This is a genomic window from Candidatus Pelagibacter sp. HIMB1611, from assembly GCF_052047715.1.
In the GTDB taxonomy this organism is placed as follows: Bacteria; Pseudomonadota; Alphaproteobacteria; order Pelagibacterales; family Pelagibacteraceae; genus Pelagibacter.
In genome coordinates this window covers 1,322,397-1,380,067 of record NZ_JBNAJM010000001.1, presented here as the reverse complement: position 1 = coordinate 1,380,067, position 57,671 = coordinate 1,322,397, and the positions used below count along the sequence as shown (strand labels likewise).

Here is a 57,671-nt window from a genome sequence, read left to right as displayed (position 1 = left end):
TTTTATCTTCCGCGTCATGACCATCGGTAATTGCTTTAAATTTCTCCACTGGAAAATGACTATCAACTGGAACTAAAACATCACCTTGAAGCTTGATTGCAAATTCTACATTCTCACTTGTATTTTCTTTCATTTTCACATTTGTCATGAATTGAGAAGCTGGTAGTAAATCTTTAATCAGTGCATCCAAACTAAACTCTGCAAGAGTCCCATATTTTTTAACTCCAGCCAAAATTTTTGTTATTCCTTCTTGGCTTTGGTTTAATAGTTGAACTTGTTGATTAAAATTTCCAACTTTTTCATCTACTTTAGTTAAAGCTTCTGTCATATCTTTTGTTACTCCAGTTGACAGATTATTAAATGAAGTAGACATTGCTCCAAGTGAGCTATTGATTGTTGTATTTAAGGTATCCTTTAAACTTGAAATTTCAGATTTTAAGTTAGCTATTTCTTCAGCTTCTTTAATTTCTTTTTGATCTCCAGGCTTAGATCTTAAATTTAAGTAAAGAATAGCCGAAACTACTCCAAGCAGCAGAATTAAAATAATTAAAAATATAGCTTCCATGAATCACTTTATATCATATATAAAATATGTAATGGAATTATTATTAATATTGAAAATTATTATTGGTTTAGGAATACTAGTTGGTATTTATGCAATCCTTCGAAACCTAGATATTATTAAAATTATTCTTATTTATTGGAAAGATTTAATTCTTAGAAAGTAATCTAGCTAAACTTTGAAGAGATTTATTTTTAGACGATGATTTAGATATCATCATACAAGCCTCTGATTTTAAAATCTCCCCATCTTTTAAAATTCTTAGATTATTAGCTTTTAAAGTTTCTCCTGTTGAAGTGATGTCAGTAATTATTTCTGATGAACCAGTAAAAGGATATGCCTCGGTAGCACCTAAACTATCTACTAATTTAAATTGAGTAACCCCTTTAGAAAATAAAAATTCTCTTGTTAAATTTGGATATTTGGTTGCAACTCTTAATCTTTTCTTTTTCTTGTCTCTAAACTCAAATGCTATTTCTTCTAAATCAGCAATAGTTTGGACATCAATCCAAGGATCTGGAATTGCAACTACCAATGTAGCTTTCCCAAAGTCATATTTTTTAATTACATTAATTTTCTTTTGAATATTTATTTCACTCTCTTTCAACAAATCAAAACCAGAAAATCCTAGATCCAATGAACCATCTCCGAGTCTTTCTATAATTTCTCTTGCATGAAGGTACAATATTTTAACATTTTTCTTTTGTTTAATTGAACCTAATAAATCTCTTTCTCCTCTTTCTGAAATTAGATTTAATTTATTTTTTTTAAAAATGTTTAAGACATCCTTTCTGAGTCTGCCTTTGCTAGGAATTCCAATATTTAAAATATTTTTCTTCATTAATAATTTAAATTTAATGCAGCCCCAACTGCTGCTATTTGTTTTTTTGACCCAAGATCAGAAATTAATCGATCATAACGACCACCATTAATAATATTTTTTAATTTATTTTTTGATTTAATATCAATTTTAAAAACCATTCCTGTGTAATATTCCAATTGTCTTCCAAAAGAAGTTGAAAATACTACATTAAGTTTTGAAACTTTTTTGTTAGAGACAGGAAAATATCTTTGATCAACTACTAAATTAATTCTATTTTTCTTAAAAAATTTATTTAACTCAGATGCAGCCTCATTGATTGGGCATTTGATTTTTAAAAAATCTTTAATAATTTTTGAAACGCCTTTACCTTTACTAGCTCTTCTTGGATCTTTAATTTTATTATCGAACCTATTTAATATCTCATTAATAGTTCTTCCTGCTATTGCATTTGATAAATCTTCTTTTAGCATTTTTAAATAACGCTTTTTGTCTATTTCAACAATAGTTGGATCTACATCAGAATTTGTCTCTAATCTTTTTAAAAGATCATTAAAGTAATCTTCTCTCCAAAAATGTCTTGATAATCTTAACTTCCATCTTTTTGGAATATCTAGTTTTGAAATTAACAAATTAAATATCTCAACATTTCCTATTGTTAATTTACCTGAAGAATATTTAATATTTTGAAGAGATTTTAGTGAGGTATTGATAATTTCTTTATCATCATTTTTTTCGTCTTTAGAACCTAAAATTTCAAATCCAATTTGATCTCGAACAATAGAATCACTTTTATTTTCAGATTTTCTATAAGCTTGACCACTATAGAAAATTTTTTCTTTTCCTTTTAGATTGTTCTCTAAATATCTTAAGCAGGATGCAATTGTTAAATCCGGTCTAAGACATAACTCGCTTCCATTTTGATCCGTAAATGAAAAAATAAATTTTCTAAAGTTTTCACCTGATCTTTGAACAATGTGATTAGCCTCAATAACTGAGGGTAAATCTATATATTTGTAACCCTTAGATTTTACTGATCTAAGAATTTTTTCAGATAAGTTTTTTGATTTCATCTACTAAATTTGATTTTGGAAATGTTTTGTTATTTTCACCTTTAACACCTTTAAGATTTTTTATCGTTACTGTTCCTTCATTAAATTCATTATCACCACATATAACTGCTACATTTAATTCACGCTTATTTGCTAAGGTTAATTGCTTACCTAAATTTTTCTTTGTATCTAAAAAAATTTCTGCATTAATGTTATTTTCTCTTAATTGATCTACAATTTCGTAATAATTTTTTAGATATTTTTCATCCATCACACAGACTAAAACAGGCTTTTGATCATCCACCTTAATCTGATCCAATTGTAAAAGTGCAAATAGCAATCTATCCACACCAAAGCTAATCCCTGTACCTGGAATATCCACCCCTTTAAATCTCGAGATAAGTTTAGCATAAGAACCTCCCGAACAAATGCTACCAATATCAACTTCTTTTCCTTTATTATTTGTAACTTTAAAATTTAAGTTAGTTTCAACAATAAAATCAGAATAATAAGCTAAACCTCTAACAATAGTAAAATTGGTTTGTACTTGTTCTAAATTAGAACCAAATCCTAAAATTTCAAAAACTTCCTCAAGCTCTTTAATTCCTTCTTGAGACAATGGATTTTTTAAATTTTCTTTTAATTGTTTTAAATCTTTTATTTTTAAAAAATTTAATATTTGTGATGCTTGTTCATCTGTTAAATCAGCACCTTTTGTAACTGCGCCGCTTGCATCTTTTCTCTCTTTTTTAAGAAGATCTTCAACACCTTTTAAACCAAATCCAGGTTTATCTAATTTATCAACAGCTCTAATTACTTTTAATTGCTTATCTTCAGATATTTTTAAATCATCAATTAAACCTTGTACAATTTTTCTATTACTAATATTGATTGTAAATTGATCTTTATTCAAACCACAATCTAAGAGTGTACTCGAGATTAAATTGCAAAGTTCCGCATTAGCTTGCGCTGAATTAACATTTCCAACAATATCAAAATCAGCTTGCATGAACTCTCTGTATCTTCCATTTCCTGCTTTTTCATTTCTAAAAACATTTTGAATTGCATATCTTTTGTAAATTGATGGAAGCTCTTGGTTGTTTTGAGCAACAAATCTAGCTAAAGGACTAGATAGATCGTATCGAAGAGTAATATTTTTATCGCCATCTTTAAATGAGAACACATCAGACATAGGGTTATCCTCGTCCTCTGCTAAAAACGAACCAATATTTTCGCTGATCTCAAAAGAAGGTGTCTCTAATGGTTCAGCTCCAAATTTTAAAAAATTTTTTTCAATCACTTTTAAAAGTTGTTTTTTTAAAACTAACTTTTTATTCCAACGATCTTCAAATCCAGATGGTAAGGAAGGATTGAGTTTTTTATCTTTTTCCATTTTAGTGGTACTTTGGGTAGGTTACGCTCCTACGACTTCGGATCCACAAACCGACGTGATACTATTTCACCACCAAAGCTTATCCTTTAGTTATTATCTTATTTTATGTGGAATGAAAATTATAATATAAATAAATAGCCTAATGGCTATGGAAACAGTTTCTGTGAGTACTTCTATAAGTAATTCTGTATGTAATATTTATATTCATGAGCAGCCTTTTAGACAAAAATTATTAATATTCAAGGCTTAAATAAAAAAAGGACGTTAATCTACTAAATGTAGAAATAACGTCCTTTAGAAATTTTACGAAAATTAGTCTATTTTTTTTAAATTTACTGCAGAAGGACCTTTAGGACCGTCTTCTAATGTGAATTCAAGTTTATCACCTTCATTAAGAAATCTCATTCCAGCAGCTTTTACAGCTGAAGCATGTACAAAGGCATCTTTCTCTTTGTCGTCTCTCTCTATAAAGCCATATCCCTTTTTACCATTATACCATTTTATTTTACCTTGTAGTGTACTCATCTTATTTCTTCGTCCTTTTGTTATTTATTATATTAATTAAGTTAATTTCTTTTACAGGTATTTCAAGATCAAACTTTGTGGTGGTGGCTGAGGAAGGATTCGCACCTCCGACACAAGCCTTTTCAGGGCTCTGCTCTACTCCTGAGCTACTCAGCCTTATTTATCCTCTAAAGATAATTCTTCCTTTAGTAAGATCGTAAGGTGTCATCTCCACAGTTACATTGTCACCTTGAAGAACTCTAATTCTGTTTTTTCTTAACTTACCTGCTGTATGAGCTGTAACCGTATGACCGTTTTCTAGCTTAACTCTAAACATTGCATTCGGAAGTAGGTCTATCACAGTCCCCCTGAATTCAAGTAAGTCTTGTTTTGACAAATTTATTTTCTCCTTATTCTTTTTAATACTGATTGAGCATGCCCAACCAGGCCTTCATAATTTGCAAGTGTTATAACTGATGGTCCAAGACTTTCAATACCCTTTTTTGATAAGTTTATGTATGAAATTCTTTTGTAGAATTCGTTTACACTTATACCACTTGAATATTTTGCTGATCCGTTAGTTGGTAAAACATGGTTTGAACCTACATTATAATCTGTCATAGCCATAACCGCATATTTTCCTAAACAAATTGATCCTGAATTTTTTATTTTTGAAACAATAGATTTATAATTTTTAACATTTAACTCTAAATGCTCTGGAGCTATTTTGTTAACAATATCGATAATTTTTTTATCTGAATTTACATGCATTAAAATTCCATTATTTTGCAAACTTCTCTTTGCAATAGATTCTCTTGGAATTTCTTTTAATTGTTTAATTATTTCAGTTTTAACTTTATTTAATAAGTTTTTATCTTTTGAAATTAATATACACTGTGCAAGATCATCATGTTCTGCTTGTCCTATTAAATCACTTGCAACCCATTCTGGATTAGAATGCTTGTCACAAACTATTGTAACTTCAGAAGGACCAGCAGTCATGCCCTCAATTCCAACATCTCCAAAAACTTCTTTTTTTGCAGCTGCAACGTAAGCATTTCCAGGCCCTACAATTTTATTAACCTTTTTAATTTTTTTTGTTCCATAAGAAACTGCAGCAATGGCAGATGGTCCACCAATTGAATAAATTTCATTAATTTTACATTTTTTGGCAGCATATAATACTGCAGGATTTTGTTTTCCTTTATAGCCTGGGTTGATCATAACTATTCTTTTTACACCAGCAACAATAGCTGGAATTGCATTCATCAATACACTAGATGGATAGGATGCAGTTGAACCAGGTACATAAATTGCAACCGACTCTAAAGGTAAATATTTATACTCAAGTTTATTTTTAAATTTATCAGTGTAAGAAATATTTTTAAACTTTTGTAATGAATGAAATTTATAAATCCTGTTGTAAGCAGTATCGATAGATTGTTTTACAATAGAATTTAATGATTGAATTGATTTTTGAATTTGATTTGAGCTAGGCTTGATTACTGAATTTTTATTAAATTTTTTCTCATATTTTAATAAAGCTTTATCACCATTTTTTTTAACATCTTTAATAATGTTAGTGACTGAAACAGAGCTTGATTGAACTTTTCTCTTTCTTTGCAATAATAAATTATCTAATAATTTACCAAAATTTTTCTTACTACTATCTAAAACCTTCATCTCTAATTTATTTCGCTTTGATCCTCTAATATTGCTTCAATCGTTTCAGCGGTCAAAGCGATATGAGCATTATTACTAAAGAAGAGATTTATTTCATAAACATCGTTATTTTTCAAATAATCTATTCCTACTAATTCTAAAACCAATTCTTGATTTGATTGATCAATATTTTTTGACTTTACCTTATCAACAAAATCAAATCTGCAGATACTATTGACTTTTTTGTCCTCATTTTCATTTTCTACTTTAATACGCTCAATTGATAATAAAAATACTTTATTAGATTCTAGATACTTAATATCTGAAACTTTTACTTTGGCTCCTGAACTACAAGCTGAAATCATCTGTAATCCCTCTTTATCTGTAGCAATAATTTTAGCTAAATATTTGTTCATCTTTTTAATCTTTTTATTTTAACACCAATATTTTTTAATTTATTTTCAATTTTTTCATAACCACGATCTAAATGATAAATCCTATTAATTACAGATTTCCCTTGTGCAACTGAAGCTGCTAAGACAAGTGCCACTGATGCTCTTAAATCACTAGACATTACTTCTGCACCAATAAATTTCGTATTACCCTCAATATAAGCTTTATTATTTTTGGTCGTAATATTCGCACCTAATCTCTGTAATTCAGCAACATGCATAAATCTATTTTCAAAAATATTCTCTGTAATTGAACTTTTTCCTTTAGCTTTACACATTAAGACCATTAATTGCGCCTGTAGATCTGTTGGAATTCCAGGAAACTCTTTTGTTTTAATATTTTTAATAGATTTAATTTTTTCTGGTCCATTAATATGAATTTTATTCTTGCTTACTTTTATTTTGGCTCCTGTTTTTTTTAATAAATTAAGTTCTGTATTTATTATTTTTGGGTCTAAATTATTTATTTCTAAATTCCCTTTAGCTAAAGTTGCAGCTACACAAAAAGTACCAGCTTCAATTCTATCAGCCATCACTGAATAATTTGTTGAATTTAAAGAACTTACTCCGTTAATAGTGCATGTTCTTCCTTTCCAACTTATTTTTGCACCCGCTGAATTAAGAAAGTTAGTAAGGTCTTTTATTTCTGGCTCGACAGCACAATTTCTTAATACTGTTTTTCCTTTTGCCAAGCATGCAGCAATTATAGAATTTTCAGTTGCGCCAACAGTAATTTTTGGAAATCTAATTAACCCTCCTTTAAGTTTGCCAAAAGATTTTGCTAATATGTAACCATCCTTAATTTCATAATTCATCCCAAGTTTTTCTAAAGCTGACAAATGATAATTAACTGGTCTCGCACCAATTAAGCAACCACCTGGTAATGATATTTTTGACTTATGATATTTTGCAATTAATGGTCCTAATACTAAAATTGAACCTCTCATTGTTTTAACTAATGAATAACTAGCAAAAGTTTTCATATTTTTATTGTTTGAAATTTTTGCAGTTTTTTTATCTTTAGAAAGTTCGATTTTTGATCCAAGAGACTTAAGTAAATTTAGCATAGTGCTAATATCTTTTACTCTTGGAAGGTTATGAATAGTTACAGGTAAATCAAAAAGTAGTGTAGCTGCTAATATTGGTAATGATGCATTTTTAGAACCTGATATTGAAACTTTGCCCTTTATTTTGCTAGGACCATCAATCAGAAATTTGTCCATAACTTACTTTTTAATTTTAGCAACCTGAATAGTAGTTTGTCCCTGATATTTACCGTTCTTAGATTTATAAGTTGTCTCTGGTTGAGTTTCTGATTTAAAAAATAAAAATTGAGCTATACCTTCATTAGAATAAATTTTTGCTGGATTAGGTGTAGTGTTGCTTAACTCTATAACTATATTTCCCTCAAATTCGTTTTCAATAGGAGTTACGTTACAAATTATACCTGTTCTTGCATAAGTACTTTTACCAACACATATACAAAGTACATCTTTTGGAATTCTGAAATATTCTACTGTTTTAGCTAAAACAAATGAGTTTGGAGGAATAATGCAATGTGGTCCCTTTTTCTCAATAAAATTATCATCAGAAAAATTTTTTGGATCGACTAAGGAATTATTTACATTAGTAAATATTCTATATTCATCAGAGATTCTAACATCATAACCCATGCTACTTAATCCATATGAAATTTTCCCCTCCGCAACTTGATGATCTAAAAATGGTTCAATCATGTTGTGCTCTTTGCACATCTTCTTAATCCACGAGTCAGGCTGAATAGACATTACTTAGATTTTTTTTTATTTTTTTTTTGAAATAGTTTTCTTTTTTTTAAGTTTTTTCTTAAAGCTAAGCTCAAACGCTCATTTTTGTCTTTAGAACTCATTCTTTATTGGGGTTAGTCAAAAAATCTAAAGATATTGGTTTGTTAGGATCTAAGGGTTTTGATGTGGGCTCTTCTTTTTTTGGGCCTTCTTTAGCTAAACGTTTAGCTTTTTTTTCAGCAAGCTTTCTTTCTCTTTTAGCTTGTTTCTCCATAAGCTTGTTGCCTTTTGTAGATTTATAATCGTAGTGAATTCCCATAACATTTTTTTTAGTAGATATAGATCATTATGGTCAAAAAATTAAGGCAATAATTTGAAAAAAATGCTTTATTATCAATAAATTACTAAATGTATTTTAGCTCCTGTAGTTAAATGGCATAACAAGTCATTGGTAATGACTAGTTCCCTGGTCAGTACAGGGTGGGAGCACCATTAATTTCTGTAAAATTTTTTTCTAAAAATAATTGAAATCACAATTAATATAAAAAACGCTAAAAGAGGAACATAGATATCTGGAGAAAAGATAATATCCATTATTCCAGGAACTTCTGAATTTTTATCGATTACTTTTTCAATCCCACTTCCAATTGAAACTGCCAAAAAAATCTGAGGTATTATTCCTAAAAAAGTTGCAAATAGAAAATTTTTTACTCTTACATTAAATAATGTTGGCAATAGACAACTTATTTGCCAAGGAACTCCTCCAATAAATCTGTAAACGAGTAAATAAAAAAATTCAGATTTTTTAAATTTAATTTCAAGATTTTGAAATTTATTAAGAAATTTTTCTCTAATTAAATCTCTTAAAAAATAATTTCCAAATATATATAAAAAAGTTGCACCTACACTTAAACCAGTCACCACAACTAGTGTTCCAATCCATTTGCCAAAGATAAAGCCGCCCATTAAAGCTACAGGAGATCCAAAGCCTAGAAAAGGAAATACCCAAAGCACTGTTAGAAACAAGAAAGAAATTGAAACTAAAAATAAATTAGAATTTTTCAACTCAATTAAATAAGATCTGTTATTTCTCAAAAAATCATAAGATGTAATCTCCTGAAGACTGAATTTTGAAAAGAAAAAATATAAAAATAAACTAACAATTAATAAGTAAGATAAACCTATAAATAGTTTAATTTTTTTTGTTTTTTCCATGAATATTGTTATTTTATTCCTAAATCTTCTATTTGCTATTTTTATTATTGCTAATATAAAGGGGCAAAATTTATAAAATTTAATCAATTTATTTATGAAAAGAACATACCAACCTTCAAATAAAAAAAGAGCACGAAAACACGGCTTTAGATCAAAAATGAAGACTAAAGGTGGAAAGAAACTTTTAGCTAGAAGAAGAGCCAGAGGAAGAAAATCTTTAACTGTATCAGTGTAAATTAATGAAAAGCAAAATTGTTGCTCTTTCAAAAAACGAAGAATTTAAAAATTTACTTAAACAAAAAAAGTTCTCGAATAAGTATGTAACTATTTTCTTTGGTAAATTAATGAATAAAAATAATAATAAACTCAATATTAGTTTTGTAACAAAAAAGAAATTAGGGAATGCAGTTAAGAGAAATAAGATTAAAAGAAGATTAAGGAATATTTTAAACGAGGCAGTTAAAAAAATATCAATAAATTTTAACTATTCATTCCTTGTTATCGCTAAGTCATCTATGCTAAATAATGAATACAAATTAATAAAAGAAACTCTATTTCAGGATTTTGAAAAAATAAAATAATGAATATTTTTACAAATATATTAATTAAAATTATCAAAGGTTATAAATATTTGATTAGTCCTTTATTTGGACATTCTTGCAGATATTTACCTACTTGCTCAGAATACAGTATTGATGCACTTAAAGAATTTGGTCTGTTAAAAGGATCATTTTTAAGTATTAAAAGAATCTTATCTTGTCACCCAATCAAATTTTTAGGTGGTGGTGAAGGTTTTGATCCTGTTAAAAAAAACACAAAATTAAAATAATATGGATACTAAAAATATAGTAGCAGCAATTTCATTATCAGCAGCAGTTATAGTTTTGTATTCACTATTTTTTGCTCCTCCACCAATTACTAAAGAAAATATGGCTGAAGGAAATAAAGTTGAACAAAACACTGATACACCTTCACTAGATCAAAAAGAAAATGTTGCTGAAATTTCTAGAGAAGAAGCTTTAAATCAAAGTGAAAGAATTAATTTTGAGAATGAGAGTATTGTCGGTTCTATTTCACTTAAAGGTGGTGTTATTGATGATCTAACTTTTAAGCAATATAATGTCAGTCTAGACTCTCAAGAAAAAGTTACACTTCTTTCACCAAGAAATTCAAAAGATGGTTATTTAATTGAAAGTGGTTTTATTACATCTGATAAAAATGTTGAAATTCCAAATTCAAATTCTATTTGGAAAGTTTCAGGAAATAACAAGTTAACAGATCAATCGCCTATAAAAATATCTTGGACAAATGATCAAGGTATAACATTTGAGAAAGAGATCGCCTTGGATGACAAATATTTATTTTCAATTAAACAAAGTGTAATCAATCCTACAGATAAAAAATATGATTTTTATACTTATGGTCAAATCATTAGAAATGAAATGCCTGATATATCTAACTTCTATATCCTTCATGAAGGATTGGTGGCAACACTTGATGATGAACTTATTGAAGAAGACTACGATGACATACAAGAGAAGAAATTTTCAAGAACAGCTCAAAAAGGATGGCTAGGTATTGGAGATAAATATTGGGTAACTTCGCTAATTCCACCTAGAGAAAAAGAATTTAAAACAACATTTGATTATAAAGATAAGTTCAGAGCAAATTTTGTATCAACAGAACCATTGGAACTTAATGAAAATTCATTAATTGAAGAAACCTTACAAATCATTGTTGCTGCAAAAAGAGTTGATGTAATTGATGGATATGCTGAATCTTTAAACATTGATAAATTTGACTTAACAATTGATTGGGGATTTTTATACTTTATTACCAAGCCATTATTTTTTGGAATAGATTATTTCTTTAAATTACTTGGGAATTACGGCTTAGCTATCATAGCAATTACGATTTGTATAAGATTAGCATTTTTCCCGCTTGCAAACTTTTCGTTTAGAAGTATGGCAAAAATGAAAGCCTTACAGCCTGAAATGGCAAGACTGAAAGAGCTACACAAGGACGATAAAATGAAATTGCAACAAGCGATGATGGCTCTATATAAAAAAGAAAAAGTAAACCCAATGTCTGGTTGTTTGCCAATACTTGTGCAAATTCCAGTTTTCTTTGCTTTATATAAAGTTTTATTTGTAACAATTGAAATGAGACAAATGCCTTTTTATGGCTGGATACAAGATTTATCTGAGAGAGACCCTACCTCTTTGTTTAATCTATTTGGATTATTTCCTTATGATGTGCCATCATTTTTAGTCATTGGAGCATGGCCTGTTGCAATGGGTGTTTCTATGTGGGTTCAACAAAAATTAAATCCCGCACCAACAGATCCAATGCAAGCAAAAATATTTATGTTCTTTCCATTATTCCTAACAATAATCTTAGCACCTTTCCCAGCAGGATTGGTAATATATTGGACAGTAAATAATATTTTAACTATGGCGCAACAAGTTTTCATAATGAAAAGAACCACTGTTAAAACAACAACTTAATGTTGGATATTAAAGAAGAAGAATTAAAAACAATTCTACCACTAGATGGTCCATCAACTGAAGAAGTTAAAAAATACTTAGAAAAATATAACGATGAATATATTGTTATTAAATGTGGTGGTAGTGTTTTAATTGATCAAAATCTTTTTGATATTTTTATTCAGGATATTTCAACTCTAAATAAACTAGGTTTTACTCCTATTATTGTTCATGGAGGCGGGAAAAGAATAAGTAATAAACTTAATGAGATAGGTTTAGAAAGTAAATTTATAAAAGGATTGAGGGTAACTGATAAAGAAACTATTAAAGTTGTAGAAAAAGTATTAATTGATTTTAATAAAGAAATTATCAATGCTCTAGATAAACAAAATTGCGAAAGTCAGAGTATTAATTCCAAAGAAAATAATATTTTAACAGTTATCCAAGAAAATGAAGAGCTTGGTTTCGTGGGCTCTCCTACAAATGTAGATCAATCAATAATAGATAAAATTATAGCAGATAAAAAAGTGCCTATTATTGCACCCTTAGGTTTAGATAAAAATGATCAAACTTATAACGTCAATGCAGATACTGCAGCTGGCTATATTGCTAAAATAATTAATGCCAGAAGGTTGATTATATTAAGTGACGTAGAAGGGGTTTTGGATAAAAATAAAAATCTAATTCCAGAAATTAATTCAGAATCTATAAAAGACTTAATAGATAATGAAACAATTACGGGTGGCATGATCCCAAAAATAAATAATTGCTTAGATGTTGCGAGTAACGGAGTAAAAGGAGTTGTTATAATAGATGGGAGAAAAAATCATTCTGTTCTATTTGAACTTTTATCAGATGGGGGATCTGGAACTTTAATTAGACAATGAAAAATTTAAGCAATATTAAAAATATTTTATTTGATTGTGATGGTGTACTTTATAGTGACCTAGAGGCAGTATTTGGCCAAGTAAGTCGAAAAATGACTGAATATATCTCAAGTAAACTTAATGTAGATTTAAAAAAAGCCAAAGAACTTCAGACAAATTACTTTCACAAATATAACACAAGTTTAAATGGTCTAATGATACATCATGAAATTGATCCTAAAGAATTTTTAGATTTTGTTCATGATATTGATTTATCTTTTTTAGAAAAAGATACGGCATTAAGATATGAGTTAGAGAATATAAATTTAAGAAAATTTGTCTTCACTAATGGTAGTTACAACCATGTAAAGCACATCACTACAACCCTAGGAATTGACGACCAATTTGAAGGAATATTTGATATCGTAGATGCAGAATATCACCCAAAACCAGAAGCTAAAGCTTTCGATTTAATGGTAGAAAAATTCAAAATTGATCCAAAAGAAACTTTGTACATTGAAGACATAGCAAAAAACTTATCGATAGGTAAAGAGCGAGGAACAATTACTGCTTGGTTAATTAATGATGAGGAATGGGGCAAAAAAGAATCTAATAAAGAATATATTGATTATAAAATTGAAAATCTTACTTTATTTTTAAAAGAAATAAGGTTATTAAAAAACCAATAAAACTATGAGTATAGAAAACATTATAAATGAAGCTTGGGAAAACAAAGATCAAGTTAATCAAAATTCAGATCAAAAATTAAAAGATACTATTAATCAAGTAATAGAAGATCTAGATAGTGGTAAATCTAGAGTTGCTGAAAAAATTGATGGTGAATGGGTAACTCATCAACACCTAAAAAAAGCAATTATGCTAAGTTTTAGAATTCATGGAATGGAAACTTTAGATGGTCCCTACTCAGCTTGGAGAGATAAAGCTCATTTGTTAAAAGGAAAAACAGCCGGATGGTCAAACGCTGATTTTGAAAAAGCAGGTTTTAGAATGGTACCAAATACTGCAATGAGAAAAGGATCATATGTTGCTAAAAATGTTGTTCTAATGCCAAGTTATGTAAATATTGGTGCTTACATAGATGAAGGAACAATGATGGATACATTTAGTCGTGCAGGTAGTTGCTGTCAGATTGGAAAAAATTGTCATATTTCAGCAGGAACTGGTATTGGTGGAGTTTTAGAACCAGCACAAGCGCTTCCGACTATTATTGAAGATAATGTTTTTGTAGGTGCTATGTCAGAAGTTGTGGAAGGGGTAATAGTTGGTGAAGGTTCAGTTCTAAGTATGGGTATGTATATTGGCCAATCAACTAAAATCGTTAATAGAAAAACTGGTGAAGTAACTCACGGTAAAATACCTCCTTACTCAGTCGTCGTTCCTGGATCATTACCAGACAAAAATAATCCTACTGCACCCTCGTTATATTGTGCAGTAATCATCAAACAAGTAGATGAAAAGACAAGATCTAAAACATCAGTAAACGATCTTTTAAGAGATTAAAATGCAAACCATTAATGAATTACAATTAGCCAAAGAGCTAATTCGTTACCCATCTATAACACCAATAGATGCTGGGGTAATGAAATTCTTAGAAAAACAATTAAGAAAAATTGGATTCAAAACTAAAATATTAGAGTTTAAAGAAAAAAACACTAAACCAGTAAAAAATCTTTATGCAAGACTTGGATCTAAAGGTCCAAATTTTTGCTACGCTGGTCACTTAGATGTTGTGCCTGCTGGAAACTTAAAAGATTGGACAGTAAATCCTTTTAGACCCTCAATTAAAAAAGGACATTTAATTGGAAGAGGAGCAAATGACATGAAAAGCTCTATTGCAGCTTTTGTTTCTGCCGTCAGTATTTTTGTTAAAAATAATAAAAAATTTGATGGATCTATAAGCTTAATAATTACAGGTGATGAAGAAGGAATTGCTATTAACGGAACAAAAAAAGTTGTCGAATACTTAAAAAAAAGAAAAGAGAAAATTAATTTTTGTTTAGTTGGAGAACCAACTAATCCAAATAAATTGGGAGAAATGATTAAAATTGGTCGAAGGGGAAGTATGACTGGCAGACTTTCAATTATAGGTATTCAGGGTCATGTTGCTTATCCTCATAGAGCTAACAATCCATCAACTACTCTTGTTCAAATATTGAAAGAATTGAAGGAAATTAAATTTGATAAAGGAACAAAAGATTTTCAGCCAACGAACCTAGAAGTTACAAAAATAAATATTGATAATACTGCTGATAACGTAATTCCAGGTTTAGCTAATGCAACTTTTAACATTAGGTTTAATAACAAACATTCATCGAATTCAATTAAAACAAAAATAAATAAAATATTGAAGAAAATTTGTAATAAAAATAAGTCAAATTACAAAATTGAATATAGTGTATCTGGTGAAGCTTTTTTAACTAAACCAAATCAAACTACATATATGATACAAGATATAATTAAAAAGATTACAAAAATTAAACCTGAACTCTCAACAACAGGAGGCACATCTGATGCAAGATTTATTAGAAAAATTGCTCCCTGTTTAGAATTTGGTTTGGTCGGAAAAACAATGCATAAAGTAGATGAGGCAGTTTCTTTAGGTGATTTAAAAAAATTAACTTTAATTTATTCAAATATTTTAAAGAATTATTTTAAGTGAAAACAGCTTTAATTACTTCTGATACATATAAAAATCACAATACAGGAGATGGACATCCTGAAAAAATAGACAGGGTTACAGCTGTTATTGATAACTTTAAAAGATTAGATAACAAAAATTTAATTTGGAAAAAGCCTTCAAAATTTGAAAAATCAATATTAATAAAAACTCACTCTTCTAAGTATATTGATCATGTCGATCAATCTTACCCTCAAAATGGATTTAATTTTTTAGATGGAGATACAGTTGTCTCCCCTGGTAGCAAAGAAGCAACAATGGACGCTGTTGGATCAATTATTGCAGCGATTGATGGTGTGGAGGAAAAAGAATTTAAAAATGCTTTTTGTGCAGTAAGACCTCCAGGTCATCACGCAGAAAAAGAGAAGGCCATGGGCTTTTGTATTTACAACAATGTTGCAGTTGGAGCTAATTATTTAATTGAAAAATATGGTTATAAAAAAATTGCTATAATTGATTTTGACGTCCATCATGGAAATGGAACGCAAGATATTTTTTTCAATAATGAAAAAGTTTTATATATTTCCACTCATCAATTTCCATATTACCCAGGCTCAGGTTCGGAAAAAGAGATTGGAAAATTTAATAATATTTTAAATATTCCACTTGAAGCTGGAACGAGTGCTAGAGAATATTTAAATGCATATGAACTAGTATTAAAAAAACTAAGAGAATTTAAACCAGAATTTCTATTGTTTTCTGCAGGTTTTGATGCTCATATTAATGATCCTTTGGCACAATTAAAACTTAATGCTGAAGATTATTATACAATTACAAAAAGAACTTTAGAAATTTCAAAATCATTTTGTAAAGGTAATGTAGTTTCTATACTAGAAGGTGGATATGACTTAAAAGCACTACAAGATAGTACAGAAAGACATGTTGATGCTTTAATAGAATTTAATTGATAATTCCCAATAAAAAACTAAATAAAACTCAATGAAATTATATAAAATTAAAAAATCTGATATCGATAAAAAAGGTAGAGGACTTTATGCTACTAAAGATATCAAAGAAGGTACAAAGATAATTGATTACGTTGGCAAATTAATTACAAAAAAACAAACTGAAGAATCTGATAAATATGACAATAGTAAACCAATCTATTTATTTACTATCAATAAAAGATATGACCTTGATGGAGATTTTCCATGGAATACTGCAGGATTAATTAATCATTCTTGTGACAATAATTGTGATTATGATGGTAAAGGTCTAAAAATTTGGGTTAAAGCAATTAAAGATATCAAAAAAGGTGAAGAATTTACCTGTGATTATGGTTTTGGTTATGATGAAAATTACAAACAATTTCCCTGTAAGTGTAAGTCAAAAAATTGTTGTGGATATATTGTAAGAGCAGAATCTAGATGGCGAATAAATAAAAAATTTGCCATGAGTAATAAAAAAAATCTAATAAAAAACTCTAGATAAAAATAATCCTGTAGGTGGTGCTGGTGGAGCGCACAGTGACCTTTTTTTAGACTTTAAAGCTTTGTCAAATTTTTTTAAATCCCACTTCTTTTCACCTAGATATTTTAAACATCCAACCATAGATCTCACTTGTTGTTGAAGAAAAGATTGAGATTTAAACTGAATTTCTATTTTATCATTTAAAGATTTTAATTTTACAAAATCCATCGTTCTAATTGGACTCTTAGCATTGCAACTTGAAGCCCTAAATGTTGAGAAATCTTTAGTACCAACTAATTTTTTTGCCCCTAATTTCATCAAATCTAAATCTAATTTTTTTCTTACATGCCAAACTTGATTTTTTTCAATCACAGGTGAACTTGTTCTATTTAAAATGAAATATTTATAAACTCTCTTTTTTGCAGAAAATCTTGAATGAAAGTTACTAGTTCTTTTTCTTATTTTAAGAATTGTAATATTTTCATTTTTTAAAAAGTGATTAATTGAGTTAATAAATTTATCCAAGTTCAGTAATTTATTTTTTAAATCAAAATGTGCTGACTGCTCGATAGCATGAACACCAGCATCTGTCCTACCCGATCCGACTATATTAATATTTTCTTTTAATAACTTTCTAATTTTATCTTGAAGTATTCCTTGAATGGTTTTATTTTTTTTTTGAATTTGCCAACCTTTGTAATTTGTGCCTAAATATTCTATCAAAAGCTGATATCTAAACATTTATATATTTGAACCTTTTTTTATCTGTGAACCTTGAATAAATTCACCAATATTTTGAGGTCTTTTCCCTTGCCTCTGAATTTCCTTAATAATTATCGATTGATTATTACCACAAGCAATTTCAAGATTATCACTCAATACTAACCCTGGATTTCCTTGAGCTCTTCCAATTTGAGCTTTTAAGATTTTATATCTTTCTCCATTAAACATAAAAAATGCTCCTGGTGATGGATATAAACCGTTTATCTTACAAATAATTTTTTCAGCATTTTCATCCCAATTAATTTGACCTTCGGTTTTTTGAATTTTAGATGCATAGGTTGCATTCGAATGATCTTGTTCAATAAAATTTGCTTTACCATCTAAAATATCATCTACGTTATCTAAAATTTTTTCTGCTGCTAAGTTAGAAAGCTTTTCGCTAATTTCTAACGCATTCAAATTTTCATTAAGTTGAATTTTATAATTATTACAAACTGGTCCTGTATCTAATTTTTCAGCAATCCTCATTATACTTATTCCAGTTTCTTGATCTAAATTCATAATTGATCTTTGAATTGGTGCGGCACCTCTCCATTTAGGCAGTAATGATGCATGTATATTTATAAAACCTATTTTAGTTAAACTTAGAAATTTTTTAGGAATAATTTGTCCATAAGCAACAACTATTGCTAAGTCAGCATCTAAAGAGTTTAAAAAATTATACTCCTCTTCATTATTTAAAACTGGTGGCGTTCTATATTCTAAATTTAAAGTTTCAGAAATACCTTGTATTGGAGACTTATTAATTTTTTGTCCTCTTTTTGATTTTTGAGGTGGCTGTGTATACACACAAGAAATATTATATCCATTTTGATATAGAGATTTTAAAATTGGTACAGCGAACATGGGCGTACCCATAAAAACTAACTTTTTTGACATTTTTAAACTTCAGCGGTATTTGATTTTAATTTTGAAAGTTTCTTTATGATCATTGATTTTTTTAGTTTTGAAAGATAGTCGATAAACAATATACCTTCCAAGTGATCCATTTCATGCTGTATGCATGTTGCAAGCAATCCATCTGCCTTTAGTAGTTGTTTCTTCCCATTGTAATCCAAATATTCTACCTCGCATTTACTTGGTCGATCTATTTCAGCAAATTGATTTGGTACAGATAAACATCCTTCCTCATAAGTTGCCTTAAGAGGATCTTTATTTTTTATTACAGGATTTACAAAGTATCTGGGCTCTTTTTTGTTTTCATCCTTGCTTATATCCATCACTATAATTCTTTTTGGTATACCAATCTGAATTGCTGCAAGACCAATACCATTAGCATCATACATTGTATCGAGCATATCATTCATTAATTTTTGCTCTTCGCTTCCAACGGCTTCTACAGGTTTTGATACTTGTCGAAGTAATTTGTTTGGTTCTGTAATAATCGTTCTTATCGCCATAAAATTTGTATGTTATTATAATTTTTATACTTTTAAAGGAAGAACTTTTAGCAACAGCTTATTTCTTATTAAATCAGCATTTATTTGATTTAGTGTATTCGAAATAAAATAAAGTCTTTTTTCATCAATATTTTCTATTTTTTCATTACCTATAATCTCAATTAAAGATAATAAAACTGTTCCAACTTCATTTGCTTCTATCAACTCCACTAGATTTTCATCTAGTTCAAAAGGTTTTTGTGAATACAAACTGTCATACTCGCTTGGTATTTCTACTCCGTCTGATTTCAGACTTTCTATAAAAATTATATCTTTAGTGGACAAAGTTTCATTACTAAAAATTATTCTATCTAGAAATTTTTTTAAATCTTCTTGTATTTCAGATTTTGAATAATCTCCTCTAAAATAATTTACCCACTTAGATTGATGTAAAATATTATTATTGTATTGAATTTTTTTGAACTCTGAATTTTGATTTTTTGAATAGTTATTGTAAAAACTTAAATAATCTGAAGGAACATTATCTACTTCAATTTCGTTCAAAAATTTATTGAGCTCTATATCAAAAGCTAAACCGATTTTGTTGTCCTCAAATAGTTGCTTCAATAACTGTAAAAATTTCAATTTCAACTCTGGTTCACTCGTTAAAAGTGCTCTTTGATAAATTAATGCTCTTGCTTCTAACGGAGACAGCAACTTGTAAGCATCAGTTGCACTTAATAATTGATCAATATTAAATTGAAATTTTTTATAATAATCAAATAAGTCTTTTTCTGAGAAAATTTTATAATTTGCAGCTTTCTCAATAATTAAGATTTTATCTTGATCATTTATGTCAACATTACTTAGATCTGGTAGTAAATTTGAATTTGATAGATATTTCCAAATTAATTTAGGCGTATTTTCATTGGGTTCATAAGAAAAATCTGGATTTGTCCTATGAGCTAAATGAAACTCAAATACTGAACTTTCAGAAACTTCTTTGGGTGCTTCTTCAATATAACCAAACAGGTAATTCATTTTATTTTCAAAATATTCATCTTGAAAACCTAACTCTTTTTTAAGATCTAGAATTAATTGGGCTTCTTCATTTTTTCCATAATTAACTAAACAATATAAATTTAATTTAGATAAATATTCATCTTCAACTGGTTCTTTAATTTTTGTAAAAAATTCACAGGTCTTCTTTATATCTTTGTCTGATAAATAGTTATCTAATAAATGTCTGGTTAGTTTGGGATGAGAATTTACAATTTGATTATTAACCAAAAATTCTTCAATCAGTTCTAAATTAGAATTTTTAATTAACCAGTCAGATTTAAATTTTAAAAATTCATTTTCAGTAATATTTTGATTAGGATAATGAGCGTTAGTTAATAATGAGACTTCCATAATTTCTAATGCATCATTAGAAAGATTAATTTTCTCTAAACTGTTAAATAAATTTTTTAGCTTTTGACCATCAGAATTTGTCCACATATCAATAGTCAAACCATGTTCTTCAGGATCGTATAATCCTACTATTTTGACTTCTTTTGATATTAAATTTTCATCCAATTCTATCGAGCCAGTATTTTTATCTGACTGCATATCAAAAACACTTATTTGATCATTATTATTTTCACCTTCAGTAATAACTGCTTCCTCAACAGTTTCATTTTCTTTTTTTTCAAGATTCCATATATCAATTGGATTATCTTCTGCGTGAATAGGATTTAAAATAATTAGATAGCTTAAAAAAACAAAAAAGAATTTTTTACTTAACAATTTTAAAATTTTCATTTGGAATAATTTTTTCAATTTCCTTTTTAGGAGCAGGAAAATCAATTGAATTGAGAATTAAAACAACGCCAAGAGCAATTACTAGTCCAAAAATAGATTTAACAACTAGTCCGATTATACTTTTTTTACCTGAACTTGTATTTTTGTTGAATTGCATATAACTTTAGTTAATTTCAAATTAAGACATATTTGTGTTTTTTCAATATTTAAACTTATGAAATCAAAAAAAAATCTGGTTTTTCTAGGTATGATGGGATCTGGTAAGAGTTCTATTGGCTCTTTAGTAGCAAAAAAATTTAAATTAAATTTTGTAGATGTAGATAAAGAAATAGAGAAAAATTTAAATACGACAATTCGAAAAATATTCGAAACAAAAGGAGAAGAATATTTTAGAAAAATTGAGGAAAAAACTACACTTAAAAAATTAAAACTTAGTTCTACAGTTGTCTCTCTTGGAGGAGGTGCTTTTGCAAATAAAAATATTAGAAATGAAGTTTTAAAAAATCATTATTCATTTTGGTTAAATTGGAATGAAAAAATTTTAGTTGAAAGAATTAAAAATAGCAAAAAAAGACCTCTAACAATTAATGCTACAGATAATGATTTAATTGATTTAATTAAAAAACGAACTAACATTTATTCTAAAGCCTTATATGAAATCAAATGTGATAATCTTACAAAAAATGAAATAGTAACCAAAATTAAAGAAATTTATGAAACCAATTAAATTAAAAATTGAAACAAAAACACAAAAATATCCAATAATAATTGGATCAAATTTAATTACTAACCTATCAAAAATAATTAAGAATAATTCCTTAACATTCAATCAATGTCTTCTTGTAGTTGATAAAAATGTACCAAAAAAATTTATCACTAAAATAAAAAATTCATTCAATAAAAAGAAAATACATATATGTTTTTTTATTGCCAGCGAGGCCAATAAAAACTTTAATATTATTAATAAGATCCTAGAAATTTTATTAAATAAAAACTTTTCTAGAGATGACTGTTTAATATCAATAGGTGGGGGTATTACAGGTGATGTAAGTGGTTTTGCATCTAGTATCTTTAAAAGAGGTATGAAATTTATAAATATACCAACAACACTTTTATCCCAAGTCGACTCTTCGATTGGTGGCAAAACTGGCATAAATTCACATTATGGAAAAAACCTAATTGGTAGTTTTTATCAACCAAACTTAGTTATATCAGATGTTGATTTTCTTAAATCGCTGCCAAAAAGAGAGATTGTTTGTGGATATGGTGAAATTTTAAAACATTCTCTGATAAGAGATAAAAATTTCTTTAAATTTTTAAATAAGAATGTGAATAAAATTACTAAACTGAGTTCTCCATTTATTGAAAAAGCAATTTATGAAAGCTGTAAAATTAAAAAAAATGTGGTTGAAAAAGACGAGAAAGAAAAAAATTTAAGAAAAGTTTTAAATTTTGGACATACATTTGGCCATGCTTATGAAGCAAGCTTAAATTACAATAAGAAATTAAATCACGGTGAAGCAGTAATCCTAGGTATAAAGACAGCATTAAGTTTTAGTTTAAATTTAAAAATACTTAAAAAAAGTGATTACAACTTAATATTAAATCATATCAATAATTTAAATCTACCAATATCTGTTAATAAATTTTTTACAAAAAAAGATATAAATAAAATATTATTTTTCATGACAAAGGATAAAAAAAATAAATCCCAAAAGATTAATTTAGTGCTTTTAAAAAAAATTGGGTCTCCGCAAATTAATTTTGAATATCCAAAAGAAAAATTGAAAAAATTTTTTAATGATTACTTAAGATAATTGAATTTGAATTGAGTGAATAGTTTCTTTCAATTCTTTATCTAATACTTTATAAATTTTTTTATTACTTTCAATTCTGTTCATATTTTTTAACTCATCAGAAACTATATTTAACTTTAAATGATATTTGCCTTCTTGATTGCCTTTATGATTTTTATGAAGAAAAGATTTATCTTCTATGTCTATACTTTGAATATTTATTTGATCTGATAATTTTTTTTTTATAATTGCAATTAATTCATTTATATCCATATAGTAATTATTATATCATGAAAAATATTTGTGACTGGAATAATTGTAATGAAATTGGTGAATACAGAGCACCAATTGAGAAGGATAATAGCAGGAAATATAGAATGCTTTGTCTAGAACATGTTAAAGAATTTAACAAAAACTGGAATTATTTTTCTGGGATGAGTGATAACCAAGTAATCAATTTTTTAAAGTCAGATATGACTTGGCACAAACCTACTCAAAATTTTAGTTCTTCAGATAATTTTTTTAAAGTCCTATGGAACACAACATTAAAAGATGAATTTGATAAAGATAAATTCAATGGAGACTATAATCATATGCGTCAATTTAAATTCGATCATAAAGATATTAAAGCATTTGGAATATTGGGAATATCTGTGGGTTTAAAATGGCAAAAAATACAAGAAAAATTCAAAGTGCTTGTTAAAAAATTTCACCCTGATATGAATGCCGGAAATAAAAAATACGAGGAAAAATTAAAACTGATAACTTTAGCTTACACGCAGCTAAAAAACACTTATAGGGAAAAAATTGACTCCAAATCTTAACATTCAACCTGACATAAAAGTTTCTTTAAAACAATCTTTTGGAATAGATTCTGAAATGGAAGTAGATGCATTTTCAAAAAAAAGTGAATATGTGCCTGAAATAGATAAAAACTATAAATTTGATAGAGATACTACACTTGCAATCATTTCAGGATTTGCGTTCAATAAAAGAGTATTAGTACAAGGATATCATGGTACTGGAAAATCAACACACATAGAGCAAATAGCTGCAAGACTAAACTGGCCGTGTATTCGAGTAAATTTAGACAGTCATGTTAGTCGAATAGATTTAATAGGTAAGGATGCAATTGTCCTAAAAGATGGAAAACAAGTCACACAGTTTAATGAGGGTATTCTACCATGGTCAATTCAAAATCCAGTTGCTTTAGTATTTGATGAGTATGACGCTGGAAGACCTGATGTTATGTTCGTTATTCAAAGAGTGTTGGAGGCTGAAGGAAATTTCACGCTACTAGATAAAAACAAAGTAATTAGTCAAAATAAGTATTTCAGGTTATTTGCTACATCTAACACTGTTGGGCTTGGTGATACTACTGGACTTTATCATGGTACACAGCAGATTAACCAAGGTCAAATGGATAGATGGAATATTGTAACAACATTAAACTATCTAAGCCTAGATAGAGAAATGGATATAGTTTTATCAAAGAATAAAAATTTAAATAACGCTAAGGGAAAAGAAAAAGTTGCTAATATGATTAAGGTAGCATCCTTAACTAGAAAAGGTTTTATTGCTGGAGATATATCTACTGTAATGAGTCCAAGAACAGTTCTTCATTGGGCTGAAAATTCTGAAATTTTTAAGGATACCGGATATGCATTTAGAGTAACCTTTTTGAATAAGTGCGATGATATTGAGAAAAATACAATCGCGGAATATTATCAAAGATGTTTTGGTGAAGAATTGCCTGAGTCTTTGATCAATATTCAAATTTAAATGAGCAATAAAGAAACAAATTTAAAAGAAAAATTTAGAATTGCTTTATCTTCAACAGCAAAAGTTATTGCAGACGATATTGATATAAACAATAAATCTTCTGAAGATAAAAAAACGAAAGATATTTCGTCTTTTGAAATAAATGATCTAACTAGTCCAAGTGATTTTATAAAATTAAGGGCTGAAACAGACTCTACAGCACTTAAAAAAAGGTTTTCTAATGAAAAAATTTACAAAAAAAATTTACCTTCAAACACTTCCTCTAGATCTTTGTATAATATAGCTGAAAAGATTAGATATGAAACCCTAGGAGGCAAAATGTTGAAAGGAATTCAAAAAAATTTTTCTGAAAACTATTCTCAAATAATTAATCGTAAAAGAAAAGATCAGCTTAAAACGAAAGAAGACGTTCCTGTTGCTGAAGCATTTGAGCTATATATGCTTAAAAATTTTCATAATATAGACCTAAATCCTTTAACATCTAGAATGCTTAATTTCTGGGAAAAAGATTTTGAGCAATCAATTAAGAAACATAAAGAGTTTTTATTAAATAATTTAGAAAATCAAAATACTTACAGTTCTAAATTTTCCCAAATACTAGAAGAAATGGATATTTTTCAAAGCGATGAAGAAGACCAAGAAGAGGAAGAAAATCAAGATCAAGGTCAAGACAATCCCTCAAATGATGACCAAAATAAAGATAATGAAGATAGCAAAGATGAAAATGATGAACAGCAAACAGAGGCATCTGTTGATGCTGATTATAGTATAGACGAGTTTAATTTGGATGAGCAGTTGTCTGATGTTGAGTCTGATGAACAAAACTCTGAGCAGGTAATTCAAAAAAAAATTGATAATGTAAATATAGATTATAAAATATTTACTACACAATACGACGAAGTTGTTAAAGCTGAAAATCTAGAAAATGCAGATGAAGCTACTAAACTTAGGAAAAATTTAGATCAGCAGTTAATTGGTTTCCAAGATGTAATTACCAAGTTAGCTAATAAACTTCAAAGACAATTACTAGCAAAACAAAATAGAGCTTGGGAATTTGATTTAGAAGAAGGCTTACTTGATAGTTCAAAGTTACCAAGAATAATAATGGATCCATATAACTCTTTGTCATTTAAAAAAGAAAAGGATTTAGATTTTAAAGATACAGTTGTAACTTTACTTATTGATAATTCTGGTTCTATGAGAGGAAGACCAATAACGATTGCTGCTATTTGTGCAGATATTTTGTCAAGGACACTCGAAAGATGTTCGGTCAAAGTAGAGATTTTAGGATTTACTACAAAAAACTGGAAAGGTGGACAGAGTAGAGAATTTTGGACTAAAAATTCAAAACCAAAAACACCTGGAAGACTTAACGATCTAAGACATATAATTTATAAAGGTGCGGATACACATTGGAGACAAGCAAAAAATAATTTAGGCCTGATGTTAAAAGAGGGTTTGTTAAAAGAAAATATTGATGGCGAAGCTATATCTTGGGCATACAACCGTATTAGAAAGAGAAAAGAAGAAAGAAAAATTTTAATGGTAATTTCTGATGGAGCTCCAGTTGATGACTCAACACTTTCAGTAAATTCAGGAGATTTTTTAGAAAAACATTTGAAGAAGATGGTCAAATTTATTGAGAATAAATCTGATATTGAAATTTTAGCGATTGGTATTGGACATGATGTTTCAAGATATTACAACAGAGCTATAAAAATTACTGATGTAAATGAGTTAGGAGATGTAATGATATCTCAACTTAGCTCTTTGTTCGAAACAAAGAAAAAATTTCATTAAATATTAAATAAATCTGTATTTCTCCATTTAATTATTACTTCTGCACCAGATCTTGTTTTAGAGTTTCTACAAATCACATTAGCAAAATTTTTTTCTAACAGTGTTTTTCCTATAAACAAACCTAAACCAAGTCCTGTTTTTGATTTATCTTGAGGATTATTTGATTTTAAATATGGCTCTCCTATTTTTGATAAAATATCTTTTGGATAACCTGGACCATCATCCTCAATACTGATTTCGGTAATTTCACTATCACTCTTTAAATTTATGAAAATATTTTCATTAGAAAATTTATTAGCATTACCTATAAAATTTCTTAGTCCATAAACAATTTCTATAGATTTAACTATTTTTTTCGAATTAGAGTCTTGATCAAAATTAAAAATAAACTTCTTCGTACTTATCTCTTTAAATGAATTTAAAATTTCATTTAGGTAATCTCTAATTGTAATATCTACATCAATAAACTCATCCTCTTCGTCTGGATTTAATGTTAATTTTTTTAATATTTCATTACATCTTTCAACCTGACTGGATAATAAATTAATATCTTTTTCTAAGTCTTTATTGCCCTCAAATTGTTTTAGTAATTCTTGGGTAATTATTTTTATGGTTGAAAGAGGTGTTCCTAATGAATGAGCAGCTGCTGCCGCTTGACCACCCAAGGATAATAGTTCATGTTCTTTGGCCATTACTTCTTCCATTTTCGTAAGAGCTTCTTTTCTTAACCTAGATTGAGTTCCAAATGTCATTGCAAAATAATTTAAAAAAACAAGAGCAATAATCAAAGCAATCGGGATAGAGTAATAATAATAAGGGCTTACATGAAAATGATCTCCAAGTGGAGAAGGTAATTCTGTTGAATAAAAAGTTAAAAATATAATTGATAAAGCTGTTAACAACACAAGCATAGTATTTGTTCTAAAACTTAAATTAGATGATGAAAATACACTTGGAATAATTATAAAAATAACAAATGGATTAAGAATTCCCCCTGACAAGTAAAGTAAAATAGCTAATTGCAAAATATCAATAACTAAAAAAATGAAAGCTGATCTGTCGGATAATTGAGTTTTTTTATAAATAAAAATTAAGTAAAAATTACTTATGATGCCAATTAATATAATTAGATTAGATGTTGTAAAGTCAAATTTAAAATCTAATACAAAGTATACAAAATTTACTGCAATTAACTGTCCAATTATACCAATCCATCTTAAGGTAATATAAGTAGATTTTTTGAATGAGTGGTGTTTTGAAGTTTCAAAAAACTTCATTTTTAAATATCAAGATTTTTTACATTGATAGCATTTGAGACTATGAAATCTTTTCTTAAAGCAACATCACTTCCCATTAGTGTATGAATAAGACTTTGATCTTTTTTAAGATCTTTAGAGTACTGAACTTGAAGCAAATTTCTAGTTTCAGGGTCCAAAGTTGTATTCCACAATTCTTCTGGATTCATTTCTCCAAGACCTTTGAACCTTTGTATATTCATTTTTGATTTTTCCAAATCTAAGGCATTTAAATAGTCTTTTGAGCCTTTTTTCAATTTCTTTAATTCCTTGTTATTGTTTACGATATAATCCTCTAATTCTTTTTCATCTTTAATATAAATCCCTTTTGAACCTTTATTAATTTTAAACAATGGTGGTTGAGCTAAATAAACATGACCATTTTCAATTAATTTATTAAATGGTTTGTTATTAAAAAAAGTTAACAACAGTGCTCTTATGTGAGAACCATCAACATCGGCATCAGTCATTATAATTATTTTACCGTATCTTAAATCTTTTAAATCTATTTCTTGTGATTTAGGATCAAGTCCGAGTGCATTAATTAATGTTACTATCTCATTTGAAGATATCATTTTTGCAAGAGCCTTTGTTCTTTGATCTGAACCATTACCATTGCCATTACCGTTCTTTTTTAAATTTATATCCTCGACATAAGTGTTTAAAATTTTACCTCTAAGAGGCAAAACAGCTTGATTTGCTCTATTTCTTCCTTGTTTAGCGGAACCCCCTGCCGAGTCTCCCTCGACTATAAACAATTCTGTACCCTCTTGTTTTCCTATCTGACAATCGGCTAACTTTCCTGGCAATCCACTTAACTCAAGAGCTCCTTTTCTTCTTACATTTTCTCTAGCTTTTCTTGCAACATCTCTTGCCATAGCTGCTTGAATAATTTTAGCCAAAACTATTTTGGCAATTGATGGATTTTGATCAAACCATATTGATAGTTTTTCATTAACCAAAGTTTCAACAATCATTCTTACCTCAGATGAAACCAGCTTATCTTTAGTTTGTGAAGAAAACTTAGGATCAGGAATTTTAGTTGAAAGCACACACGTTAATCCCTCTTTAATATCGTCACCTGAAATAGCTAATTTATTTTTTTTTAATAAATTATTTTCATTTGCATATTTATTTACTACTCTTGTAAGAGCACTTCTAAAACCTAATAAATGTGTTCCACCATCTTTTTGATAAATATTATTTGTGTATGGAAATATATCTTCTGCATAACCAGCGTTCCATTTTAATGAACATTCTATTTCAATGTTATTTTTTTTGCCTTCAATATAAATTGGTTTTCGAAATAAATCATTACCATTTTTATTTTGTAGTTTTTCTCTTTTCTCATCTAAAAAATCTACAAACTCTAAAACACCACCATCAAATTTAAATTCAGATGTTTTTTCTTTTTTTTGACTGGCGTCGGTGAAGATTATTTTAATACCTTTATTTAAAAATGCCAACTCTCTCATCCTTTTAATTAAAATATTTGCACTAAATTTAATTGATGAGAATATATCTTTCGAAGGTAAGAATGTTATCTGAGTTCCTGTATTTTTAGATTTTCCAACTACTTTAAGAGGGGATTTTGCTTCACCATTTTTAAATTCTATAAAATGTTTTTTTCCATCTCTATTTATTTCTAATTCTAATTTTTCTGATAATGCATTGACTACCGAAACACCAACTCCATGCAGACCTCCAGAAACTTTATATGAGTCATGATCGAACTTACCACCAGCATGAAGTTGAGTCATAATTACCTCTGCTGCAGATTTTTTTTCCCCTTTATGCATATCAACCGGGATACCTCTTCCATCATCATTTACAGTAATCGTTCCATCAGAATTAATTTTTACATTAATATTTTTACAATGACCTGCTAATGCCTCATCGATTGAGTTATCTACAACCTCATAAACCATATGATGCAAACCAGTGCCATCATCAGTATCTCCAATGTACATTCCTGGTCTTTTCCTGACTGCTTCAAGACCTTTCAAAACCTTTATAGAGTCTGCTTGGTAATTATTAATATTTGACATTTTTTAAAATAATAAATTATTATTATATATCATTCCTTAATCTTTTTTACTTTAAATAAAATTTTAGATAAATTTATTAATTAAGTCACATATATATTTTGCATCTTTTTCAGAAACTTTAGTATGAATAGGGAGAACTAAATATCTATTCTCGATTTTATCCATATTTTTAAATTTTTGATTTTTTACAAATTTTTTAAATATTGAATATTTATCATTTCTGAAGTGCACCTGATTTGTCTCAATATTTTTTTGTCTTAATTTTTTTTGCAAAAAATCTTTTCTCTTCAATAAAATTGTAAACAACCAAGCTGCACAATTTTTATTTTTATCAAAATCATGAATACAAGTGATATTTGGATTTTGAGACAAATTTTTAAGATATATGTTGTAAATTTTTAGTCTATGGGAAATAATTTTTTTAAAATCAATTAAACTCTGATACCCAATTGAAGCTCCTAAATCTGTAAGCTGGTATTTAAAACCTACTTCTTTAATATCATTTTTCCAAATACCTAATTGTTTTTTTCTTCTATCAATTCCAAACCACCTAATTCTTTTTGCTTTTTCAATTAATTTTGGATCTTTAATACAAAGCATACCTCCATCACCTGTAGTTATATGTTTGATTGCTTGGAAACTAAAAATTGTAAAATCACTTATAGTTCCAATATTTTGATTTTTATATTTCCCCCCTAGTGCTTGGGCCGCGTCCTCAATAACTTTTACATTATATTTTTTTGCAATCTTTTTAATTTCACTCATATCACAAGGAATTCCACCATAATGAACACAAACTATTGCTTTTGTTTTTTTAGAGATTTTTTTTCTTAAATCGTTGATACATATATTCATAGTGTTTGGATCAACATCTACAAATTTTATTTTAGCACCAATATATAACAAGGGGATATTGGTAGCTGTACAAGTAAATACTGGAGCTATAACTTCATCATTTTTTTTAATACCAGCTAAAATATAAGCTAAGTGGAGAGCATCAGTGCCTGAGCCTGTGGAGACACATTCTTTACCATTTAAGAAAATCTGTGAAAATTTTTTTTCAAATTTATCTACCATTGGACCTTGACCTATCCATCTAGTTGAAAGTCTATTTTCTAAGATTTTTAAACTTTTTTTTGGTATATAAGGATAAAATAATACAGTTCCTTTCTTATCAGACATTATAGAAAGTTCTTTAAATGACATAGATGATATTTTGTAATAAGATTTTTTTATTTACGAATTTTAATTAATGATATTACACTAAAAATTTTTAAAATCGAATTTTTTATGAAAAAAAAAACTGTAATTGTAACTGGTGGTCTGGGTTTCATAGGAAGTAATTTAATAGGAATACTTATTAAACAGAATTATAATGTAATAAACATTGATAAAGTATCTTATTCTTCAAATTTTTATAACGTAAAAGAACACAGAAACAATAAAAATTATAAGTTTTATAAGTGTGACATTAATAATCAAAAAAAAATTAGTTTTATTTTAAGGAAACATAAACCTATAGGCATATTCAATTTAGCAGCTGAAACTCATGTGGATAGATCAATTGATAATCCCTATACTTTTATCAAAAGTAACATATTAGATTTTTTTAAATTTCTAGAATGTTTTAAAAAATACTCTAAGAAAAATCCTAAAATAAAATTAGTTCATATTTCAACTGACGAGGTCTATGGTGATGTAATCAAAGGTAGATCAAGTGAAAATGAGCCTTATAACCCTAGCTCACCGTATGCAGCAAGTAAAGCTGCATCAGATCATTTATTAAGATCATATATAAGAACTTTCAATATTCCAGCTATAGCAACCAATTGCTCAAATAATTATGGTCCAAAACAGCATCCAGAAAAACTTATCCCAAAAATAATATTTAATATTATTAAAAATAAAAAGTTACCATTGTATGGTAATGGTAAAAACTCTAGAGAGTGGATATATGTAAAAGACCATTGTGAAGCTTTGATTAAAGTTTTTAAGTACGGTAAATTAGGTGAGTTCTATAATATTGGTTCAAATAAAAACTTAACTAACCTTCAAATAATTAAATCTTTAATTAAAACAGCAAAAACAAAAATAAAAATAGGAAATGATGTAAAAATACAATATGTTCAAGATAGACCTGGTCATGATTTCAGATATGCATTGAATTCTAATAAAATCAAAAAAAAATTAAAATGGGAAACTAAAGTAAATATAAATTCAGGTTTATCTAAAACTTTTTCTTGGTATTTAAATAATCTATCTTACTTTAAAAAATTAAATCAAAAAGATATAGAGTCTAGATTTGGTCTAAAACAATGATAAGCAAAGGCATAATTTTAGCGGGTGGTGTTGGTTCTAGAGTTGGGCCAAGCACAAAAGCAATTTCTAAACAATTAATACCTTTAGCAGATAAGCCAATTATATTTTATTCATTGTCTATTTTAATGTTACTAAATATTAGAAATATTCTAATTATCGTAAAAAAAGATGATTACTCAAGTTTTAAAAGGTTGTTGGGTAATGGAAAAAATTATGGAATAAGTATTAAATTCGCAATACAAAAGGAACCCAGAGGTCTGCCAGATGCTTTTATTATTGGAAAAAAATTTATAAAAAACAGTAATGTTGCTTTAATTCTTGGTGATAATTTTTTTCATGGCCAAGGTTTAATAGAATTATTAAACAAAGTAATAGAGAATTTTAATTCTGGAGCAAATATTTTTTCTTACAATGTAAAAAATCCAAGCGCATATGGAGTTATTGAACAAACAAATAAAGGTATAAAGATTATAGAAAAACCAAAAAAAACTAAATCCAAAAAAGCGATAACTGGTTTATATTTTTTTGATAAAAATGTAAGCAAATTAAGTTCAAGACTAAAAAAATCAAAGAGAGGAGAATTAGAGATTATAGATTTATTAAAATTATATTTGAAAGAAAATAAACTTTTAATTAGTGACCTCGGTCGTGGTAGCGCTTGGCTTGATACTGGAACAAGCAAAGATATTTTAAAAGCTGGTAATTATGTTGAAATTATTGAAGAAAGACAGAGTCAAAAAATTGCATGTTTGGAAGAAATTGCTTACAAAAAAAAATGGATTAATAAAAAGTTAGTTTACTCTAGTATAGATTACTACGGAAAAAGTGAATATTCAGATTACTTAAAAGAGATGCTGAATGACTGAAACTAATAAGTTAGTAACAATAATATTAGTATCTTATTTCTCAAAAAAAAATCTGATTAAATTATTAAAACAGATACCAACTGATTATAATATAGTTATTACTGAAAACTCATTAGACAAAAAATTAAAATATGAAATTGAAGAGAACTACAAAAATACTGAAGTTTTGATTCCAAAAACAAATTTAGGTAATGGTGGTGGGATTAATTATGCTTTGAATAAAGTACTTACTAAATATGCACTTTACTTGGATTTAGACATTGAATTGATAAATGATACAATTGAGGATTTAATTAGATTAGCTGAAAAACTAGAAAATTGGGCAATTATAGCGCCAAATCTTAAAGATTATGATTACAAATCAATTCATTTTATCAAAAAAGAAGTTGGAAACAATTTAAGTAAAATGAGATTCGTTGAGGGATGTGCCCTTTTGATGAATTTTAAAAAATTAAAAAAACATAATTTTTATGATGAAAAAATATTTTTGTATTACGAAGAGACTGATTTATTTTTTAAATATCAAAAATTAAATTTAGATATAATTCTATCTAAAAATATATTTGTAAAGCATATCGGTAATGCATCATCAGATAATGAATTTAAGCTTGAAATTGAATTAAACAGAAATTGGCATTATATGTGGTCAAAATTTTATTATTTTAAAAAAAACTTCTCATATTTAAGGGGTATGCGAGAAACTCTGGGACATTTTATAAAATCATTGATTAAACTAGTTTTCTTTTACCCAATTAATACAAATAAATTTTTAATTAACAAGAATAGAGCTTTAGGGCTTATTAACTCTTATTTAGGCAAACCCTCATGGAGAAGACCAAATTTAAAATGAAAATTTTTGATTGTGTTACTTTTTTTGAAGAAAACAGATTAATGCAATTACGTTTTAATATACTTAATAAGTATGTTGATCATTTTGTTGTTTGTGAAGGTAAATTTGATCATCAAGGTAAAAAAAAAAAAATAAATTTTAATAAGAATAAATATCCAAAATTTAAAAAAAAAATTACTCACATTTTAGTTGGTAAATTTCCAAAGAACTTAAATCCTTGGGAGAGACAAGCATTTCAAAGGGAAAAAATCCTTGCTGGTTTAACAAAAGCTAATGAAAATGATTTAATATTATTTTCTGATCCAGATGAAATACCTAATATTTCTGAATTGAACAAAATCAATTTTAAAAAGAAATATATAATTTTTCTTCAAGATCTCTTTTATTATAAATTAAATATAAAAGAAATTAAATTAGGTAATAATTGGGAAGGCACTAGAGGATGCCTCAGACGTAATTTAAAATCCATAGACTATATGAGACAAAAAGTTTTAAAAAAAAATTTAAAATATGGCTTTTGGCGAATTGATAAAGAAAGAAATTTTCAATTAATTAAAAATGGTGGTTGGCATTTTTCTTACCTTTTAACACCGAAAGAAATTCAAAGAAAAATAATGACATTTGCCCATACTGAATTAAATAAAAGTAAATTTACAAGTCTTAAAAATATTAAATATTGTATTAAAAATTTAAAAGATCTTTTTCACAGAAATGCAAAATATAAAAAAATAAAAATAAATAAATCTTTTCCAGAATATATTTTAAAAAACCAAAAAAAACTAAAGAGTTGGATTGCTTAAAAATTATTTTTTTTTCAATTCATCTACTTTTTTAAAAAAAACATCAAAATTATTAGACAATAGATAAACAGATAGATCGTCAATTTGTTCATCACTTAAATTCCACCAATTAGATTCTAATAATTTTTGAATTATTTTATCGTCAAATCTTTTTCGTATAAGTTTATTTGGATTACCACCGGATATCGAATATGGTTCTACATCATTAACTACAACAGATCCCGCTGCGATCACTGCTCCTGTTCCTATTTTAACACCAGAAAGAATGATCGTTTTACCTCCTATCCAAACATCATGTCCAATTTTTATATCTCCATTTGATTGATTAAAATCTTTTATTGCCTGTGCCTTTTTAAATGGACTTTCAAATTGAGACGCTGGTAAAGGAGAAGTAGTTATCCAATCGTACCTATGATTTCCTCCAATATAAAAATCTATTTCTGGTCCAAGTGAACAAAAATTTCCAATTATTAGTTTGGATTTCCAATCCCATCTAAATATTCTAGGACTGCCATAACTCCATTTTCCAATTTCTGCTAAATTAGAGTTTATTTCTTTTTTTAAATTGTCCTTTAAAAAATAATTTTTATAAACTTTTTTTTTTTTAAATTTTTTTAAAAAATTTTTAATCATATAATTTAATTATATTCTTATTTTAAAATTTTATAAATTCTTTAGTTTTGGCGGAGATGGTAGGATTCGAACCTACGGTACTCGCTAAAGTACACACACTTTCCAAGCGTGCTGTTTAAACCACTCACACACATCTCCAATTAAGTTAATTAATTTTTCCAAGCATCTAATATTTGCATATTAATTTTGGACTGATCAAGCCTTGATATACTATGATTATGTATATTATTCTTAAGGATTAAATTGCTAATTGTTTCTATTTGATTTGCATATATATTTTTGTATGAATTTACATTAAATACTGTTTCTTTACTTTTTTGTTTTAAAATAATTTTAGCGTTTTGAGCAGTCCAGGTATTCATAATAATTATTTTTCCTTTTGATCCTAAGATCTCCGATTTTGTTCCAAAATTATTTTTAAATGAAGCCCCTATTTCAGCCTTAAAATCATTATCAAAAATTAAATCTAAACAAGCATCTACCTCAACTCCTGTTGAGCCCATTGTAATTTTTTTATTTAAGTATTTTATATTTTGAATTTTAATTTCTCTTTTTAAAGAAGCTATTTTTGTACTAAAAGATACAGGGTAACATCCTAAATCCAATATACATCCACCACCCATTTCTTTATTAAATATTCTTTTTTTTTTATCAATTTTTTTATTTTTAGTAAAAAAAAACCATTTTTTTTTTGTTAAAATATTATTTCCAAAATAAGATTGCATTGAGATTAGGTCTCCAATCTCACCTTGTTCAATCAAATCTATAGTTTTTTTAATCTGAGGATGAAACATGTACATAAAAGCTTCAAAAAAATGTTGTTTGTTATTGTAATATTTTTCAATTTCTAAAATTTCATTGGAGTCCATAAAAGCTGGTTTTTCTACAAGAATATTTTTATTTTTTTTGAAGCAATTTATTACCCATTTTTTATGTAAAAATGTTGGCAGTGCTAAATATACAATATCGATTTCTTTTTTTTCTAAAAGATCATTATATTCTTGAAAACAAAATTTAGATTGTAGTTGAAATTTTTTTTTGAAAATATCTATCTTGTCATTATCTCGACTTGCTATTCCTAAAAGTCTGGCATTTTCTATATCAAAAAATCCATCTGCAAATTGTTTGGCAATTGAACCTAATCCAATTATTCCCCAATTCACTTTTTTCATAAATTATTCTTTTTGAATTTTTAACACTCCTATGAATGCTTCTTGTGGAATTTCAACTCTACCAAACTGTTTTGATCTTGCCTTACCTTTTTTTTGTTTTTCTAATAATTTTCTTTTTCTATCTGTAGCTCCGCCGCCATGAATTTTTGTTAAAACATCTTTCTTGAATCCTTTTATAGTCTCTCTTGCAATTATTTTGCCCCCTATCGCAGCTTGTACAGGAATCATAAAATTGTGCCTTGGTATCAAATCTTTTAATTTTTCACAAACTTCTCTTCCAGTTTTTTGAGCAAAATCTTTATGTATCATCATAGCTAAAGCATCAACAGGTTCACCATTAACTAAAATTCCAAGTTTTACTAGATCACCTTCTCTATGCTCAATTATTTCATAATCAAAACTTGCGTACCCACTTGTCATTGACTTAAGTCTGTCATTAAAATCAAAGACAACTTCATTTAAGGGGAGTTCATAATTCACTACTGCTCTATTGCCAGAATAGCTGAGGTTGGTTTGTACTCCTCTTTTGTCCTGGCACATTTTAATTATTGAACCTAAGTACTGATCTGGAGTAATAATAGTTGCTTTTATCCAAGGCTCCTCAATGTATTTTATTAATGTAGGATCAGGTAAGCTTGATGGATTTTGTAAATCCATCGTATCACCATTATTCAAATGAACTTTATAAACTACACCAGGAGTTGTCGTTAATAAATTAACATCAAATTCTCTTTCAAGTCTTTCTGTTACAATTTCTAGATGAAGCAAACCTAAAAAACCACATCTAAAACCCAACCCTAAAGCAGAAGATGACTCTGGTTCAAAAGAAAAGCTTGCATCATTTAATTGTAACTTTGCTAAACCATCTTTTAATTTTTGAAACTCTGAACTATCTACGGGAAACAATCCGCAAAATACTACAGGTTTACTGGGTTTAAAACCTGGCAATGCTTCATTTAATGGTTTTGTTGCATCACAAATAGTGTCTCCAACTTTTGTCTCTGATAACACTTTTATCCCTGTAGTGATAAATCCTATTTCTCCTGTTTTTAATTCAGTGATATCAACTGGTTTTGGAGTAAAAACACCAACTTTTTCTACAATATATTCTTGATTTGTAGACATCATTTTGATCTTCATATGTTTCGAAAGTTTCCCATCTATAACTCTAACTAATATGACAACACCTAAATAAGTATCGTACCAACTATCAACTAGTAAACATTTTAAATCTGATGAATTTTCACCTTTTGGTGCTGGTAAAGTTGTTATAATTTGCTCTAAAATATCTTCTATCCCCTCGCCAGTTTTTCCCGAACAGGGAATGGCATTCTCAGTATCTATCCCAATAACTTCCTCGATTTGCTTTTTTGTTCTTTCTAAATCAGAAGCAGGCAAATCTACTTTATTTAATACTGGGACAATTTCATGATTTGTATCTAATGCTTGGTAAACATTTGCTAAAGTTTGGGCCTCAACTCCTTGTGTGCTATCCACAATCAGAATTGACCCTTCGCACGCATACAATGATCTACTTACCTCATAGCTAAAGTCTACATGGCCTGGGGTATCTATAATATTTAAAATATATTCTTTTCCATCTTTAGCTTTATAATTTAGCTTTACTGTTTGAGCTTTAATGGTTATGCCTCTCTCTCGTTCAATATCCATCGAATCCAAAACTTGGGCTTTCATCTCTCTTTCAGTCAATCCACCACAACTATGAATTATTCTATCTGCAATGGTAGATTTTCCATGATCAATGTGTGCGATGATTGCAAAATTTCTTATATTATCAATTGAACTCATTGGCTTTAGGATCGAATTTTAGCGCCAGTTTTATTTTCGACTGTTTCTATAATTAGCTTATTTATTTGATCTAAATCAGCTTCTTTAAGAGTTTTTTCTTGAGATTGAATTGTAACATTTATAGCAATTGATTTTTGGTTTTCAGGAATATTTTCACCCTGATAAACATCAAAAACTTTGATATTAGAAATCAAATTTTTATCAACATTTGATATAACATTTACCAAATCTTGAACCTTAATTTTCTTATCAACTATAAAAGCAAAATCTCTTTCTGACTTTTGATAGTCTGAAACAGAATATTTTGTTTTTTGATCTTTTAATGATTTTTTTGATAATTTTAGATTATCAAGAAATATTTCAAAACCTACTAGAGACTCAGTTTTCATATCGATTTGCTTAATGATATTTGGATGAATTTCACCAAAGTATGCAGCCACACTTTCTTTTCCTCTGTTTAAGAACAATCTTCCTGATTTTCCTGGATGGTAATAATCAGGAGTTTCATCATCAATAAAAAATTTTTCTGCTTCGTAACCTGCTTCAACTAAGGTTTGAACTACATCTTTTTTAATATCAAAAACATCAACATTTCTCTCTTTTTCCAACCAGGAAAGGCGAGATTTTTTTCCAGCAGATAAACCACAGACTACTATATTTTGTTCACCAGGTTGTTTTCCAAAAAATGTTGGTCCTATTTCAAAAATAGATAAATCTTTAAATCCTCTATCTATATTTTTGCTCATATACATAATTAAATTTGAAAATATTGAATTTCTTAAAACTCCTAATTCTGAACTTATAGGGTTCACAATTTTTAATTCATCATTTTTTCCTTTGAAATGATCATTATATTTTGCATCTGTGAAAGACCAAGTAATTGCCTCCAAATAACCTTTTGAAGCAACAGATCTTTGAAGGAAATGAAACAATTTTTGACTTTGTGTTAAAGTGGATTTTTTTCTCTCTTTGATAGGTTCTTCAATCTTTATTTTATCATAACCAACTATTCTTACCAATTCCTCAACAACATCTATTTCCTGAGTAATATCTGGTCTCCAGGATGGGATAGTTAATTTAAAAACTTTTTTATCTTTTTTACATGTAAAACCTAAGTTATCTAAAATTTTTAACATATCTTTCGTTAAAATTTTAAAACCTGTAACTTTTTCAAATAAATTTGGATCAAATTTAATTATTGGATTTTTAAATGTACTAATTTTTTGGATATCAATCTTACTAATTTCACCACCACAAATTTCTTTAATTAAAAATGCTGCTTTATTTAAACCTTCTTCAATTGACAATTGGTCTATTCCTCTTTCAAATCTAAATTTTGCATCTGTATCGATATTTAATCTTTTTGCTGTTCTTCTAATTGATCTTGGATCAAAATAAGCTGACTCGATTAAAACGTTTTGAGTATCCATTTCTGTTCCAGACCTTATGCCTCCAATGATACCACCAAGTCCTAACACGCCCTCGTCATCACTAATTACACACATATCATCTTCAAGTTTATAGGTTTTGTTATCTAAAGCCGTAAACTCTTCACCTGATTTTGAGTTTCTAACAATTATACCTTTTTCAATTTTATCAGCATCATATGCGTGTAATGGACGATTAATATCAATCATTACATAATTTGTAATATCAACAATTGCCGAAATAGGTTTTTGACCTATAGAAATTAATTTATCCTTTAACCACTTTGGACTTTCAGTATTTTTTACATTTGTTACTAAACAGCTTCCAAAAGAAAAACATCCTTGGTTTTTTTCGTTTGTAATTTTTACTTTAATTGTTTGGGATTTTTTCGATTTTATTTTTTGATCTTTAATCTGTTTTAATTTACCAAAGCCTGAAGCTGCTAAATCTCTAGCTATTCCTCTAACGCCAAGACAGTCTGGTCTGTTGGGTGTGATTGATAAATCAATTAAATTGGAACTAGATTGAGTAAAAAAACTTTTTCCAATACTTTTATTGTATTTTGAGGTTGAAAGCTCAGTAATTCCATCACTTTCTTCAGACAAATTGAGTTCTGATTCAGAACAAAGCATACCATAAGATGTAACATCTCTAATTTTTGCTATAACTAATTTAGTTTTATTTTTTGGAATAACTGCACCAGGAGGAGCATAAACAGTGATTAAACCTTCTCTGGCATTAGGTGCACCACATACGACCTTCTTAATCTCTTTTTCACCTACATCAACATCACAAACTTTTAAACGGTCTGCATTAGGATGTTTTTCAGTTTTTAAAATTTTTGCTACTTTGAATAAATCTAAACCTTCAGATAAATTTTCAACACTTTCAACTTCAAGTCCAATATCAGTTAATTTCTCAAGTAACTTTTCTTCCTTGGCACTTACAGATAAATGATCTTTTAACCAATCAAATGTTATCTTCATCGACTCAGACCTCTATAATTTGTGGGAACATCAAGAGGATCAAATCCAAAATGATTTAACCATCTGTAATCACAGTCAAAAAAAGCCCTTAAATCATTAATACCATATTTTAGCATAGCTAACCTGTCTATACCTATGCCAAATGCATATCCTTGGTATTTAGAAGGATCAACTTTAACATTTTTTAAAACATTTGGATGAACCATTCCACATCCTAAAATTTCAAGCCACTGATCCCCTTCTCCTATAACAATTTTACCATCTTTAATTTCGTAACCAATATCTACTTCTGCAGATGGTTCTGTAAAAGGGAAATGACTTGGTCTAAATCTCATTTTGATTTTTTCCACTTCAAAGAACTCTTTAATAAAATAATTTAAACATCCCTTTAAATGACCCATGTTAATATCTTTATCTATATGAAGGCCCTCAACCTGATGGAACATTGGCGCATGTGTTTGATCACTATCTGATCTATATGTTCTACCTGGAGCAATAATTTTAAACGGTGGCTTGTCTTTTAACATAGTTCTAATTTGAACTGGTGAAGTATGCGTTCTTAATAGAACTTCCTTATTTTCGTCTAAATAAAAAGTATCGTGCATATCACGAGCTGGATGATTATCTGGAGTATTTAGTGCAGTAAAATTATTATATTCATTTTCTACATCTGGTCCTTCTTCAACACTAAAACCTATTTCTGAAAATATAGATGAGATTTCATCTATAGTTTGAGATACAGGATGAATTTTTCCTCTAACAAAAGGTCTTCCAGGTAAAGTTATATCAACTTTTTCTTTTTCAAGTTTTTGATTAACTTCTTTTGTTTCTATTTCTTTAATCTTTTCTGAAATTAAAGATTGCAGTTCATCTTTTATTTTATTCAAGTCTGCTGCAAAAGTTTTTCTGTCAGACTCTGGTATTAATCCTACAGTTTTGAATAAAGATGAAATTTGACCATTTTTTCCAAATAACTCTGTTTTGATTGAATTGATTTCATCTAAACTTAGCTCATTCTTGAGCTTTGATAAAAATTGATCTCTAATATTTTTTATGTCTGACATATTAGTAGATTATTTCCTTAAGAAATAAAAACAATAGAGATTAATTTAAAGCGGATTGAGCTTTTTGTACAATTGTTTTAAATGCTTCTGGACTATCGTAGGCAATTTCAGCTAAAATTTTTCTATCTATTGTAACACCACATTTACTTAAACCATTAATAAATTTTGAATAAGTCATACCCTCTGCTCTTACACCGGCATTAATTCTCTGTATCCATAATGATTTGAAATCTCTTTTTTTATTTCTTCTATCTCTGTAAGCATACTGCATGGATTTCTCCATAGCTTGTTTAGCAACTCTGATAGTATTTTTTCTTCTGCCCCACTGACCTTTTACGGCTTTCAAAACTTTCTTATGTTTTGCTTTACTTGTTACGCCTCTTTTAACTCTTGCCATTGTTACCCTCTTAAACTGTAAGGCATGTATGATTTAACAATTTTGCCATCTTGTTTAGACAAAGTTGTAGTGCCTCTTAATTTTCTAATTTGTGAATTCGTTCGTTTAATCATACCGTGTCTTTTACCTGCTTGAGCAGATATAACTTTACCCTTAGCTGATATTTTAAATCTTTTTTTTGCAGAGCTTTTTGTTTTTAATTTTGGCATAATTCTGCGGACTTATACAAAGAATGTTTAAATTTTACAACCTCTATTAAGGCTTATAAAGGTTGAATTACCATAATCATTTGCTTCCCATCAAATTTGGGTTGCAACTCTACTCTACCAATATCCTTCATATCCTCTTTAATTTTACCCATCAGTTCATTGCCTAAATGAGAGTGTTGGAGCTCTCGCCCTTTAAATCTGATGGTAAATTTAACTTTATCTCCTTTAGAGATAAATTTTTTTGCATTTTTGACCTTAAATTCGTAATCATGAGTTTCTGTTACAGGTCTCATTTTAATTTCTTTTAATGAAATTATTTTTTGTTTCTTTTTTGCAAGATTTGCTTTTTTTTGAGCATCATATTTATACTTACCCATATCCATGATTTTACATACTGGTGGGTTAGCATTGGGTGCGATTTCAATTAAATCTAATCCTTGGTTTTTTGCCATTGATATAGCTTCGTTAGTACTGATCACTCCAAGATTTTCACCATCACTTGCAATTACTTGAACATCCGGTGAAGATATTCGGTTATTAGATCTTGGACCTCTATCCTTTGTTCTTCTTTGAAAGTAATTTTGTTTGAAATCTGCCACTTAGTTTGATGATGCTTTATTTAAAGCAGAGAAAGTTTTTAAAAATGAATCTATATCCATATTTTCTTGTTTATTAGAGTCTAACCTTCTAATCGTTACTGAATTGGAGTCAACTTCTTTTTTACCACAAATTAATAAAAGAGGTATTTTTGCTAAAGAATGATCTCTAATTTTATAGTTTAAATTATTATTTTTAATATCAACTGCAGAACTTATACCCGCATCTTTAATTTTTTTAGATACTTCTATTGCGTAATCATTAAATTCTTCTGAAATTGGAATTACCATTGTTTGTAAAGGTGAAATCCAAAAAGGAAATTTACCAGCATAATTTTCAATCAATATTCCTATAAATCTTTCTAGAGAACCGAATAGAGCTCTATGAAGCATAACAGGAACTTTTTTTGTTCCGTCCTTATCAACATATGATGCATCTAATCTTCCAGGTAAATTTAAATCAACTTGTAAAGTTCCACATTGCCAATCTCTTCCGATAGCATCTCTTAAAACAAATTCAATTTTTGGCCCATAGAAGGCACCTTCACCTTTATTAATACTATATTCTAACTTAGAAGCTTTAACTGCTTCAAGAAGTGAAGCTTCTGCCTTATCCCACACCTCATCATCTCCAACTCTAACCTCCGGTCGATCAGCATATTTTAAAATCACATTTTCAAAACCAAGATCTTTATAAATATCTAATATTAAATTTGTTACATTTAAACACTCACTCGTAATTTGATCTTCTGCACAAAAAATATGCGCATCATCTTGTGTAAAAGCTCTTACTCTAAGCAAACCATGTAAAGCACCTGATGGTTCGTAACGATGAACCTTACCAAATTCTGTGATACGTAATGGAAGATCTCTATAACTTTTCAATCCTTGATTAAATACTTGTATATGACCTGGACAATTCATTGGTTTTATCGCAAAGACTTTTTCATCAGGAGTTTCTGATGTGTACATATTTTCTCCATACTTTTCCCAGTGACCAGATTTTTCCCACAATTGTCGGTCTAAAATTTCAGGTGTATTTACCTCTTTGTATCCAGCAGCATCCTGTCTGCTTCTCATATAATTAATTAATTTTTGAAATAATGCCCACCCTCTCTCATGCCAAAAAACTGAGCCTGGACTTTCTTCTCTAAAATGAAACAAGTCCATTTCTTTTCCTAATTTTCTATGATCTCTTTTTTCTGCTTCTTCTATTCTTTTTAGATGCTCATCTAAATCTTTTTGAGAAGCCCAGCTTGTACCATAAATTCTTTGAAGCATTTCATTGTTTGAATCACCCCTCCAATAAGCTCCTGAAACTTTCATTAATTTAAAGTATTTACCTATTTTACCTGTTGAAGAAAGATGAGGTCCTCTACAAAGATCATGCCAATCTCCATGAAAATAAATTGAAACATCCTCTTTCTCTGGTATTGCCTCAATTAACTCGGCTTTATAGATTTCACCTTTTTTTTTAAAATGATCTATGGCTTTATTTCTATCCCAAACTTCTCTTTTGGTAATCTCGTCTCGATCAACAATTTCTTTCATTTTATTTTCAATCTTTGCTAAATCATCTTCTGTAAACGGATCTTTTCTAGCAAAATCATAATAAAATCCGTTTTCAATTACAGGGCCAATCGTAACTTGTGTTCCTGGAAACAATTCTTGTACTGCCATTGCTAATATGTGAGCAGTATCGTGTCTAATAGTTTCTAGACCCTCAGGATTTTTAGATGTAAAAATTTTTACTGAACAGTCTTTCTCAATTAGATGTTCTAAGTCTTTTAACTCACCATCTACACTTATCACCATTGCTTGTTTAGCTAATGATTTGCTAATTTTTTCTGCTACTTCTAATCCAGTAACTTTATTTGGGAAATCAATATTATTTCCATCAGGTAATGTAATTATAGGCATTTAATTTATTAATCTTTTATACTCTGAATAAGTAGAAAAGCACATTTTTTCAACATTAAATTTTTGAACTATATTTTTTCTTCCTTCAACACCAATTAATTTTAATTGAGTTTCGTCAATTGTCAGTGTTTTTAAAATTTTCTGACTTAAAGACTTTGCATCACCCGCTTTAAATAAATAGCCTGTTTTTTCATCAATGACAGTCTCATTAGAGCCACCAATATTACTCGCAATAATTGGTTTCTCCATAGATTGGGCTTCTACAGAAACTCTACCAAAAGCTTCTGGTTCAATAGAAGCTGAAACAATTATATCTGAAACTTTGTAAGCTAATGCCATATCTTTACAGTGATCAATAAATCTTAGCTGTTTAGTTAACCTATATTGTTCTGAAAGTCTTATTAGTTTTTTTTTATACAAATCTCTTCCTTGATCACTTCCAAGGATAACAGCATAAAATGCCTCATAACCTAATTCAATATTTACCAGATTGATTGCTTCAATAAATACCTCTTGTCCCTTCCAGGTAGTTAATCTACCAGGCAAAAGTATAATCTTTTTATCTTTTTCTATTTCCCATTGTTTTAATAATTTTTTCTCTTCAGTTTCAAGTTTTGTGGTAGGGTCAAAATAATCAACATTAATTCCTCTAAATACTACTAATAATTTTTTTTTTTGATTTAGGTAATTTGAATAATTTTCTTTGATGTGTGAAAAAATAAAGTTTGATCCTGCAATAATTAAGTCAGATCGAACCATTACTGAATTATACAATTTTTTCAAATTACTTTTAAAGTTATAAGTTCCATGAAATGTAGTCACAAACTTTCTACTTGTTATCTTGGAGGCTATTAAACAAGACCATGCAGGCGCTCTACTTCTAGCGTGTATGATCGAAATATTATTAAATAAAATAATAAAAGTTAAAATTATCGCATTAATTAAAATTAATATTGGATTTTTACTTTGAACTGGAAGTCTAAAAACTTTTACTTTATTTTTATCTACAAATTTAAGTAACTCACCACCACTAGTAACTATAAATGATTTGCAACCGTTTTCTGGCAAATAGTGAGCAATATCATAACAGCCGGTCTCTGCACCGCCATATCCAAGTTTTGGAATTACTTGCAAAACTTTTAAATTAGATGACATTTGATATGATTATATATTAATTAGCAATTCTTATAAACGATTATGGCAAATTTCAGATTCCACACAATTTCAAAGTCTAAGAAAATTAGATATATTTGTAAAATTTATAAAAATTCTCCTTTCATAGTTTTCTTGCATGGATTTATGTCAGATCTTGAAGGAAAAAAGCCAGAAGCTTTTTTAAAATTTGCAAGAAAAAATAAAATAAGTTTTCTTGCTTTAGAATATTCGGGTCATGGAAAATCTACAGGTAAATTCACAAATGGAAATATTTCAAAATGGACTAAGGAAACTTCTACATTAATAAATAAATATATAAAAAATAATAAATTTTATGTCATTGGTTCAAGTATGGGCGCTTGGATTGCTTTAAGACAATTCAAAATATTTAAAAAACATATTGTGGGATTTTTAGGAATTGGGTCGGCACCTGAGTTTTTAGAAAATTTGATGTGGAAAAAATTCTCCAAAAAAATAAAGCAAGAAACAATCCAAAAAGGTATATATCACCTAAAACATGGGAATTATGAGTATCCAATCACTTATCAGCTTATAAAAGATGGAAGAAAAAATAGAGTTTTAAATAAAAAAATAAATTCAAAAATTAATGTTACTATGGTGCATGGTGAATATGATGAAGCTGTACCGGTAAGTTATTCTAGAAAAGTTTTAAAACTATTTCCAAAAGCAAAAAAGAAATTGATCATTGTAAAAAAAGGTGACCATAGCTTATCAAATAAGAAATGGCTTAATATAATTTTAAAAGAATTAAAATTATTAATTAACTAACTTCTTTTATAACTTTTTTTAAACTTATAGGGTTTTTTAGTTTATCTAACATTTCTTTAGGACAAACTTGAATGAAATTATTAATTTCATTATCATAATTTTCAATTATTTTTTTAGATAACAAAGATCCTGTCTCTACATGGTGTTCTTTAATTAAATTTTTTAAATTTTCTTTCCAATAATCTGTTTCAACATTCTGCCAAACAACTGACTCTGGGTTTACTTTTTTTTCAAATTCTTGCGATTTATCATAGATAAATGCCATACCACCTGTCATACCAGCAGCAAAGTTGTCTCCAACATCCCCAAGAATTACTACAGTTCCACCTGTCATATATTCACATCCATTAGAGTCACATCCCTCAATAACCGTAATTGCACCTGAATTTCTTACAGAGAATCTTTCACCAGCTTGACCGGCTGCAAAAAGTTTTCCAGATGTTGCTCCGTATAGAACTGTATTTCCTAAGATAGTATTTTCATTTGAAACTAAGTTACTTTCCTCTGGTAGTCTTATAGAAATTGTAGCTCCTGAAAGACCTTTGCCGACATAATCATTTGCATCACCTTTTAATACTAACTTCAAACCTTTGGATGAAAAGGCTCCAAAAGATTGACCAGCTGATCCTTTAAAGTTTAATACTAAAAAATTATCATCAAGTTTTTCATAACCATATTTTTTATATAAATGATGAGAAATTCTTGTCCCAACTGCTCTATGTGTATTTTTAATTAAATATTCTTTTTCAATTTTTTCAGAATTATCTAAAGCCTTTTCAATCTCTGGCCATATTTCTTGGTCTAGAGTATCTGGCACTAAATTAATTTCTTGGTTTTCACAATATCTAGTATTGTTCCCAGTATCTGCTTGAACAAATAAAGGATTTAAATCTAAATCATCTAAATTATCCGAACCCTTGCTAACTTGTCTAAGTAAGTCAGTTCTACCAATAATATCATTTAATGATTTAAAACCTAATTTAGCTAAAATTTCTCTAACCTCAGTTGCTATAAACGTAAATAGATTAACAACCTTATCTGGTGTTCCAGTAAATTTTTCTCTTAATTTTTCATCTTGAGTACAGACACCAACGGGGCATGTATTCGAATGACATTGTCTTACCATTATGCATCCCATAGCAACTAAAGCAGTTGTTGCAACTCCATACTCTTCTGCTCCCATCATGGCTGCTATAACAACATCTCTACCTGTTTTAATCCCCCCATCAGTTCTAAGTGTAACTGTGTGTCTAAGATTATTTAATGTTAAAACCTGATTAGCCTCTGTTAATCCCATCTCCCATGGAATACCTACATATTTTACACTTGTTTGCGGAGTAGCTCCAGTTCCACCGTTATGTCCTGAAATTAATATTATGTCTGCTTTTGCTTTGGCAACTCCTGCAGCAATAGTTCCAACTCCTGAGGAAGCAACTAGTTTTACTCCAATTCTTGCTTTTGGATTAATCTGTTTTAAATCATAAATAAGCTGCGCAAGATCTTCAATTGAATAAATATCGTGGTGAGGTGGAGGAGAAATTAGCGTTACTCCAGGTGTTGAGTGTCTTAACTTTGCTATTTCATCAGTAACTTTGAAACCTGGAAGTTGTCCACCTTCTCCTGGCTTTGCACCTTGTGCAATTTTTATTTCAATCTCATTGCAATTATTTAAATAATTAACTGTTACACCAAACCTTGCTGAAGCTATTTGCTTTACTCTTGAGTTTGCACTATCTCCGTTATCTAACACTTTAAATCTTTTTTCATCTTCACCGCCTTCACCACTACAAGAAGCTCCTTTAATTCTATTCATACCTGTAGCTAAAGTTTCATGCGCCTCTTTAGACAAAGCGCCATGAGACATACTCCCGCTTCCAAATCTTTTTAAAATATTTTCTATTGGTTCTACCTCTGAAATATCTATTGATCCCTTCAATTTTTTTTCTCTAAAATCAATTAAGTCCCTTAAATTTATTGGTGGTAAATTATAAATACCTTGTGCATATCTTTTATAGGCGTCATAAGAATTAGAACCAACTGCACTTTGAAGTAAGTGTATAAGTTTCCCTTGATATTGGTGTGTTTCTCCATTTTTTCTATATCTATAAATACCTCCAATAGGAAGAATTGTATCAGTGCTTTCAAATGCTTCTTTATGAATTGCTCTTATTTTTTTTTCGATTCCAGTAAGTCCAATACCAGAAATTTTAGACACAACTCCTGGAAAATAATCTGAAACAATAGTTCTGCTTAATCCAACAGTCTCAAAATTACATCCACCTCTGTAAGAACTTAAAACAGAGATACCCATCTTAGACATAATTTTTAATAAACCTGCATTGACAGATTTAATGTATCTTTCAACACATTCTTCAAAACTAAACTTTCCAAATAATTTTTTTTCAAATCTTTGATATAAACTGTCGAAAGCCAAATAAGGATTTACTGTTGTTGCTCCAACACCAATTAAAGTTGCAAAAGAGTGTGTATCTAATGCTTCTCCAGATTGGACATTGATTGACACATAGCCTCTTAATTTTTTCTCAATTAAAAAAGAGTTAATTGCGCCAACCGCAAGCAGCATTGGAATTGGAAGTTTTGAAATTGATAAATCTTTATCGCTAAGAATTAATTGTGTAACACCCTGTCTAACAGCAATTTCTGCATCTTTTTGAATTTTTTTGATAGCTTCGTACAAACCGTTACTTTCTTCAAAAGTACAATCAATTATTGTTGAATTATTTCCAAAAAAATTGATGAATTTTTCAAACTGAGAATTAGATAAAATTGGGCTATTAAGAACATAAATATTCTGTTTTGTTAAATTATCAAAATCTAGAATATTGCCTAGATTTCCAAATCTTGTCTTTAAACTCATCACTTTGTTTTCTCTTAAAGAATCTATTGGTGGATTTGTAACTTGGCTAAAATTTTGTCTAAAAAAATGATACAGAGGTCTATATTTATCTGATAGCACAGCTAAAGGGGTGTCATCGCCCATTGATCCTGTAGCCTCTTTTGCATCCTCAGCCATAGGGTGTAAAATTAATTCAAGATCCTCTAAACTAATTCCAAAAGTATATTGTCTTCTTCTTAAATCATCCCCTGAAAAAGAATTTTTTTCATCTTCAATCGTTAGTTTGTCATCTAAATCAATAATTTGTGAATTAAAATGTTTATACTCTTTTGCTAAGTAATCCTTAATTTGTTTATTAGTAAATACTTTACCTTTTTCTATTCTTACTCCTATAATTTCTCCAGGACCTAATCTTCCTTTTGATAAAATTCTTTTTTCATTTAGCTCGATCATCCCAGTTTCTGAGCCTGCAAACAATAACTTATCCTTAGTGATTGCATATCTTAGAGGTCTTAATCCATTTCTATCGTTTGCTGCAATAACCCACTCATTGTCAGTTCCAGCTATAGCGGCAGGTCCATCCCAAGGTTCCATTGTGCTATTTAAAAAATTGAATAATTGCTGATGATCTTTTGGTAAAGTCTTATTCTTCTTAGACCATGCATCAGGAACTAACATTAATTTAGCTAATGGTGCAGGTTGACCTGAAATGTTTAATAATTCGAAAACATTATCTAAAGCCGCAGAATCTGAGGCTCCTTGTTGAATAACTGGCTTAAGATTTTCTATATCATCAAATAATGGACTATTCATTTCTTGTTCATGAACTTTCATCCAATTTTTGTTTCCTCTATAAGTATTAATTTCTCCATTATGTGCAATTGCTCTGAATGGTTGAGCAAGATTCCAACTTGGAGCTGTGTTGGTTGAAAACCGCTGATGAAATATTGCGTATCTTGATACAAACCTTTCATCATTTAAATCTAGATAAAATTCTGAAATTGCTTCGGCTAAGAACATTCCTTTGTAAATAATTGACTTTGAACTTAAGGAACAAATATAAAAATTATTTAATGATTTTTTGAAAGCCTCGTTTTCGATTTTTCTTCTTGTCTCATAAATTTTTCTCTCCAAATCTTTATTTGTAAGTTCTTTATTATGAGGTTTGAAAAGTACCTGAATAATTTCAGGCATAGTTTGAAAAGCTTTTTCACCTAAAACCTTTGGATTAACGGGAACTTGTCTCCATCCATAAATATTAAAATCATTTTTCGTTAGTTCGCTTTCAACAATTGTTTTACAGCTCTCTTGTGCTGCATAGTCATTACGTGGAAGAAAAATCATTCCTACGCAGATTTCAGAATTATCGTGCGTGTGTCCTGTAACTTCAATTTTCTCAATAAAAAAATCTTTTGGAATTTCTACGTGAATTCCAGCTCCATCTCCTGTTTTCCCATCAGCATCTACCGCACCTCTATGCCAAACAGCTTTTAAAGCTTCAATTCCATATTCAACTACATTCCTGGATTTTTTTCCCTCAGTGGAAGCTATTAAACCTACTCCACACGCATCATGCTCCATATCATCAGAATAGACATTATTTTTCTTAAGTAGATCAAAATTTTTTTTATAAGTTTTCATTAAGCAACTTTTTTCTCATTTTTGGATTTTGTTTCTAAATAATTTTTTATGGAATCTGCTGCGTCTCTACCATCTTTAATTGCCCAAACAACTAATGAAGCTCCTCTAACTATATCCCCAGCAGCAAAAACGCCACTTAGATTAGTTTCCATAGTATCAAAATCAGTTTTTATTGTTCCCCATTTTGTAACTTGAAGTTCATTGCTATCGAATAAATTAGGTAAATCCTCTGGATCAAATCCAAGAGCTTTAATAACCATATCTGCTTTTATTTCATAACTTGATCCTTCTTGTACTTCGGGTTTTCTTCTACCAGTTTCATCTGGTTCACCTAACTTTATTTGATCTACAAGTAAATTTTCTACCTTATTAGTTCCTTTAAATTCTTTAGGACTAGATAGCCATACAAATTCAACACCTTCCTCTTCAGCATTTGCAACTTCTCTTGCTGAACCAGGCATATTTTCTTTATCTCTTCTGTATAAGCATTTTACTGATTTTGCTTTTTGTCTTACTGAAGTTCTCACACAATCCATTGCGGTATCACCTCCACCAATTACAACAACATCTTTTCCCTCTGCATTTAGAATTCCCTTATCAAATAATTCAACCTCATCACCCAATCCTTTTTTATTTGATGCTGTAAGAAAATCCATTGCTGGAAAAATATTGTCTAAATCATTACCTGGTAAATTAACTTCTCTAGCTTTGTAAACTCCTGTTGCAATTAATACTGCATCATGTTTTTTTCTTAATTGCTCTAAGCTTGCATCCTTGCCAACTTCGAAATTTTGTATGAATTCTATTCCACCATCTCTTAAAAGCTTTGTTCGTCTTTCAACTATTTCTTTTTCTAATTTAAAATTTGGAATTCCATATATTAGTAATCCTCCAGCTCTATCATAACGATCATAAACTGTAATTTTATACCCATTTTTTCTTAACTGTTCTGCCGCTGCTAATCCCGCAGGACCAGCTCCTATAATTCCGACACTTTGATTTTTTTCATTTGTAACTTCGATTGGTTTAACCCAACCTTGTTCCCAAGCATTATCTGTTATATATTTTTCAACGGAACCAATTGTAACTGTTCCGTGACCAGACTGTTCAATTACACAATTTCCCTCACACAATCTATCTTGCGGACAGATTCTTCCACAAACCTCGGGCATATTATTAGTGCTTTGTGAAAGCTCGTATGCTTCTTTTAATCTTCCCTCGGCAGTTAACTTTAGCCAGTCAGGAATATTGTTACTTAAAGGACAATGAACCTGACAGAAAGGAACTCCGCACTGAGAACATCTACTTGATTGTTCTTTAGCTTTTTCGTTAATATATTCGTCATATATCTCGTTAAAATCCTTTTTTCTTTGATCAACTTCCCTTTTAGGTGGAGTTTGCTGACCTATTTTTACAAATTTTAACATTTTGTCAGTCATAAAAAATATAATTTTCGGCAAATTATATAATGATTTTATAAAATAAAGCATTTAATAGGTCATATTTATTGACCTTTAATCTTTCATTTTTGTTATAAACAAACGGGTTTCTAATAAATGCATAGCTACTATGATCAAATCGTATTGTTTGAAATATAAGCTTTATAAGCTACGAAGAAATTATGTTTCAGAATATTATAGAAGTTTTAATCCTTTCAGCAATTCAAGGGATTTCAGAATTTCTTCCAATAAGTTCTTCTGCACATTTAATTTTAGTTTCAAGTTTGTATGAATTTAAATCTAGCTCATTACTAATTGATATTAGCCTTCATCTAGGATCTCTTTTTGCAATAGTTTATTATTTCAAAGAAGAGTTATTAAACATTAATAAAAATAAAAGACTAATAAGTTTAATTATTATTGGATCTATTCCATTAATAATCTTTGGATATATTTTATACACTACAGGGCTAATTTATAGTTTACGAAACATTGAAACTATTGCATGGACAACTTTAATATTTGCAATTGTTTTATACATTTCTGACAAAAGTCGTTTTGATAAAAAAATTTCTACAAATTTAAATATTCAATCAATTTTATTTATAGGAGTAATGCAAATTTTATCATTGATACCTGGAGTAAGCAGAGCAGGAGTTACAATAACAGCTGCGAGGATTTTAAAGTTTAATAGAGTGGATTCGAGTAAAATATCTTTTTTACTATCTATCCCAGCATTAGCTGGTGCAAGTGTACTTAGTTTAAAAGATATTTTTAATCAACCAACAGAATTTAATTATTTGGTAATAATTGCAATTATATCTTCTTTTATTCTTTCTTTTTTAACAGTTAAATATTTTTTAATTTTTATAAATAAGTTTTCTATGAATGCATTTGTAATTTATAGAATAATAATTGCTTTAGTATTGTTTAGTTTAATTTATTAAATTTTTTTTCTTTTTATAAGTGGGAGTAATTGTGATAATAAAACTCCACACAAAATAAAAAAACATCCAAGTATATTATTTATATCTAATACTTGATTTAAAATAAACCATGCAGCTACAGTTGCAAATACACCCTCAAGGGAAAAAATAATTGCTGCTGGTGCAGGTGTAATATTTTTTTGTGCATAAATCTGTAATACAAATGCAAATCCTCCAGATAATATTCCAGCATATAATATAGAATACATTTCCATTAGAATGTTGTTCCAAACAAATTCTTCATAAAAAATTCCAATGAAAAAAGACAAAATAGCTACGATTAAAGTTTGAATTGCTCCAATTGTAAGTGGAAGATTGTATTTAGAAATAATAATTCCAGTAAATATAATATGTGTGCTCCAAAATAAAGCTCCTAGTACAACCAAGGTATCTCCCAATCTAACAGTTGCATCGTAAAAATTTGTTAATAAATATCCTCCAATTAAACATAAAATTACTGAAGGCCATACACTCCAATGTATTGATTTTTTTCCAAACAAATAAATTATGATAGGCACCATAGGTACATAAAAGATCGTAAAAAAGGCTGCATTTGCAACATCTGTATAGAGCAAAGCAACCTGTTGTAATGCAGAACCTAAAAATAAGGACAATCCTATTAAAGACACATAAATTACAAATGTTTTTTTATCTGTTTTTAATTCTGGTTTAAAATTTTTTAATTCAAATAAAATTACGAGTGGGGTAATAGCTAAAAAACCAACAAAAAATCTAACAGCATTAAATGTAAAAGGACCAATATTGTCCATGCCAGTATCTTGAGCAATAAAAGTTGTGCCCCATATAAAAGTGCATAACAAAGCACTTAATAGGGAAATAGGCTTAGACATTTTTGATTATACAGCTAGCTTATAAGCAAAATTTTTGCCTAAGTTTTCTTTAAGATCATTGTTAAATCTTGCTGCCTCAGCTCCATCAATAATTCTATGATCATAAGACAAAGAAATCGGTAGCATTGTTCTAGTTTGAAACTTTCCATTTATATAAATTTGTTTTTTCTCTGATCTACCTACTCCTAAAATTGCTACTTCAGGATAATTTATTATTGGTGTAAAAAATGATCCACCTATTCCACCCAAACTAGTAATAGTCATTGAACCGCCAAACAATTCTTTTTTATCTATTTTTAAATTTCTACAAAGCTCACTTACCTCTCTCAACTCTCTACTAATATGAGAAATTTTTTTATTATTAGCATTTCTAATTTTTGGAACCATTAGTCCATTTGGAGTGTCTACAGCTATACCTATATGGTAATATTTTTTCATTGTCATTTTACCTGTTTCAATTTCATCAATTGAAGAATTAAAACTTGGAAATTTTTTTAACGAAGCAACTAAAGCTTTTACAATAAATGCTAAAGGAGTAATTTTAATTTTTTCTCCCGTATAAATATCAGTCAAAGAATTTCTGAAGTTTTCCATTTCTGTAATATCAGCCTCATCATGATTTGTAACATGAGGTATAGTGGTCCATGAATTTGTTAAATACTTTGATGATAATTTTTTTACTCTTGGTATATCTTTGATCTCTATTTGACCAAAATCTGAATGCTCAAATTCATTTTTGATTTTGCTTGGTTTTTTTTCCTCAACAACCTCGGTGTTATTGTTTGATCTTAATGCTACAAATTTTTTTATATCATCTTCAACTACTCTTCCATCTCTCTCGCTTCCTAAAACTTTATTTATATCTACACCGAGTTCTCTAGCAAATTTTCTAGCTTTTGGGCTTGCTGATGAAATATTAGATACATTATTTAAAACTTTAGTTTCTTGTTGAACCTCAGGTTCTATTACTTCAATTTTTTTGAACTCTTTTTCTATTATTGGCTTTTGTTCAACTTTTTGATTTATCTGTGATGACTTTTCTAAAGTTAAAATTAAATCTCCTTCAGATACCTTATCTCCAACTTTTATATTTAAGTTAGAAATTTTACCTTCAAAACTAGATGGTATTTCTACGCTAGACTTATCACTTTCTATTGTAATTAAAGGGTCATTTTTTTTAATTGATTGGCCTTTTTTTACTAATACCTCAATAACCTCAACATCTTTAAAATCTCCTATATTTGGTACCTTAATTTCAATATCTGACATTATAATTTTGTTGGCATAGGTTTGTCGCCATCAATTTTGTATTTTTTCATAGCATCTTTTGCATATTTTGAAGCTATCAATTGTTCTTTTGCTAAAATACTTAATCCATAAGCTACTAAATGTTCTTTATCTACCTCAAAGAATTTTCTTAAATTTTTTCTAGTATCACTTCTTCCAAAACCATCTGCACCTAGAGAATAAAAGCTCTTATTGTTTGTGTAAGGTCTTATTTGATCAGAGTTCATTCTCATATAATCAGATGCTGCCATAATTGGTCCTTCAGTACTTCCAAGACATTGCTCTACATATGATTTTTTAGGAGTTTTGTCGGGATTTAGAAGGTTGTATCTTTCAACTTCCATCCCATCTTTTCTTAACTCATTAAAACTTGTAACACTCCATATTTCACTATCAATTTGATAGTCGTTTTGTAAAATTTCAGCTGCTGACATCATCTCTCTTAAAATTGTTCCTGAGCCTAAAAGTTGAAGTTTTGTTTTTTTATATTTGTTAAATTCCTTTATCTTATACATTCCTTTAAGAATTCCCTCTTCACAATTTTTATCCTTAGGCATTTCAGGATGTGAATAATTTTCATTCATTGTTGTAATATAATAAAAAACATTTTCTTTCTTCTCATGCATTCTTCTTAGACCCTCTCTAAAAATAGTTGCTAATTCATAGTGAAATGTAGGATCATAAGTTACACAATTAGGAATTGTTGATGCAATCAAATGACTATGTCCGTCTTGATGTTGTAATCCTTCACCTGCTAATGTTGTTCTTCCGGCTGTTGCACCAACTAAAAAACCTCTAGCTTGGCTATCACCAGCAGCCCAAGCTAAATCTCCAATTCTTTGAAATCCAAACATAGAATAAAAAATATATATCGGTATCATTTCAATATCATGATTTGTGTAAGCAGTTGCAGCTGCTATCCAAGAAGACATCGCTCCTGCCTCATTAATTCCTTCTTCAAGTACCTGTCCACTTTTATCTTCTCTATAAGAACTTAGTTGTGCAGCATCTTCGGGCTCATATTTCTGTCCTTCATGAGCGTATATTCCAATTTTTTGAAAAAAACCTTCCATACCAAATGTTCTTGCTTCATCTGGGATAATTGGAACTAATCTAGGTGAAATATTTTTATCTCTTAACAAATTAGTTAACATTCTGACCAGCGCCATTGTGGTAGACATTTCTTTTTCACCAGTTGAAACTTTCATAAAATCAAAAATATCTTTTGATGGTGCTTTAATAGGTTTTGCAAAGGTTGATCTCTCTGGCAAATAACCTCCCAATTTAAGCCTTCTTTCTTTTATGTATCTAATCTCTGGAGATTTTTCATCAGGCTTAAAGTATTCTATGTTTCTAACTTGTTCATCAGTTAGAGGAACGTCAAAACGATCTCTATAATACATAAGATCATCCACATCTAATTTTTTAGTTTGGTGAGTAGTGTTTACACTTTCACCTGTTTTTCCCATTCCATATCCCTTGATTGTTTTTGCAATAATAACTGTTGGACTTCCTTGGTTTTTAATTGCTTTATCATAAGCTGCGTATACCTTATGGGGGTCGTGTCCTCCTCGATTTAATCTCCAAATATCTTTATCTGACATAGATGAAACCATCTCCAAAGTATCTGGATTTTTTCCAAAAAACTTTTCTCGTACATATGCACCATCTCTTGCTTTCATGGCTTGGTATTCACCATCTACAGTTTCATTCATAATTTTTACTAATTGACCAGATTTGTCATTAGCTAATAATGAGTCCCAATATGAACCCCAAATAACTTTTATTACATTCCATCCAGCACCTCTGAAGCTACCTTCAAGTTCTTGTATAATTTTTCCATTTCCTCTTACAGGTCCATCAAGTCTTTGGAGATTACAATTAATTACAAAAATTAAATTATCTAGTTTTTCTCTAGCTGCTAATCCAATTGCACCCATGGATTCTGGTTCATCCATTTCACCATCTCCTAAAAAAGCCCAGACTTTTCGTCCTTCATCTTTAATCAATCCTCTATTGATTAAATATTTCATGTATCTTGCTTG

Annotated in this window: 58 protein-coding genes and 2 tRNA genes (2 of these 60 cut by a window edge); 22 read left to right on the top strand and 38 right to left on the bottom strand. The window is 28.8% G+C overall.

All coding sequences use genetic code 11. The features are described 5' to 3' along the window. Positions 1-565: the 5' portion of a DNA recombination protein RmuC gene (locus ACTTAS_RS07440; RefSeq protein WP_440678926.1), read on the bottom strand. It extends 533 nt beyond the left edge of the window; 565 of the gene's 1,098 nt are visible here — the first part of the coding sequence; the start codon lies at positions 563-565; the stop codon falls past the left edge of the window. Positions 566-596: 31 nt separating this feature from the next. On the opposite strand from ACTTAS_RS07440, the gene ACTTAS_RS07435 reads away from it, so the two are divergent. After that, complete coding sequence (locus ACTTAS_RS07435; RefSeq protein ID WP_440678925.1) at positions 597-728, top strand: hypothetical protein; 132 nt, start codon at positions 597-599, stop codon at positions 726-728. On the opposite strand, the gene hisG is transcribed toward ACTTAS_RS07435, so the two are convergent. From hisG to ACTTAS_RS07375, 12 genes are all read right to left on the bottom strand, one after another. Then, positions 711-1,403: an ATP phosphoribosyltransferase gene (hisG, locus tag ACTTAS_RS07430; protein ID WP_440678924.1), complete on the bottom strand. Its 693-nt coding sequence runs from the start codon at positions 1,401-1,403 to the stop codon at positions 711-713. The two genes, ACTTAS_RS07435 and hisG, sit on opposite strands and share 18 nt — an antisense overlap. Beyond that, a complete protein-coding gene (locus tag ACTTAS_RS07425; RefSeq protein ID WP_440678923.1) occupies positions 1,403-2,455 on the bottom strand; it encodes an ATP phosphoribosyltransferase regulatory subunit in 1,053 nt (350 codons plus the stop codon). Before ACTTAS_RS07425 ends, hisG begins: the two co-directional genes overlap by 1 nt. Beyond that, on the bottom strand, positions 2,433-3,827 hold the full coding sequence (gene hisS / locus ACTTAS_RS07420) for a histidine--tRNA ligase (protein ID WP_440678922.1): 1,395 nt from the start codon (positions 3,825-3,827) through the stop codon (positions 2,433-2,435). The genes ACTTAS_RS07425 and hisS overlap by 23 nt, the downstream gene beginning before the upstream one ends. Before the next feature lie 312 nt (positions 3,828-4,139). Continuing rightward, positions 4,140-4,352, bottom strand: a complete 213-nt coding sequence (locus tag ACTTAS_RS07415; protein ID WP_075505957.1) for a cold-shock protein — start codon at positions 4,350-4,352, stop codon at positions 4,140-4,142. A gap of 81 nt (positions 4,353-4,433) precedes the next feature. After that, positions 4,434-4,508: transfer RNA gene (locus ACTTAS_RS07410), tRNA-Phe, on the bottom strand. Between the two features lie 4 nt (positions 4,509-4,512). Further along, a complete protein-coding gene (gene infA, locus ACTTAS_RS07405; protein ID WP_440678921.1) occupies positions 4,513-4,728 on the bottom strand; it encodes a translation initiation factor IF-1 in 216 nt (71 codons plus the stop codon). Between the two features lie 2 nt (positions 4,729-4,730). Further along, entirely contained in the window at positions 4,731-6,014 is a 1,284-nt protein-coding gene (gene hisD / locus ACTTAS_RS07400; protein ID WP_440678920.1) for a histidinol dehydrogenase, read from the bottom strand. 2 nt (positions 6,015-6,016) lie between these two features. Next, positions 6,017-6,409, bottom strand: a complete 393-nt coding sequence (locus tag ACTTAS_RS07395) for a DUF2948 family protein (RefSeq protein ID WP_440613489.1) — start codon at positions 6,407-6,409, stop codon at positions 6,017-6,019. After that, a complete protein-coding gene (gene murA, locus ACTTAS_RS07390; protein ID WP_440678919.1) occupies positions 6,406-7,668 on the bottom strand; it encodes a UDP-N-acetylglucosamine 1-carboxyvinyltransferase in 1,263 nt (420 codons plus the stop codon). Before murA ends, ACTTAS_RS07395 begins: the two co-directional genes overlap by 4 nt. Before the next feature lie 3 nt (positions 7,669-7,671). Continuing rightward, entirely contained in the window at positions 7,672-8,232 is a 561-nt protein-coding gene (gene dcd / locus ACTTAS_RS07385; protein ID WP_075505953.1) for a dCTP deaminase, read from the bottom strand. Between the two features lie 97 nt (positions 8,233-8,329). Continuing rightward, on the bottom strand, positions 8,330-8,530 hold the full coding sequence (locus ACTTAS_RS07380; RefSeq protein ID WP_075505952.1) for a hypothetical protein: 201 nt from the start codon (positions 8,528-8,530) through the stop codon (positions 8,330-8,332). Between the two features lie 173 nt (positions 8,531-8,703). Continuing rightward, positions 8,704-9,426, bottom strand: a complete 723-nt coding sequence (locus ACTTAS_RS07375) for a TVP38/TMEM64 family protein (protein WP_440678918.1) — start codon at positions 9,424-9,426, stop codon at positions 8,704-8,706. Between the two features lie 94 nt (positions 9,427-9,520). On the opposite strand from ACTTAS_RS07375, the gene rpmH reads away from it, so the two are divergent. The 10 genes from rpmH to ACTTAS_RS07325 are packed head-to-tail and all read left to right on the top strand — an operon-like array spanning position 9,521 to position 16,907. Continuing rightward, a complete protein-coding gene (rpmH, locus tag ACTTAS_RS07370) occupies positions 9,521-9,661 on the top strand; it encodes a 50S ribosomal protein L34 (RefSeq protein ID WP_023854404.1) in 141 nt (46 codons plus the stop codon). A gap of 4 nt (positions 9,662-9,665) precedes the next feature. Further along, positions 9,666-10,007, top strand: coding sequence for a ribonuclease P protein component (gene rnpA, locus ACTTAS_RS07365; RefSeq protein WP_075505950.1), 342 nt, complete (start codon positions 9,666-9,668; stop codon positions 10,005-10,007). After that, positions 10,007-10,255, top strand: coding sequence for a membrane protein insertion efficiency factor YidD (yidD, locus tag ACTTAS_RS07360; RefSeq protein ID WP_075505949.1), 249 nt, complete (start codon positions 10,007-10,009; stop codon positions 10,253-10,255). Before rnpA ends, yidD begins: the two co-directional genes overlap by 1 nt. A gap of 1 nt (position 10,256) precedes the next feature. Further along, the gene (yidC, locus tag ACTTAS_RS07355; protein WP_440678917.1) at positions 10,257-11,933 is read left to right on the top strand and encodes a membrane protein insertase YidC; all 1,677 of its coding nucleotides are present in this window, start codon (positions 10,257-10,259) and stop codon (positions 11,931-11,933) included. Continuing rightward, complete coding sequence (gene argB / locus ACTTAS_RS07350; protein WP_440678916.1) at positions 11,933-12,799, top strand: acetylglutamate kinase; 867 nt, start codon at positions 11,933-11,935, stop codon at positions 12,797-12,799. The genes yidC and argB overlap by 1 nt, the downstream gene beginning before the upstream one ends. Next, on the top strand, positions 12,796-13,467 hold the full coding sequence (locus ACTTAS_RS07345; protein WP_440635179.1) for a pyrimidine 5'-nucleotidase: 672 nt from the start codon (positions 12,796-12,798) through the stop codon (positions 13,465-13,467). Before argB ends, ACTTAS_RS07345 begins: the two co-directional genes overlap by 4 nt. Positions 13,468-13,471: 4 nt before the next feature. After that, positions 13,472-14,299, top strand: a complete 828-nt coding sequence (gene dapD, locus ACTTAS_RS07340; RefSeq protein WP_440678915.1) for a 2,3,4,5-tetrahydropyridine-2,6-dicarboxylate N-succinyltransferase — start codon at positions 13,472-13,474, stop codon at positions 14,297-14,299. A 1-nt stretch (position 14,300) separates the two neighbouring features. Beyond that, a complete protein-coding gene (dapE, locus tag ACTTAS_RS07335) occupies positions 14,301-15,458 on the top strand; it encodes a succinyl-diaminopimelate desuccinylase (RefSeq protein WP_440678914.1) in 1,158 nt (385 codons plus the stop codon). Beyond that, positions 15,455-16,384: a histone deacetylase family protein gene (locus ACTTAS_RS07330; RefSeq protein WP_440678913.1), complete on the top strand. Its 930-nt coding sequence runs from the start codon at positions 15,455-15,457 to the stop codon at positions 16,382-16,384. Before dapE ends, ACTTAS_RS07330 begins: the two co-directional genes overlap by 4 nt. Positions 16,385-16,415: 31 nt before the next feature. Beyond that, positions 16,416-16,907 carry an SET domain-containing protein gene (locus ACTTAS_RS07325; RefSeq protein ID WP_262590133.1) on the top strand — a complete coding sequence of 164 codons (492 nt, stop codon included), beginning with the start codon at positions 16,416-16,418 and terminating at the stop codon, positions 16,905-16,907. Here the strand turns inward: ACTTAS_RS07325 and truA are convergent. Genes truA through ACTTAS_RS07300 form a run of 5 tightly spaced genes read right to left on the bottom strand, consistent with a single transcriptional unit; the run spans position 16,887 to position 21,008 of the window. Then, complete coding sequence (truA, locus tag ACTTAS_RS07320) at positions 16,887-17,627, bottom strand: tRNA pseudouridine(38-40) synthase TruA (RefSeq protein ID WP_440678912.1); 741 nt, start codon at positions 17,625-17,627, stop codon at positions 16,887-16,889. The genes ACTTAS_RS07325 and truA overlap by 21 nt on opposite strands. Next, positions 17,628-18,548, bottom strand: a complete 921-nt coding sequence (fmt, locus tag ACTTAS_RS07315) for a methionyl-tRNA formyltransferase (protein ID WP_440678911.1) — start codon at positions 18,546-18,548, stop codon at positions 17,628-17,630. It lies immediately after the preceding gene. A 2-nt stretch (positions 18,549-18,550) separates the two neighbouring features. Next, positions 18,551-19,069, bottom strand: a complete 519-nt coding sequence (gene def, locus ACTTAS_RS07310; protein WP_075505939.1) for a peptide deformylase — start codon at positions 19,067-19,069, stop codon at positions 18,551-18,553. A gap of 24 nt (positions 19,070-19,093) precedes the next feature. After that, the gene (locus ACTTAS_RS07305; protein ID WP_440678910.1) at positions 19,094-20,851 is read right to left on the bottom strand and encodes a hypothetical protein; all 1,758 of its coding nucleotides are present in this window, start codon (positions 20,849-20,851) and stop codon (positions 19,094-19,096) included. After that, positions 20,826-21,008 (bottom strand): hypothetical protein, encoded by a 183-nt coding sequence (locus tag ACTTAS_RS07300; RefSeq protein ID WP_440678909.1) that lies wholly within the window; start codon positions 21,006-21,008, stop codon positions 20,826-20,828. Before ACTTAS_RS07300 ends, ACTTAS_RS07305 begins: the two co-directional genes overlap by 26 nt. Before the next feature lie 57 nt (positions 21,009-21,065). Here ACTTAS_RS07300 and ACTTAS_RS07295 point away from each other — a divergent pair, with 57 nt between their 5' ends. Both ACTTAS_RS07295 and aroB read left to right on the top strand, forming a co-directional pair. Beyond that, positions 21,066-21,578 carry a shikimate kinase gene (locus tag ACTTAS_RS07295; RefSeq protein ID WP_440678908.1) on the top strand — a complete coding sequence of 171 codons (513 nt, stop codon included), beginning with the start codon at positions 21,066-21,068 and terminating at the stop codon, positions 21,576-21,578. Beyond that, positions 21,565-22,668 (top strand): 3-dehydroquinate synthase, encoded by a 1,104-nt coding sequence (aroB, locus tag ACTTAS_RS07290; RefSeq protein ID WP_440678907.1) that lies wholly within the window; start codon positions 21,565-21,567, stop codon positions 22,666-22,668. The genes ACTTAS_RS07295 and aroB overlap by 14 nt, the downstream gene beginning before the upstream one ends. On the opposite strand, the gene ACTTAS_RS07285 is transcribed toward aroB, so the two are convergent. Then, complete coding sequence (locus ACTTAS_RS07285; protein ID WP_440678906.1) at positions 22,660-22,920, bottom strand: BolA family protein; 261 nt, start codon at positions 22,918-22,920, stop codon at positions 22,660-22,662. The two genes, aroB and ACTTAS_RS07285, sit on opposite strands and share 9 nt — an antisense overlap. 17 nt (positions 22,921-22,937) lie before the next feature. Here ACTTAS_RS07285 and ACTTAS_RS07280 point away from each other — a divergent pair, with 17 nt between their 5' ends. The 3 genes from ACTTAS_RS07280 to ACTTAS_RS07270 are packed head-to-tail and all read left to right on the top strand — an operon-like array spanning position 22,938 to position 26,229. After that, entirely contained in the window at positions 22,938-23,471 is a 534-nt protein-coding gene (locus ACTTAS_RS07280) for a J domain-containing protein (RefSeq protein ID WP_428079254.1), read from the top strand. After that, the gene (gene cobS, locus ACTTAS_RS07275) at positions 23,455-24,429 is read left to right on the top strand and encodes a cobaltochelatase subunit CobS (RefSeq protein ID WP_262590123.1); all 975 of its coding nucleotides are present in this window, start codon (positions 23,455-23,457) and stop codon (positions 24,427-24,429) included. Before ACTTAS_RS07280 ends, cobS begins: the two co-directional genes overlap by 17 nt. Beyond that, the gene (locus ACTTAS_RS07270) at positions 24,430-26,229 is read left to right on the top strand and encodes a cobaltochelatase CobT-related protein (protein ID WP_440678905.1); all 1,800 of its coding nucleotides are present in this window, start codon (positions 24,430-24,432) and stop codon (positions 26,227-26,229) included. On the opposite strand, the gene ACTTAS_RS07265 is transcribed toward ACTTAS_RS07270, so the two are convergent. From ACTTAS_RS07265 to ACTTAS_RS07255, 3 genes are all read right to left on the bottom strand, one after another. Further along, on the bottom strand, positions 26,226-27,506 hold the full coding sequence (locus tag ACTTAS_RS07265) for an ActS/PrrB/RegB family redox-sensitive histidine kinase (RefSeq protein ID WP_440678904.1): 1,281 nt from the start codon (positions 27,504-27,506) through the stop codon (positions 26,226-26,228). The genes ACTTAS_RS07270 and ACTTAS_RS07265 overlap by 4 nt on opposite strands. Positions 27,507-27,508: 2 nt before the next feature. Beyond that, positions 27,509-29,572, bottom strand: a complete 2,064-nt coding sequence (locus ACTTAS_RS07260; protein WP_440678903.1) for a DNA gyrase subunit B — start codon at positions 29,570-29,572, stop codon at positions 27,509-27,511. Positions 29,573-29,635: 63 nt separating this feature from the next. After that, entirely contained in the window at positions 29,636-30,778 is a 1,143-nt protein-coding gene (locus ACTTAS_RS07255) for a DegT/DnrJ/EryC1/StrS family aminotransferase (RefSeq protein WP_440678902.1), read from the bottom strand. A gap of 84 nt (positions 30,779-30,862) precedes the next feature. Here ACTTAS_RS07255 and rfbB point away from each other — a divergent pair, with 84 nt between their 5' ends. The 4 genes from rfbB to ACTTAS_RS07235 are packed head-to-tail and all read left to right on the top strand — an operon-like array spanning position 30,863 to position 34,407. Next, positions 30,863-31,891, top strand: coding sequence for a dTDP-glucose 4,6-dehydratase (gene rfbB, locus ACTTAS_RS07250; protein WP_440678901.1), 1,029 nt, complete (start codon positions 30,863-30,865; stop codon positions 31,889-31,891). Then, positions 31,888-32,757 (top strand): sugar nucleotidyltransferase, encoded by an 870-nt coding sequence (locus ACTTAS_RS07245; RefSeq protein WP_440678900.1) that lies wholly within the window; start codon positions 31,888-31,890, stop codon positions 32,755-32,757. The genes rfbB and ACTTAS_RS07245 overlap by 4 nt, the downstream gene beginning before the upstream one ends. Next, on the top strand, positions 32,750-33,607 hold the full coding sequence (locus ACTTAS_RS07240) for a glycosyltransferase (RefSeq protein WP_440678899.1): 858 nt from the start codon (positions 32,750-32,752) through the stop codon (positions 33,605-33,607). The genes ACTTAS_RS07245 and ACTTAS_RS07240 overlap by 8 nt, the downstream gene beginning before the upstream one ends. Continuing rightward, the gene (locus ACTTAS_RS07235; protein ID WP_440678898.1) at positions 33,604-34,407 is read left to right on the top strand and encodes a glycosyl transferase family 17; all 804 of its coding nucleotides are present in this window, start codon (positions 33,604-33,606) and stop codon (positions 34,405-34,407) included. Before ACTTAS_RS07240 ends, ACTTAS_RS07235 begins: the two co-directional genes overlap by 4 nt. 3 nt (positions 34,408-34,410) lie before the next feature. Here ACTTAS_RS07235 and ACTTAS_RS07230 read toward each other — a convergent pair whose 3' ends face one another. The 11 genes from ACTTAS_RS07230 to ACTTAS_RS07180 form a co-directional block, all read right to left on the bottom strand. After that, positions 34,411-35,040 carry a CatB-related O-acetyltransferase gene (locus ACTTAS_RS07230; protein WP_440678897.1) on the bottom strand — a complete coding sequence of 210 codons (630 nt, stop codon included), beginning with the start codon at positions 35,038-35,040 and terminating at the stop codon, positions 34,411-34,413. A gap of 48 nt (positions 35,041-35,088) precedes the next feature. Beyond that, positions 35,089-35,178, bottom strand: a tRNA-Ser gene (locus ACTTAS_RS07225). A gap of 11 nt (positions 35,179-35,189) precedes the next feature. Continuing rightward, positions 35,190-36,212: a Gfo/Idh/MocA family protein gene (locus ACTTAS_RS07220; protein WP_440678896.1), complete on the bottom strand. Its 1,023-nt coding sequence runs from the start codon at positions 36,210-36,212 to the stop codon at positions 35,190-35,192. 3 nt (positions 36,213-36,215) lie between these two features. After that, a complete protein-coding gene (gene lepA / locus ACTTAS_RS07215) occupies positions 36,216-38,021 on the bottom strand; it encodes a translation elongation factor 4 (protein ID WP_440678895.1) in 1,806 nt (601 codons plus the stop codon). Positions 38,022-38,026: 5 nt separating this feature from the next. After that, on the bottom strand, positions 38,027-40,435 hold the full coding sequence (gene pheT, locus ACTTAS_RS07210) for a phenylalanine--tRNA ligase subunit beta (protein WP_440678894.1): 2,409 nt from the start codon (positions 40,433-40,435) through the stop codon (positions 38,027-38,029). Beyond that, positions 40,432-41,499, bottom strand: a complete 1,068-nt coding sequence (gene pheS, locus ACTTAS_RS07205; RefSeq protein WP_440678893.1) for a phenylalanine--tRNA ligase subunit alpha — start codon at positions 41,497-41,499, stop codon at positions 40,432-40,434. The genes pheT and pheS overlap by 4 nt, the downstream gene beginning before the upstream one ends. 40 nt (positions 41,500-41,539) lie before the next feature. Further along, positions 41,540-41,896 carry a 50S ribosomal protein L20 gene (rplT, locus tag ACTTAS_RS07200; protein ID WP_440613511.1) on the bottom strand — a complete coding sequence of 119 codons (357 nt, stop codon included), beginning with the start codon at positions 41,894-41,896 and terminating at the stop codon, positions 41,540-41,542. 2 nt (positions 41,897-41,898) lie between these two features. Continuing rightward, positions 41,899-42,105, bottom strand: a complete 207-nt coding sequence (gene rpmI / locus ACTTAS_RS07195) for a 50S ribosomal protein L35 (RefSeq protein ID WP_023854436.1) — start codon at positions 42,103-42,105, stop codon at positions 41,899-41,901. 53 nt (positions 42,106-42,158) lie between these two features. Next, entirely contained in the window at positions 42,159-42,704 is a 546-nt protein-coding gene (infC, locus tag ACTTAS_RS07190; protein WP_075505925.1) for a translation initiation factor IF-3, read from the bottom strand. Next, a complete protein-coding gene (gene thrS / locus ACTTAS_RS07185) occupies positions 42,705-44,621 on the bottom strand; it encodes a threonine--tRNA ligase (RefSeq protein ID WP_440678892.1) in 1,917 nt (638 codons plus the stop codon). It lies immediately after the preceding gene. Continuing rightward, positions 44,622-45,776: a glycosyltransferase family 4 protein gene (locus tag ACTTAS_RS07180; RefSeq protein WP_440678891.1), complete on the bottom strand. Its 1,155-nt coding sequence runs from the start codon at positions 45,774-45,776 to the stop codon at positions 44,622-44,624. 42 nt (positions 45,777-45,818) lie between these two features. Here ACTTAS_RS07180 and ACTTAS_RS07175 point away from each other — a divergent pair, with 42 nt between their 5' ends. Further along, positions 45,819-46,565, top strand: coding sequence for an alpha/beta hydrolase (locus ACTTAS_RS07175; protein ID WP_440678890.1), 747 nt, complete (start codon positions 45,819-45,821; stop codon positions 46,563-46,565). Here ACTTAS_RS07175 and gltB read toward each other — a convergent pair. Together gltB and ACTTAS_RS07165 are read right to left on the bottom strand one after the other, a co-directional pair. Continuing rightward, positions 46,558-51,063, bottom strand: a complete 4,506-nt coding sequence (gene gltB / locus ACTTAS_RS07170) for a glutamate synthase large subunit (protein WP_440678889.1) — start codon at positions 51,061-51,063, stop codon at positions 46,558-46,560. The two genes, ACTTAS_RS07175 and gltB, sit on opposite strands and share 8 nt — an antisense overlap. Next, entirely contained in the window at positions 51,063-52,502 is a 1,440-nt protein-coding gene (locus tag ACTTAS_RS07165; protein ID WP_075506061.1) for an NAD(P)-dependent oxidoreductase, read from the bottom strand. Before ACTTAS_RS07165 ends, gltB begins: the two co-directional genes overlap by 1 nt. 182 nt (positions 52,503-52,684) lie before the next feature. On the opposite strand from ACTTAS_RS07165, the gene ACTTAS_RS07160 reads away from it, so the two are divergent. After that, entirely contained in the window at positions 52,685-53,449 is a 765-nt protein-coding gene (locus ACTTAS_RS07160; protein WP_440633258.1) for an undecaprenyl-diphosphate phosphatase, read from the top strand. Here the strand turns inward: ACTTAS_RS07160 and ACTTAS_RS07155 are convergent. The 3 genes in view from ACTTAS_RS07155 to aceE are tightly spaced (at most 6 nt apart) and all read right to left on the bottom strand, a layout consistent with a single transcriptional unit that may run on beyond the window. Then, positions 53,446-54,339 (bottom strand): DMT family transporter, encoded by an 894-nt coding sequence (locus tag ACTTAS_RS07155; RefSeq protein ID WP_440678888.1) that lies wholly within the window; start codon positions 54,337-54,339, stop codon positions 53,446-53,448. The two genes, ACTTAS_RS07160 and ACTTAS_RS07155, sit on opposite strands and share 4 nt — an antisense overlap. Positions 54,340-54,345: 6 nt before the next feature. After that, positions 54,346-55,608: a 2-oxo acid dehydrogenase subunit E2 gene (locus ACTTAS_RS07150; protein WP_440678887.1), complete on the bottom strand. Its 1,263-nt coding sequence runs from the start codon at positions 55,606-55,608 to the stop codon at positions 54,346-54,348. Next, positions 55,608-57,671, bottom strand: partial view of a pyruvate dehydrogenase (acetyl-transferring), homodimeric type gene (aceE, locus tag ACTTAS_RS07145; RefSeq protein ID WP_440678886.1) — the 3' portion only. 978 nt of this gene lie beyond the right edge of the window; 2,064 of the gene's 3,042 nt are visible here — the last part of the coding sequence; the start codon falls outside the window, past its right edge; the stop codon is at positions 55,608-55,610. Before aceE ends, ACTTAS_RS07150 begins: the two co-directional genes overlap by 1 nt.

Coding starts and splice junctions, on each gene's coding strand:
- ACTTAS_RS07435 (WP_440678925.1), top strand. CDS start 597: ATGGAATTATTATTAATATTGAAAATTATTATTGGTTTAGGAATACTA.
- hisG (WP_440678924.1), bottom strand. CDS start 1,403: ATGAAGAAAAATATTTTAAATATTGGAATTCCTAGCAAAGGCAGACTC.
- ACTTAS_RS07425 (WP_440678923.1), bottom strand. CDS start 2,455: ATGAAATCAAAAAACTTATCTGAAAAAATTCTTAGATCAGTAAAATCT.
- hisS (WP_440678922.1), bottom strand. CDS start 3,827: ATGGAAAAAGATAAAAAACTCAATCCTTCCTTACCATCTGGATTTGAA.
- ACTTAS_RS07415 (WP_075505957.1), bottom strand. CDS start 4,352: ATGAGTACACTACAAGGTAAAATAAAATGGTATAATGGTAAAAAGGGA.
- hisD (WP_440678920.1), bottom strand. CDS start 6,014: ATGAAGGTTTTAGATAGTAGTAAGAAAAATTTTGGTAAATTATTAGAT.
- ACTTAS_RS07395 (WP_440613489.1), bottom strand. CDS start 6,409: ATGAACAAATATTTAGCTAAAATTATTGCTACAGATAAAGAGGGATTA.
- murA (WP_440678919.1), bottom strand. CDS start 7,668: ATGGACAAATTTCTGATTGATGGTCCTAGCAAAATAAAGGGCAAAGTT.
- dcd (WP_075505953.1), bottom strand. CDS start 8,232: ATGTCTATTCAGCCTGACTCGTGGATTAAGAAGATGTGCAAAGAGCAC.
- ACTTAS_RS07380 (WP_075505952.1), bottom strand. CDS start 8,530: ATGGGAATTCACTACGATTATAAATCTACAAAAGGCAACAAGCTTATG.
- ACTTAS_RS07375 (WP_440678918.1), bottom strand. CDS start 9,426: ATGGAAAAAACAAAAAAAATTAAACTATTTATAGGTTTATCTTACTTA.
- rpmH (WP_023854404.1), top strand. CDS start 9,521: ATGAAAAGAACATACCAACCTTCAAATAAAAAAAGAGCACGAAAACAC.
- rnpA (WP_075505950.1), top strand. CDS start 9,666: ATGAAAAGCAAAATTGTTGCTCTTTCAAAAAACGAAGAATTTAAAAAT.
- yidD (WP_075505949.1), top strand. CDS start 10,007: ATGAATATTTTTACAAATATATTAATTAAAATTATCAAAGGTTATAAA.
- yidC (WP_440678917.1), top strand. CDS start 10,257: ATGGATACTAAAAATATAGTAGCAGCAATTTCATTATCAGCAGCAGTT.
- argB (WP_440678916.1), top strand. CDS start 11,933: ATGTTGGATATTAAAGAAGAAGAATTAAAAACAATTCTACCACTAGAT.
- ACTTAS_RS07345 (WP_440635179.1), top strand. CDS start 12,796: ATGAAAAATTTAAGCAATATTAAAAATATTTTATTTGATTGTGATGGT.
- dapD (WP_440678915.1), top strand. CDS start 13,472: ATGAGTATAGAAAACATTATAAATGAAGCTTGGGAAAACAAAGATCAA.
- dapE (WP_440678914.1), top strand. CDS start 14,301: ATGCAAACCATTAATGAATTACAATTAGCCAAAGAGCTAATTCGTTAC.
- ACTTAS_RS07325 (WP_262590133.1), top strand. CDS start 16,416: ATGAAATTATATAAAATTAAAAAATCTGATATCGATAAAAAAGGTAGA.
- truA (WP_440678912.1), bottom strand. CDS start 17,627: ATGTTTAGATATCAGCTTTTGATAGAATATTTAGGCACAAATTACAAA.
- fmt (WP_440678911.1), bottom strand. CDS start 18,548: ATGTCAAAAAAGTTAGTTTTTATGGGTACGCCCATGTTCGCTGTACCA.
- def (WP_075505939.1), bottom strand. CDS start 19,069: ATGGCGATAAGAACGATTATTACAGAACCAAACAAATTACTTCGACAA.
- ACTTAS_RS07305 (WP_440678910.1), bottom strand. CDS start 20,851: ATGAAAATTTTAAAATTGTTAAGTAAAAAATTCTTTTTTGTTTTTTTA.
- ACTTAS_RS07300 (WP_440678909.1), bottom strand. CDS start 21,008: ATGCAATTCAACAAAAATACAAGTTCAGGTAAAAAAAGTATAATCGGA.
- ACTTAS_RS07295 (WP_440678908.1), top strand. CDS start 21,066: ATGAAATCAAAAAAAAATCTGGTTTTTCTAGGTATGATGGGATCTGGT.
- aroB (WP_440678907.1), top strand. CDS start 21,565: ATGAAACCAATTAAATTAAAAATTGAAACAAAAACACAAAAATATCCA.
- ACTTAS_RS07285 (WP_440678906.1), bottom strand. CDS start 22,920: ATGGATATAAATGAATTAATTGCAATTATAAAAAAAAAATTATCAGAT.
- ACTTAS_RS07280 (WP_428079254.1), top strand. CDS start 22,938: ATGAAAAATATTTGTGACTGGAATAATTGTAATGAAATTGGTGAATAC.
- ACTTAS_RS07270 (WP_440678905.1), top strand. CDS start 24,430: ATGAGCAATAAAGAAACAAATTTAAAAGAAAAATTTAGAATTGCTTTA.
- ACTTAS_RS07265 (WP_440678904.1), bottom strand. CDS start 27,506: ATGAAGTTTTTTGAAACTTCAAAACACCACTCATTCAAAAAATCTACT.
- ACTTAS_RS07260 (WP_440678903.1), bottom strand. CDS start 29,572: ATGTCAAATATTAATAATTACCAAGCAGACTCTATAAAGGTTTTGAAA.
- ACTTAS_RS07255 (WP_440678902.1), bottom strand. CDS start 30,778: ATGTCATTTAAAGAACTTTCTATAATGTCTGATAAGAAAGGAACTGTA.
- rfbB (WP_440678901.1), top strand. CDS start 30,863: ATGAAAAAAAAAACTGTAATTGTAACTGGTGGTCTGGGTTTCATAGGA.
- ACTTAS_RS07245 (WP_440678900.1), top strand. CDS start 31,888: ATGATAAGCAAAGGCATAATTTTAGCGGGTGGTGTTGGTTCTAGAGTT.
- ACTTAS_RS07240 (WP_440678899.1), top strand. CDS start 32,750: ATGACTGAAACTAATAAGTTAGTAACAATAATATTAGTATCTTATTTC.
- ACTTAS_RS07235 (WP_440678898.1), top strand. CDS start 33,604: ATGAAAATTTTTGATTGTGTTACTTTTTTTGAAGAAAACAGATTAATG.
- ACTTAS_RS07230 (WP_440678897.1), bottom strand. CDS start 35,040: ATGATTAAAAATTTTTTAAAAAAATTTAAAAAAAAAAAAGTTTATAAA.
- ACTTAS_RS07220 (WP_440678896.1), bottom strand. CDS start 36,212: ATGAAAAAAGTGAATTGGGGAATAATTGGATTAGGTTCAATTGCCAAA.
- lepA (WP_440678895.1), bottom strand. CDS start 38,021: ATGAGTTCAATTGATAATATAAGAAATTTTGCAATCATCGCACACATT.
- pheT (WP_440678894.1), bottom strand. CDS start 40,435: ATGAAGATAACATTTGATTGGTTAAAAGATCATTTATCTGTAAGTGCC.
- pheS (WP_440678893.1), bottom strand. CDS start 41,499: ATGTCAGACATAAAAAATATTAGAGATCAATTTTTATCAAAGCTCAAG.
- rplT (WP_440613511.1), bottom strand. CDS start 41,896: ATGGCAAGAGTTAAAAGAGGCGTAACAAGTAAAGCAAAACATAAGAAA.
- rpmI (WP_023854436.1), bottom strand. CDS start 42,105: ATGCCAAAATTAAAAACAAAAAGCTCTGCAAAAAAAAGATTTAAAATA.
- thrS (WP_440678892.1), bottom strand. CDS start 44,621: ATGCCTATAATTACATTACCTGATGGAAATAATATTGATTTCCCAAAT.
- ACTTAS_RS07180 (WP_440678891.1), bottom strand. CDS start 45,776: ATGTCATCTAATTTAAAAGTTTTGCAAGTAATTCCAAAACTTGGATAT.
- ACTTAS_RS07175 (WP_440678890.1), top strand. CDS start 45,819: ATGGCAAATTTCAGATTCCACACAATTTCAAAGTCTAAGAAAATTAGA.
- gltB (WP_440678889.1), bottom strand. CDS start 51,063: ATGAAAACTTATAAAAAAAATTTTGATCTACTTAAGAAAAATAATGTC.
- ACTTAS_RS07165 (WP_075506061.1), bottom strand. CDS start 52,502: ATGACTGACAAAATGTTAAAATTTGTAAAAATAGGTCAGCAAACTCCA.
- ACTTAS_RS07160 (WP_440633258.1), top strand. CDS start 52,685: ATGTTTCAGAATATTATAGAAGTTTTAATCCTTTCAGCAATTCAAGGG.
- ACTTAS_RS07155 (WP_440678888.1), bottom strand. CDS start 54,339: ATGTCTAAGCCTATTTCCCTATTAAGTGCTTTGTTATGCACTTTTATA.
- ACTTAS_RS07150 (WP_440678887.1), bottom strand. CDS start 55,608: ATGTCAGATATTGAAATTAAGGTACCAAATATAGGAGATTTTAAAGAT.